Raw genomic sequence first — 55,191 nt, forward strand, 5'->3', positions numbered from 1 at the left:
TTCGAGGAGCGTCGCGCCGAGTTCGCGCGGCGTCGCGACTTCTTGTTGCCGGCCCTGCGCGAGCTGGGTTTCGGTATCGCGGTGGAACCGCAAGGGGCGTTCTACCTGTACGCCGATATCAGCGCGTTCGGCGGTGATGCCTTCGCGTTCTGTCAGCACTTCCTCGAAACCGAGCACGTAGCCTTCACCCCGGGCCTGGACTTCGGTCGTCACCAGGCCGGGCACCATGTGCGGTTTGCCTACACCCAGAGCCTGCCGCGCCTGCAGCAGGCGGTCGAGCGGATCGCCCGCGGTTTGCGGAGTTGGCAAGGCTGATGCGTTTTTTCCCCGAACTTGAGCAGGCGCGCCTGCTGCGGCGCTACAAGCGTTTTCTGGCCGACATCGAACTGGCCAACGGCGAACAGATGACCATCCACTGCCCCAACACCGGGTCGATGCTCAACTGCATGCTGGAGGGCGGCAAGGTCTGGTTCAGTCGGTCCAGTGACCCCAAGCGCAAATTGCCGGGCACCTGGGAAATCGCCGAGACCCCGCAAGGCCGGCTGGCCTGTGTGAACACCGGGCGGGCCAATGCCATCGTCGAAGAGGCGCTGCACGCCGGGCGCATCACCGAGCTGGCCGGCTTCACGGCGCTCCGGCGGGAGGTGGCCTATGGAGAGGAACGCAGCCGCATCGATTTTCGCCTGGAGTACCCCACAGGGCCGGCCTATGTCGAGGTCAAGAGCGTGACCCTGGGCTTCGACGGCTCGCGGGTGGCGGCGTTTCCCGACGCGGTGACCCAACGTGGCGCCAAGCACCTGCGCGAACTGTCGGCACTGGTGCGCCAGGGCGTACGGGCGGTGCAACTGTATTGCGTGAACCTGAGCGGCATCGATGCGGTGCGCCCGGCCGAGGAAATCGACAGCGCCTATGCCGCGGCCTTGCGTGCAGCGGCAGCCGAAGGTGTCGAGGTGCTGGCCTACGGCGTGCACCTGGACGGCGAGCAGATCAGCATCGACCGCGCATTGCCGGTGATGCTCACGTCGTAATGAGCCAGATGCCCTGGCTGTCTTCACGGCAGTCCAGGGCCTGCAATGCATCCCCGGTACAGGGGCCGGCCACGCATTCACCGGACTCCGGCACGAACAGTGCGCCGTGATGAACGCAGGCGATCAGTTGGGCGCTGGGGTCCAGGAATTGGTCTGCCTCCCAGTTCAGGCTGATGCCACGATGAGGGCAGCGGTTGCGGTACAGGTAGACGCGGCCCTGACGACGTACGCCGAACAGATCGATGCCTGCGGCCTTGAAGCCACGGCTTTGGCCCTCGCCCAGATCGGACGGGCGGCAAAGAAGGTGCATGGGTAGGTTCACTTGAAGAAACGAGAGTCGGCTTGACGTCCAAATGCAAATAATTATCAAATTGCCCGCAATGGCCGTGCCCGGCGTCTTTATACCGCGAGTACGGACACTGCCCAACCGTTATCCACCTGGACAACGGTCCGCCTTCATCTAAGGAAGCCTTGCTATGCGCCGACGTGCCAGCCTGATCGCCCTGTGTATCGGGCTTGTTTTCAACTCGGCGGCCCAGGCCGAACCCCTGGCCGCCCGCTGGGTCAGTGCCGGCGGTGCGCTGAGCGAGTGGGTGGTGGCGCTGGGCGGCGAGTCGCGGCTGGTGGGCGTCGACACCACCAGCCAGCACCCTGCGAGCCTCAAGGCGCTGCCCAGCATCGGCTACCAGCGTCAGCTGTCGGCCGAAGGGGTGCTCAGCTTGCGCCCGGACCTGCTGGTGGGCACCGAGGAGATGGGCCCGCCAGAGGTGCTCAAGCAGCTCCGGGGGGCCGGGGTGAAGGTGGAGCTGTTTTCGAGCACGCCCGAGCTGCAGGCTGTGCATGGCAACCTCCGGCAACTGGGCCGCCTGATGGGCGACGAGGCACAGGCAGAGCGCCTGTTCGGCGAGTACCGGCAGCAGCTTGACGGGCTGGCGGCACGAATCAAGGCAGTGCAGGGCAGTCAGGCGGCCCCTGGCGTGATTCTGCTGGTGGGGCATGGCGGTGCCAAGCCGATGATCGCGGGCAAGGGGACCGCAGGCGACTGGATGATTCGCCAGGCCGGCGGGCGCAACCTGGCCGACAATGACGGCTACAAGAACTTCTCGGTCGAGGCGCTGGCGGCGCTGAACCCCCAGGTGCTGGTGTTTGCCGATCGCAGCCTGTCGGGCGAGGCGGCGCTGCAGGCCCTGCTCAAGGAAAACCCGGCGCTGGCGGCCTCTCGCGCAGCACGGGACAAGCGTCTGGTCGAACTTGACCCGACCTTGCTGGTGGGCGGCCTCGGGCCGCGTCAGCCGGCCAGCCTGCAAGCGCTGGCGCAAGCCTTCTACCCGGCGGCCAAGGCGCAACTGGCCCCATGAATCGACTGGTACCACCGCGTGCTCTGTTCATCGGCCTGAGCCTGCTGTGCCTGTTGGCGGTGTGGCTGTCATTGGCACTGGGGCCGGTCAGCCTGCCGTTGCTCGACACCCTGCGAGCCGGGCTGCGCCTGGTAGGCGTGCCGATTCAGGCCCAGGGGCTGGAGCAGGCCGAACTGATCCTGGGCCAGATTCGTCTGCCGCGCACCTTGCTCGGGCTGGTGGTCGGCGCGGTGCTGGCGATTTCCGGGGTGGCGATGCAGGGCCTGTTTCGCAACCCGCTGGCCGACCCCGGCCTGGTCGGGGTGTCCAGCGGTGCTGCACTCGGGGCGGCGGTGGCGATTGTGGGCGGCAACTGGCTGGGGGGCGTGCCCGAGGTGTTCGCGCCCTATCTGTTGTCGATCTTCGCCTTTCTCGGCGGGCTGGGCGTGACGGCGCTGGTCTACCGGTTGGGCCGGCGTGACGGTCAGACCAGTGTTGCCACCATGCTGCTGGCGGGCATCGCCCTGACCGCCCTGGCCGCCTCGGTGGTGGGGCTGTTCACTTATCTTGCCGATGACGCCACGCTGCGTACGCTGACGTTCTGGAACCTGGGCAGTCTCAATGGCGCAAGCTACACGCGCCTGTGGCCGTTGTTGCTGGTGGCGGTGGTGGTGACCTGGTGGCTGCCACGCCGGGCCGAGGCGCTCAATGCCCTGCTGCTGGGTGAGTCGGAGGCGCGCCACCTGGGTATCGAGGTCGAAACACTCAAGCGCGAACTGGTGTTCTGCACCGCGCTGGGCGTGGGGGCGGCGGTAGCGGCGGCGGGGTTGATCGGTTTTGTCGGGCTGGTGGTGCCGCACATGGTGCGACTGTTGTCCGGCCCCGACCATCGCGTGTTGCTGCCGGCGTCGCTGCTGGCCGGAGCGTCGCTGCTGCTGTTCGCCGACCTGATCGCGCGGCTGGCACTGGCGCCGGCAGAACTGCCGATTGGCATCGTCACTGCATTTATCGGCGCCCCCTTCTTCCTTTTTCTGCTGCTACGGGGGCGTGCCTGATGCTACGGGTGGAGAACCTGCAGGTGGTGCGCGGGCAGACCCGGGTGCTCGATGGCATCACCCTGGGCATCGAGCCGGGGCAGGTGCTGGGTGTGCTGGGCCCCAATGGTGCTGGCAAGAGCACCTTGCTCGCAGCGTTGTGCGGCGAATTGCCTGCCCATCATGGCCGTGTGCTGCTGGATGAGCGTGCGTTGGGCGACTGGAGCGGGCATGAGCGGGCACAACGCCTGGCGGTACTGCCGCAGACTTCAAGCCTGGGCTTTGCGTTTCGTGTCGAGGAGGTGGTGGCCATGGGGCGACTGCCCCACCGCACTGGTCAGGTGCGCGACCAGGCAATCGTGGCCGAGGCGCTGGAGGCGGCGGATGCCGGGCACCTGGTCGGGCGCAGCTACCTGGCGCTGTCGGGGGGCGAGCGTCAGCGAGTGCACCTGGCGCGGGTGCTGGCGCAGCTCTGGCCAGGGGGCGACGGCTGCACGCTGTTGCTCGACGAGCCGACGTCCATGCTCGACCCCCTGCATCAGCACACCACGTTGCAGGCGGTCAGAGCCTTTGCCGACCGTGGTGCGGCGGTACTGGTGATCCTGCATGACCTGAACCTGGCGGCGCGCTATTGTGACCGCATCCTGCTGCTCGAACGTGGCTGCCCGCATGCGCTGGATACCCCTGAACATGTGCTTCGGCCCGAAGCGCTGCGCGCCGTGTTCGGCCTTGAAGTACTGGTTCAACCTCACCCCGAGCGGGGGCACCCGCTCATCATCGCCCGCTAGGAGCTCGCCCATGCCTCGCACGTTGCTGTTTGGCACCCTGTTGCTGCTGGCGTTGGGACTGAGCGCTTGCCAGTCCGGCGCAGCGTTGGCGCCACTGCCGCAGTGGCAAGGCCCGCAGGGGCGCGAGCATGCCGAGCTGGGGCAGATCCGCGAGTTGAGCACAGGCCGGTTACTGACACCGGAGCAACTGGTCCGGCGCCTGGCTGCGGCACCGCGGGTGCTGGTGGGGGAGCAGCACGACAACCCCGATCACCATGCCTTGCAGTTGTGGTTGTTACGCGCGCTGGAGCAGCAACGGCCGCAGGGCAGCCTGCTGTTGGAGATGCTGGAGCCGGCGCAGCAGGCGCGGGTGGATGCACTCAAGCAGCAGCCTACGCTACCGATCGACCTGGTGTCGGCGCTGCACTGGCAATCAGGTTGGGATTGGGCCCTGTATGGCCCGATCGTGCGCCATGCGCTGGGGCAGCCCTATCCGTTGCTGGCGGCGAACCTTGATCGCGCCGAGGTGCGGGATATCTACCGCCAGGTACCGAAGTTGGAGGGGCAGCACGCTACGACCGCTGCGGTCACCCAGGCCTTGCTCGACCAGGTACGTGAAGGGCATTGCGGGCTGCTGCCTGAATCGCAGATGCCGGCCATGCTGGCGGTACAGCAGCAGCGTGACCGGCGAATCGCCCAGCGCCTGATGCAGGTGCCGACGCCGGCCCTGCTGTTGGCGGGGGCCTATCACGTGCGCAACGACTTGGGCGTGCCCTTGCATCTGCTGGACCTGGGGGTAGAGCAGGGCACCAGCGTGCTGATGCTGGCGCAGGTGGGGGAGAAGGTGGACGCAGGCATGGCCGATTACGTGTGGTTTACCGCTGGCGTGGCCGAGCAGGATTACTGTGCGAGCCTGCGCAAGGGCGGGTGATACAGGCTGGGAATGTGTGGTGGCCCTTTTTTGCTGGCTTGCCAGTGCATAGGCCATGACAGGCAACTCAAATCCCAGGCAAAAAAAGACCCGGCAAAGTGCCGGGTCAATAACCGTGATTAGCCTGATGAGGAGATAATCTGAGAGTCCGAACCAAGGTCTTTCAGAATATCCAACCAGTCTCGCGACCAGTTGTGATAATCATAACGATTCTCATTTCGAAGTCAATCCTTTCATTCTGCTTATTTCAATTATTTTTGCAGGGCGCCTTGGCATCCAGCTGTTTGTTCAGCGCATCCTTGCGTTCAACGGGGATGTCGTTCCAGTGCACATCCAGCAGCGCGCCTTCTATCGCGTAGAGCAGCACCTTCGAGGCACGAAAGCCGCGGCTGCGTACCGCGTGGTAGGCGTTCACCGCGCCCAGCCGACGAAGGTCCGAGAGACTGTGGATGCCCACCGCATGCAGCCACTGCGCCGACGTCTTGCCAAGATTTTTCAGATGCTGAAGTTCATCGTTCATCAAGCCTCCTTGCGACGGCTGAACGGGTCCTGGAGATTGATTCGTGGGCAGGTCAAGAAGGAGTGTAGCGGCAGTTGGAAAATACGCGGCGTTTTGCCATGGGCGGTGCACGGCGGGGCCTGCAGCCACCGCCGGCATTGCCAGGCGGTGTCTGTCGGCAGATGCTTTCAGCGGGTGCGGTAACGCAGGCGGGTGCCGAAATTGACCGACATCAGAATCTCGTCGGCACTCAGTTCTGCGGGGAAGTAGGTGCCGGAGATCTGCGCATGGGCCAGGCTGGCACCTTCGAGGCAGTTCTCGCGCAGGTCCAGCCCACGCAGGTCGGAGGCGCGAAAGTAGGCGCCACTGAAATCGATGCCCTCGGTGTCCAGCTTGCGCAGGTCCAGCCCTCGAAAGTCACCGTCCTTGAAGTCGACAATGGCGTTCCTGGGCTTCTCACGATTGAATTCCGCGATGTGTTCCTTGTGCACCAGAGCGTATAGCGCGCTGTCGAGCTGGCGTGGCTGGTTCATGAGGGCGCCTCCTTGTGTGGCCTGATGATGGCATTATAGTGCCACTGTGCGGAGGCGCCCGAGATAGAGGCGTGAAGTGTGGACTGCTTCACGCCCTCGCCGTTTTAAAGGCCGGGCAGGCGCTGGCGAATCTGCTTGACCAGTTCATCCAGGCTGCCGCTTTCGTTGGTTTCCACGCGCTTGGCCTTGAGCAGCTCTTCGCCTGTCAGCGGGTCGCGACTGGCTTGCTGGGCGGCGACCACTTCCAGAGTGGCGTCGGACGGGTCGTTCTGGTCGGCCTGGCGCTGTGCCAGCCAGCTGGCGATCACGGCGTCCGGTGCATTGCAGTCGAGGATCAGGAAGGGAACGCCGGTTTCGCTGGCAACGTCGGCGGCGGCCTGGCGCTGTGCCTGCTTGAGGTAGGTGGCATCGATCACCACCGGGAACCCCGCGCGCAGGATTGTTCCGGCCAGCTGATGCAGGTGCTGGTAGGTCTTCTGGCTGGCGTCATCGGCGTAGATGCCTTGTTGCAGCTGACCGGCGGCCTGCTCGGCCTGCTCGCCGAACAGGCGCTTGCGTTCAACGTCCGAGCGCAGGCGAATGGCACCCAGTGCTTCGACCATGCGCATGGCGACATGGCTTTTGCCAACGGCCGACACACCGTGGGTGATGGCCAGCAGGCGCGACGGGATAGCGCTGTAGCTTTCGGCCAGGTTGGCGTAGTTGCGGTACTGACGCAGGGTGGTGGCCCGTTGTACGCCATCGGCGTCGGCCGGCATGCTGAACAGCGCGACCTTGGCCCGCACCAGCGCACGGTAGGCCTTGTAGAAGTTCAGCAGTTCGAGGCCGGCGTAATCGCCGGTGATTTCCAGGTACTGGCTGATGAAGCGCCGCGCCAGCGACTTGAGGCCGCGGTCTTCCAGGTCCATGGCCAGGAACGCCGTATCGGCGTACACATCGGTCAGGCGGAAGGGTTCGTTGAATTCGATGCAGTCAAAAATCACCACCTTGCCGTCGATCAGTGTGGCGTTGCCCAGGTGGATATCGCCATGGCACTCGCGTATGAAACCTTCGGCCTTGCGCGTTTCGAACAGGCCGTGCAGTCGATCGAAGCTGCTGCGCGCCCAGGCCTGCAACGCATCGAGCTGCACCAGGTCGGCCTTGTCGCTGAGGAACGGGCGAATCTGTTCGAAGTTCTGTTCAACCGGAGCCATCACGCTGTCGGGCGTGCCCAGCGGGTGTTCGACAGCCACTTTCGGTGCGGCCAGGTGGAACTGGGCGATCTGGCGGGCCATCTGGTCGATATGCGCAGCGGTCAGTTCGCCATTGGCCTGCAGCGTGCTGAGCATCTGGTTCTGGGGGAACTGGCGCATTTTCAGCGCGTACTCGATCGGCGCGCCGTCACCTCCCAGCTGCGGGGCCTCGACGCTGCCGGTGATGGGCAGTACTTCCAGGTACAGGTCGTCGGTCAGGCGCTGGTTGAGGCGCAGTTCTTCGGCGCAGAAATGCGCGCGACCCGACAGCTCGGTGAAGTCCAGGAAGCCGAAGTTCATCGGTTTCTTGATCTTGTAGGCGTATTCGCCCGTGAGCAGCACCCAGGAAATGTGCGTCTCGATGACCTGGAATTCCTTTACAGGGTGCGCAAACAGGGCCGGGTTTTGCAGGGCGGCGATCAAGGCTTGGCTCACGGTCGATCCTTCTGGGTCGTGGGAGATTCGAATCGACCATTATGGCGGCAAGCGGGGCCGCTGCAAACCGCCGGAGGGCGTCTGTCGACAAGCCATAAAGTGCGTATAATCCGCCGCCATGACTCGTACCCGATCTTCCCGTACCTCTAAAAAACGCCCTTCTGGCCGCGCGCGCGCCTGGTTGGGCTGGGCCCTCAAGCTCAGCCTGGTCGGCCTTGTGGTGCTGGCCGGCTTTGCGGTTTATCTCGATGCCGTGGTCCAGGAAAAATTCTCCGGCAAACGCTGGACCATCCCGGCCAAGGTCTACGCACGCCCGCTCGAGCTGTTCGTCGGGCAGAAGCTGAGCAAGAACGACTTCCTGATCGAGCTCGACGCCCTGGGCTATCGCCGCGAAAGCGTGGCCAACGGCCCGGGCGCGGCCTCGGTCAACGGCAACACCATCGACCTCAATACCCGCGGCTTCCAGTTCTATGAAGGCATGGAAAAAGCCCAGGGCGTGCGCGTACGCTTCTCGGGCGACTACGTTGCCGGCCTGAGCGGTACCAATGGCTCGAAGCTCGACGTGGTGCGCCTGGAGCCGCTGCTGATCGGCGGCATCTACCCGAAGAACCTTGAAGACCGCATCCTGATCAAGCTCGATCAGGCGCCGCCCTATCTGCTCGAAACCCTGGTGGCGGTGGAAGACCGTGATTTCTACCATCACTTCGGGGTGTCGCCCAAGTCGATTGCGCGGGCCATCTGGGTCAACACCTCGTCCGGTGCCATGCGCCAGGGCGGCAGTACCCTGACCCAGCAGTTGGTCAAGAACTTCTACCTGACCAACGAGCGCAGCCTCAGCCGCAAGCTCAACGAAGCGATGATGGCGCTGCTGCTCGAAGCCCACTACAGCAAGCGCGACATCCTCGAGGCGTACCTCAACGAGGTGTTCGTGGGCCAGGATGGCCAGCGTGCGGTGCACGGTTTCGGCCTGGCCAGCCAGTTCTTCTTCAGCCAGCCGCTGTCCGAGCTCAAGCTGCACCAGGTGGCGCTGCTGGTGGGCATGGTCAAGGGGCCGTCCTACTACAACCCGCGTCGTTCCCCGGAACGCGCGCTGACGCGTCGCAACCTGGTGCTCGACCTGCTGGCCGAGCAGGGCGTGGCGACCCCCGAAGCGGTCGAGGCCGCGAAGAAAATGCCACTGGGTGTGACCAAGCGCGGCAGCCTGGCGGACAGCTCGTTCCCCGGCTTCCTCGATCTGGTCAAGCGCCAGTTGCGCCAGGACTACCGTGACGAAGACTTGACCGAGGAGGGGCTGCGTATCTTCACCAGCTTCGACCCGATCCTGCAGATGAAGTCCGAAGCGGCGATGAACGAAACCTTCAAGCGCCTCAGCGGGCGCAAGGGGGCGGACGAAGTCGAGGCGGCGATGGTGGTGACCAACCCGGAAACCGGGGAGGTGCAGGCACTGATCGGCAGCCGCCAGGCCGGGTTTGCCGGATTCAACCGTGCCATCGACGCCGTGCGTCCCATCGGCTCGCTGGTCAAGCCGGCGGTGTACCTGACCGCGCTGGAAAAACCGAGCCAGTTCACCCTCACCAGCTGGGTGCAGGATGAACCCTTCTCGGTGAAGGGCGCCGACGGCCAGGTGTGGAAGCCGCAGAACTACGACCGGCGCGCCCATGGCACGATCTTCCTGTACCAGGGGCTGGCCAATTCCTACAATCTGTCGACCGCCAAGCTTGGCCTGGAAGTGGGCGTGCCCAACGTGCTCAAGACCATTGGCCGCCTGGGTGTCAACGTCGACTGGCCGGCCTTCCCGTCGATGCTGCTGGGTGCCGGGGGCATGTCGCCGGTGCAGGTTGCGACCATGTACCAGACCCTGGCCAATGGCGGCTTCAACACGCCGATGCGAGGCATCCGCAGCGTGCTGACCGCCGAGGGCGAGCCGCTCAAGCGCTACCCGTTCCAGATCCAGCAGACCTTCGACCCGGGCTCCATCTATCTGGTGCAGAACGCCATGCAGCGGGTGATGCGTGAAGGTACCGGGCGCTCGGTTTACAGTGTATTGCCCAGTTCGTTGAACCTGGCCGGCAAGACCGGTACCAGCAACGATTCGCGTGACAGCTGGTTCGCAGGGTTCAGCCAGGACCTGCTGGCAGTGGTGTGGCTGGGTCGCGATGACAACGGCAAGACACCGTTCACCGGCGCCACCGGCGCGTTGCAGGTCTGGACCAGCTTCATGCGCAAGGCCGACCCGCTGCCGCTGGACATGCCACAGCCTGACAACGTGGTGCAGGCCTGGGTCGATCCGCATACCGGCCAAGGTTCCGATGCCAGCTGCCCGGGCGCGGTACAGATGCCGTATATTCGCGGCAGTGAGCCAGTGGCCGGCGCCGCCTGTGGCGGCGAGCAGGCACCTGCCGAGTCCGTGATGGACTGGGTCAAGGGCTGGATGAATTAAGCCAAAGCACAGCAAAGAGGGTGTGACGTGAACAAGTGGTTGTTTCCTGCCTTGACGGCACTGGCTTTGCTTACAGGTTGCGCCAGCGTGCAGCGTGGCTCGATCCCCGTAGTGGATTCAGGGACGCGGGTTTCCAACAGCGAGCGAGTGTCGGCCAACCGTGCCGGCGCTGCCGTGAACACCGGTACTCGCCAGGCGCAGGCGATGCCGCAGGATTCCGGGGTGACGGTGATGGTGCCCCAGGGCGCCGGCTCCGAGCCGATCCAGACCTTTGCGGCGCCTACCGGGCCAGCGTCGATCGACACCGGGCCGATTACCCCAGGCCCGCAGAATTCGGCGCCGTTCCCGAGCACCAGCAGCGGTGGCTACAGCGCACCGAGCGCACCCACCGGCATCCCCAGTTCGAACACCGGCAGCGGCGGCCTCTCGGCTGACGAACAGCTCGATGGCCCGGTGCTGGCGCTGTTGACCACGGCGCAGACGCAGCAGACCGGCGGCGATCTCAACGGCGCCTCGTCCAGCCTTGAGCGTGCCCAGCGCATTGCCCCGCGTGAACCGCAGGTACTCTACCGTCTGGCCCAGGTGCGACTGGCCCAGGGCGATGCGGCGCAGTCCGAACAGCTGGCGCGCCGTGCCCTGACCTACGCCAACGGTCGCCCCGATCTGCAGGCCGGCCTGTGGGACATCATCGCCCAGGCGCGCGACAAGCAGGGTGACGCCGCCGGCGCCGCGCTGGCTCGCCAGAAAGCCAAGGTCAGCCTGTAATGGAGGCGCGCATTCTGGCGATTGCAGACCACCTGCTGCTGATAGAGCACGAGCTGCACAGGCAGGGCTGGTGGGCCGCCGAGGCGCCCAGTGCGCAAGCCCTGGCCAGCACCACGCCGTTCGCCGTCGACGCCATGAACTTCGATCAGTGGCTGCAGTGGATCTTTCTGCCGAAGATGAAACAGATACTCGAAAGCGGTGCGCCGCTGCCCAGTGCCTCGGGCATCCTGGTGATGGCTGAAACGGTGTACGTGGATCGGCCGCAAGAAAGTCGCGAGTTGCGTCGTCTATTAGCAGAGTTTGACCAATTGATCAGTGCTTCTGCCTGAATTTCCCTATTTTCACCCTAAGAGCCGCAGATTGTGGCTCTTTTTGTTTCTGAAGTTTGTTTTTCTGCTGCTGTCTTTGTAATTCGTGGTGGCTGCGGATCGTCATTTGGAAAAATTGGCAATAATTTTTCTTGACTTGCAGGCGCAGAATCAGAAGAATCCAGTTTCCGCTGTAGAGGGACTGCCAGAAGCAGACCCGCTAAGCAGATCATGAGGCGCACACCCGCGCCGACCTGTTACACCCCGCAACGCGTTACCTCGCGCTGGGTGGGAAAACCCCGCAACACTTTGGGGCGCTCCCAATACTTGCTCAGTCAGTGCTGACGTAGTCGGCGATTTCGTCGCTCATGCTCTGCTTGGCAGTAAACCTATTAAGACCCGTCCTGCCTGGACGGTATTCTGGCGTTTTAGAGGTGAACAACGTGGAGCTTTTATCTGGCGCTGAAATGGTCGTCCGCTTTTTGCGTGACGAAGGCGTTAAGCACATCTACGGGTACCCTGGCGGTGCTCTCCTGCATGTATACGATGCCCTGTTCAAGGAACCGGAAGTAAGCCACATCCTGGTTCGCCACGAGCAGGCGGCAACCCACATGGCCGACGGCTATGCCCGTGCCACCGGCAAGGCCGGCGTGGTACTGGTGACTTCCGGTCCGGGTGCCACCAATGCCATCACCGGTATTGCCACGGCGTACATGGACTCCATCCCGATGGTCATCCTCTCCGGTCAGGTGCCCAGCACCATGGTCGGTACCGATGCCTTCCAGGAAACCGACATGATCGGTATCTCGCGGCCGATCGTGAAGCACAGCTTCATGATCAAACATGCCTCGGAAATTCCTGAAATCCTGAAAAAAGCCTTCTACCTGGCTGAATCCGGTCGTCCTGGCCCGGTTGTCGTCGATATTCCGAAAGACATGACCAACCCGGCCGAGAAGTTCGAGTACGTCTACCCGAAAAAGGTCAAGCTGCGCTCCTACAGCCCGGCCGTTCGCGGGCACTCGGGTCAGATCCGCAAGGCCGCCGAGATGCTGCTGGCCGCCAAGCGTCCGATCGTCTACTCCGGCGGTGGCGTGATCCTCGGTGGTGGCTCGGCTGCGTTGACCGAGGTCGCGCAACTGCTCAACCTGCCGGTCACCAATACCCTCATGGGGCTGGGTGGCTATCCGGGCACCGACCGTCAGTTCCTGGGCATGCTCGGCATGCACGGCAGTTACACGGCCAACCTGGCGATGCACCATGCCGACGTGATCCTGGCCGTCGGTGCGCGTTTCGACGACCGTGTGGTCAACGGCCCGGCTCGGTTCTGCCCGAATGCCAAGGTCATCCACATCGACATCGACCCGGCATCGATCTCCAAGACCATCAAGGCCGATGTGCCTATCGTCGGTCCGGTCGAGAGCGTGTTGAGCGAAATGCTCGCCACCTTGCGCGAAATCGGCGAGAAGCCTGATCAGGCGGCGATGGATGCCTGGTGGAAGCAGATTGCCGAATGGCGTGGCGACGGCATCATGTTCCCGTACAACAAGGGCGATGGCAGCGTCATCAAGCCGCAGACCGTGATCGAAACCCTGTGCGAAGTCACCAAGGGGGATGCGTTCGTCACCTCCGACGTGGGTCAGCACCAGATGTTCGCGGCGCAGTACTACCGCTTCAACAAGCCGAACCGCTGGATCAACTCCGGCGGCCTGGGCACCATGGGCTTCGGTTTCCCGGCGGCCATGGGCGTCAAGCTGAACTTCCCGGACCAGGACGTTGCCTGTGTCACCGGCGAGGGCAGCATCCAGATGAACATTCAGGAGCTCTCTACCTGCCTGCAGTACGACCTGCCGGTAAAGATCGTCAACCTGAACAATGGCGTGTTGGGCATGGTTCGCCAATGGCAGGACATGGCCTACAACAGCCGTCACTCGCACTCCTACATGGAATCGCTGCCTGACTTCGTCAAGCTGGCCGAAGCCTATGGTCACGTGGGTATCCGCATCACCGACCTGAAGGACCTCAAGCCCAAGCTCGAGGAAGCCTTCGCCATGAAAGACCGGTTGGTGTTCATCGATATCCAGGTCGACAACAGCGAGCACGTCTACCCGATGCAGATCAAAGACGGCTCGATGCGCGATATGTGGCTGAGCAAGACGGAGCGGACCTAATCATGCGGCACATTATTTCCCTGCTGTTGGAAAACGAACCAGGTGCCTTGTCCCGTGTGGTCGGCCTGTTCTCGCAGCGCAACTACAACATCGAAAGCCTGACCGTCGCCCCGACCGAAGACCCGACCCTGTCGCGCCTGACGTTGACCACGGTTGGTCATGACGAGGTGATCGAGCAGATCACCAAGAACCTGAACAAGCTGGTTGAAGTGGTCAAGCTGGTCGACCTGTCGGAAAGCGCGCACATCGAGCGTGAACTGATGCTGGTCAAGATCAAGGCCACGGGTGCGCAGCGTGCCGAGATCAAGCGCACCACCGATATCTATCGTGGGCAGATCGTCGACGTCAGCAGCACGGTCTATACCGTGCAGCTGTCGGGCACCAGCGACAAGCTGGACAGCTTCATCCAGTCGATTGGTACCGCGTCCATTCTCGAAACAGTACGCAGTGGTGTCACCGGCATTGCCCGTGGCGACAAAGTGCTCAGCATCTAACTCAAAAAATTAGCGAATGGCCTGAAAGGGCCGAGATAACCAGGGGTATTTTCATGAAAGTTTTCTACGACAAAGACTGCGACCTTTCGATCATCCAGGGCAAGAAAGTTGCCATCATCGGTTACGGTTCCCAGGGCCACGCTCAAGCGTGCAACCTGAAAGACTCCGGTGTGGATGTCACTGTCGGTCTGCGTAAAGGTTCGGCCACCGTTGCCAAAGCCGAAGCCCACGGCCTGAAAGTGGCTGACGTGGCAAGCGCTGTTGCCGGTGCCGACCTGGTCATGATCCTGACCCCGGACGAGTTCCAGTCGCAGCTGTACAAGAACGAAGTCGAGCCGAACATCAAGAAGGGCGCCACCCTGGCCTTCTCCCACGGTTTCGCTATCCACTACAACCAGGTCGTTCCACGTGCTGACCTGGACGTGATCATGATCGCGCCAAAAGCGCCTGGTCACACCGTACGTTCCGAGTTCGTGAAAGGCGGCGGTATCCCTGACCTGATCGCCATCTACCAGGACGCTTCCGGCAATGCCAAGAACGTTGCCCTGTCCTACGCCGCAGGCGTTGGTGGCGGCCGTACCGGCATCATCGAAACCACCTTCAAGGACGAGACCGAAACCGACCTGTTCGGCGAGCAGGCCGTTCTGTGCGGCGGTACCGTCGAGCTGGTCAAGGCCGGCTTCGAAACCCTGGTTGAAGCGGGCTACGCGCCAGAAATGGCCTACTTCGAGTGCCTGCACGAACTGAAGCTGATCGTTGACCTCATGTACGAAGGCGGTATCGCCAACATGAACTACTCGATCTCCAACAACGCCGAATATGGCGAGTACGTGACCGGCCCTGAAGTCATCAACGCCGAATCCCGTCAGGCCATGCGCAATGCCCTGAAACGCATTCAGGACGGCGAATACGCCAAGATGTTCATCAGCGAAGGCGCTACCGGCTATCCTTCGATGACCGCCAAGCGTCGCAACAACGCTGCCCACGGTATCGAAGTCATCGGCGAGCAACTGCGTTCGATGATGCCTTGGATCGCAGCGAACAAAATCGTCGACAAGGCCAAGAACTGATCTTGATCTGATGCGATGAAAACGCGGCTTCGGCCGCGTTTTTTCGTTTAGGCAGTCAGCTTCTGGTATAAAGCTTCATCGTTTGCCGGCGAACCCTCGTCGCAGACGTCTGTCGAAACTTTCCAAACCGTTGCAAGGTAATGTCCATGAGCGAACGTCCCGAAGAGCCGAACAAGGCCTCTGACGCCGAAAGCCTGCTACCGATCGATGAGCATGTTGAAGAAGGGCATGACGCCGAAGGACGCAAGGTACGGCATCGCGGCATCTATCTGCTGCCCAACCTGTTCACCACTGCGAACCTGTTCGCCGGTTTCTATTCGATCATCAACTCTATGAGTGCGCAGAGCGCCCTGAGTGCCGGTGATCCGCGCGAAGCGAGCAAGTACTTCGCTTTCGCCGCCATCGCGATCTTCGTCGCCATGGTGCTCGATGGTCTGGACGGGCGTGTTGCCCGCATGACCAACACCCAGAGCGCCTTCGGCGCCGAGTACGACTCGTTGTCCGACATGGTCGCCTTTGGCGTGGCCCCGGCGTTGCTGGCCTTCGGCTGGGCACTGGGTGACATGGGCAAGGTCGGCTGGATGGTTGCCTTCATCTATGTGGCGGGTGCGGCATTGCGCCTGGCACGCTTCAATACCCAGGTCGGCAAGGCCGACAAGCGCTACTTCATCGGCCTGGCCAGCCCGGCGGCAGCCGGCGTGGTTGCGGGTACGGTCTGGGCGTTCAGCGACTATGGCATCCAGGGTTCCAAGCTCTCGTTCCTGGTGGCGCTGCTGGTGGCGGCTGCCGGCATGCTGATGGTCAGCAACATCAAGTACAACAGCTTCAAGGAGCTGGACCTCAAGGGGCGGGTGCCGTTTGTGGCGATCCTTGTGGTGGTGCTGGTGTTCGCGGTGGTGTTCAGCGATCCGCCACGCATTCTGCTGCTGATTTTCCTCGCGTATGCCGCGTCGGGTCCTATCCAGTACCTGTTGCGTTCGCGTCGCAAGAAAACCACCGAGCAGTGATGTAATTTCCCCAAGGCTCCGTAGTCTACTGGTGCATCAGCTCACCGGTTCTACGGAGTCTTTATGCTTATCAAGCTGTCCCGGCCTTCCGACTGCAAAGAATCGGAAATCACGCCTGAGTCCCTCTATCTCTCCCGACGCGCTCTGCTGGGTGGCACTGCGGCTGCATTGGCGGTCGGCAGCTTGCCGCGCTGGGCCGCTGCCGCCGAGGTTTCGCAGTATGCGGACGTCGACGCCGGTGCTGCCCCCAACTGGTTTGCCGAAAAACTGCCGGGCACCCAATGGCAGGCGGTAACGGTCAAGGGTGAAGCGATCACGCCGTTCAAGGATGCCACGCACTACAACAACTTCTACGAGTTCGGAACCGACAAGGGCGACCCTGCTGCCAATGCGGGTGCGCTGCCGACTTCGCCATGGACGGTGGTGGTGGATGGCGAGGTCGGTAAGCCGGGCCGCTATGCGCTCGAAGACTTCATGAAGCCTTATCAGTTGCAAGAGCGCATCTACCGGCTGCGTTGTGTGGAGGCCTGGTCGATGGTGATCCCCTGGTTGGGGTTTCCGATTTCGGCATTGCTCAAGCAGGTGGAGCCGACCTCCAAGGCCCGGTACATCCGCTTCGAAACCCTGCAGGATCCAAAGCACATGCCCGGGCAGCGTTCGGGCTTCGCCTTGATCGACTGGCCCTATGTGGAAGGGCTGCGACTGGATGAGGCGATGAACCCGCTGGCCATCCTGGCGGTGGGCATGTATGGCCGCGAACTGCCCAACCAGAACGGTGCGCCGCTGCGCCTGGTGGTGCCGTGGAAGTACGGGTTCAAGAGCATCAAGTCCATCGTGCGTATCAGTCTGGTCGAGCAGCAGCCGCGCACCACCTGGCAGAACATCGCGCCTGAAGAGTACGGGTTCTATGCCAACGTGAACCCCACGGTGGACCACCCGCGCTGGACCCAGGCCCGTGAGCGCAGGCTGCCCAGCGGCCTGTTCAGCCCCAACGTTCGCGATACGCAGATGTTCAACGGCTATGCGGACGAAGTGGCTTCTTTATATAGCGGCCTGGACCTGCGGAAGAACTACTGATGCGCTATCCACTGTTTCGTTTCGCGGCCTTTCTGTTGGCTTGTGTCTGGCCGCTGTACTGGCTGGCCCAGGCTGTGCTCGATGCGCTGGGCCCCGATCCGGGCAAGGTGCTGGTGGACAGGATGGGGCAGGGTGCTCTGGTCATGCTGCTGGTAACGCTTTGCATGACGCCGTTGCAGAAGCTGACAGGCTGGTCTGGCTGGATCGTGGTGCGCCGGCAGCTCGGCCTGTGGTGCTTTGCCTATGTGCTGATGCACTTGTGTGCCTACCTGTTCTTTATCCTCGGGTTGGACTGGGGGCAGTTGGGCGTCGAGTTGCGCAAGCGCCCTTACATCATTGTTGGGAGTTTGGCGCTTGTCGGGCTGCTGGCACTGGCGGTGACCTCCAACCGCTACAGCCAGCGCCGCTTGGGCGCGCGGTGGAAGAAGCTGCACCGGCTTGTTTACGTGATCCTGGGTCTGGGGCTGCTGCATTTTCTGTGGATAGTGCGGGCAGACCTCAAGGAATGGACGGTGTACGCGGTCATCGGTGGGTTGTTGATGCTGCTGAGAGTGCCTTCTATAGAGAGGCGTATTCCCCGTGTGGGAGGACGCAAGCGTGTATCGGTGACGAAAGTTTCAAATTAGCCCTTGACGCACGATTTAATCTCTCTATAATTCGCCCCACTTCCGGCGCAGTCGGAACGAAAAACTCCTTGAATATCAACGAGTTGGACGTTTCGGGTCAGGCTGGAGGTGCTTCGATCGAAAGATCGGCAGCGGTGAAAAAAGGTGGTTGACAGCAGGTTGTAACGCTGTAGAATTCGCCTCCCGCTACGAGAGATCGAAGCGAGTCAAGTGTTTGAAGTGAAACGAAAAACTTCAAAATAAACGCTTGACAGGCTCTGGGGAAAGCGTAGAATGCGTGCCTCGGTTGAGACGAAAGATTCTTGACCAACCGCTCTTTAACAACTGAATCAAGCAATTCGTGTGGGTGCTTGTGAGCTCAGACTGATAGTCAGAAAGATTATCAGCATCACAAGTGGCTGCACGAAAATCGAAAGATTTGAAAGTAAGTCATTTGAGAATGCTGAGCCAAGTTTAGGGTTTTCTCAAAACCCAAGCAGTATTGAACTGAAGAGTTTGATCATGGCTCAGATTGAACGCTGGCGGCAGGCCTAACACATGCAAGTCGAGCGGATGAGAAGAGCTTGCTCTTCGATTCAGCGGCGGACGGGTGAGTAATACCTAGGAATCTGCCTGGTAGTGGGGGACAACGTTTCGAAAGGAACGCTAATACCGCATACGTCCTACGGGAGAAAGCAGGGGACCTTCGGGCCTTGCGCTATCAGATGAGCCTAGGTCGGATTAGCTAGTTGGTGAGGTAATGGCTCACCAAGGCTACGATCCGTAACTGGTCTGAGAGGATGATCAGTCACACTGGAACTGAGACACGGTCCAGACTCCTACGGGAGGCAGCAGTGGGGAATATTGGACAATGGGCGAAAGCCTGATCCAGCCATGCCGCGTGTGTGAAGAAGGTCTTCGGATTGTAAAGCACTTTAAGTTGGGAGGAAGGGCAGTAAGCGAATACCTTGCTGTTTTGACGTTACCGACAGAATAAGCACCGGCTAACTCTGTGCCAGCAGCCGCGGTAATACAGAGGGTGCAAGCGTTAATCGGAATTACTGGGCGTAAAGCGCGCGTAGGTGGTTCGTTAAGTTGGATGTGAAATCCCCGGGCTCAACCTGGGAACTGCATCCAAAACTGGCGAGCTAGAGTAGGGCAGAGGGTGGTGGAATTTCCTGTGTAGCGGTGAAATGCGTAGATATAGGAAGGAACACCAGTGGCGAAGGCGACCACCTGGGCTCATACTGACACTGAGGTGCGAAAGCGTGGGGAGCAAACAGGATTAGATACCCTGGTAGTCCACGCCGTAAACGATGTCAACTAGCCGTTGGAATCCTTGAGATTTTAGTGGCGCAGCTAACGCATTAAGTTGACCGCCTGGGGAGTACGGCCGCAAGGTTAAAACTCAAATGAATTGACGGGGGCCCGCACAAGCGGTGGAGCATGTGGTTTAATTCGAAGCAACGCGAAGAACCTTACCAGGCCTTGACATCCAATGAACTTTCCAGAGATGGATTGGTGCCTTCGGGAACATTGAGACAGGTGCTGCATGGCTGTCGTCAGCTCGTGTCGTGAGATGTTGGGTTAAGTCCCGTAACGAGCGCAACCCTTGTCCTTAGTTACCAGCACGTTATGGTGGGCACTCTAAGGAGACTGCCGGTGACAAACCGGAGGAAGGTGGGGATGACGTCAAGTCATCATGGCCCTTACGGCCTGGGCTACACACGTGCTACAATGGTCGGTACAGAGGGTCGCCAAGCCGCGAGGTGGAGCTAATCTCACAAAACCGATCGTAGTCCGGATCGCAGTCTGCAACTCGACTGCGTGAAGTCGGAATCGCTAGTAATCGCGAATCAGAATGTCGCGGTGAATACGTTCCCGGGCCTTGTACACACCGCCCGTCACACCATGGGAGTGGGTTGCACCAGAAGTAGCTAGTCTAACCTTCGGGAGGACGGTTACCACGGTGTGATTCATGACTGGGGTGAAGTCGTAACAAGGTAGCCGTAGGGGAACCTGCGGCTGGATCACCTCCTTAATCGACGACATCAGCTGTCTCATAAGCTCCCACACGAATTGCTTGATTCATTGAAGAAGACGATTAGGTTAGCAACCTTCGATTGGGTCTGTAGCTCAGTTGGTTAGAGCGCACCCCTGATAAGGGTGAGGTCGGCAGTTCGAATCTGCCCAGACCCACCAATTTGCTGGGGCCATAGCTCAGCTGGGAGAGCGCCTGCCTTGCACGCAGGAGGTCAGCGGTTCGATCCCGCTTGGCTCCACCACCCCGCTTGCCAGTTTGTCAAAGCTTAGAAATGAATATTCGCGTCGAATATTGATTTCTGAACTTTATCAGAATCGTTCTTTAAAAATTTGGGTATGTGATAGAAAGATAGACTGGACAGCACTTTCACTGGTGTATGTTCAGGCTAAGGTAAAATTTGTGAGTAATTACAAGTTTTCGGCGAATGTTGTCTTCACAGTATAACCAGATTGCTTGGGGTTATATGGTCAAGTGAAGAAGCGCATACGGTGGATGCCTTGGCAGTCAGAGGCGATGAAAGACGTGGTAGCCTGCGATAAGCTTCGGGGAGTCGGCAAACAGACTTTGATCCGGAGATCTCTGAATGGGGGAACCCACCTGGCATAAGTCAGGTATCTTGTACTGAATACATAGGTGCAAGAGGCGAACCAGGGGAACTGAAACATCTAAGTACCCTGAGGAAAAGAAATCAACCGAGATTCCCTTAGTAGTGGCGAGCGAACGGGGACTAGCCCTTAAGTGGCTTTGAGATTAGCGGAACGCTCTGGAAAGTGCGGCCATAGTGGGTGATAGCCCTGTACGCGAAAATCTCTTAGTCATGAAATCGAGTAGGACGGAGCACGAGAAACTTTGTCTGAATATGGGGGGACCATCCTCCAAGGCTAAATACTACTGACTGACCGATAGTGAACCAGTACCGTGAGGGAAAGGCGAAAAGAACCCCGGAGAGGGGAGTGAAATAGATCCTGAAACCGTATGCGTACAAGCAGTGGGAGCCTACTTGTTAGGTGACTGCGTACCTTTTGTATAATGGGTCAGCGACTTATATTCAGTGGCGAGCTTAACCGAATAGGGGAGGCGTAGCGAAAGCGAGTCTTAATAGGGCGTTTAGTCGCTGGGTATAGACCCGAAACCGGGCGATCTATCCATGGGCAGGTTGAAGGTTAGGTAACACTGACTGGAGGACCGAACCGACTACCGTTGAAAAGTTAGCGGATGACCTGTGGATCGGAGTGAAAGGCTAATCAAGCTCGGAGATAGCTGGTTCTCCTCGAAAGCTATTTAGGTAGCGCCTCATGTATCACTGTAGGGGGTAGAGCACTGTTTCGGCTAGGGGGTCATCCCGACTTACCAAACCGATGCAAACTCCGAATACCTACAAGTGCCGAGCATGGGAGACACACGGCGGGTGCTAACGTCCGTCGTGAAAAGGGAAACAACCCAGACCGTCAGCTAAGGTCCCAAAGTTATGGTTAAGTGGGAAACGATGTGGGAAGGCTTAGACAGCTAGGAGGTTGGCTTAGAAGCAGCCACCCTTTAAAGAAAGCGTAATAGCTCACTAGTCGAGTCGGCCTGCGCGGAAGATGTAACGGGGCTCAAACCATACACCGAAGCTACGGGTATCACTTAGGTGATGCGGTAGAGGAGCGTTCTGTAAGCCTGTGAAGGTGAGTTGAGAAGCTTGCTGGAGGTATCAGAAGTGCGAATGCTGACATGAGTAACGACAATGGGAGTGAAAAACTCCCACGCCGAAAGACCAAGGTTTCCTGCGCAACGTTAATCGACGCAGGGTTAGTCGGTCCCTAAGGCGAGGCTGAAAAGCGTAGTCGATGGAAAACAGGTTAATATTCCTGTACTTCTGGTTATTGCGATGGAGGGACGGAGAAGGCTAGGCCAGCTTGGCGTTGGTTGTCCAAGTTTAAGGTGGTAGGCTGAGATCTTAGGTAAATCCGGGATCTTAAGGCCGAGAGCTGATGACGAGTTGCCATTAGGCGACGAAGTGGTTGATGCCATGCTTCCAAGAAAAGCTTCTAAGCTTCAGGTAACCAGGAACCGTACCCCAAACCGACACAGGTGGTTGGGTAGAGAATACCAAGGCGCTTGAGAGAACTCGGGTGAAGGAACTAGGCAAAATGGCACCGTAACTTCGGGAGAAGGTGCGCCGGTGAGGGTGAAGGACTTGCTCCGTAAGCTCATGCCGGTCGAAGATACCAGGCCGCTGCGACTGTTTATTAAAAACACAGCACTCTGCAAACACGAAAGTGGACGTATAGGGTGTGACGCCTGCCCGGTGCCGGAAGGTTAATTGATGGGGTTAGCTAACGCGAAGCTCTTGATCGAAGCCCCGGTAAACGGCGGCCGTAACTATAACGGTCCTAAGGTAGCGAAATTCCTTGTCGGGTAAGTTCCGACCTGCACGAATGGCGTAACGATGGCGGCGCTGTCTCCACCCGAGACTCAGTGAAATTGAAATCGCTGTGAAGATGCAGTGTATCCGCGGCTAGACGGAAAGACCCCGTGAACCTTTACTATAGCTTTGCACTGGACTTTGAATTTGCTTGTGTAGGATAGGTGGGAGGCTTTGAAGCGTGGACGCCAGTCTGCGTGGAGCCATCCTTGAAATACCACCCTGGCAACTTTGAGGTTCTAACTCAGGTCCGTTATCCGGATCGAGGACAGTGTATGGTGGGTAGTTTGACTGGGGCGGTCTCCTCCTAAAGAGTAACGGAGGAGTACGAAGGTGCGCTCAGACCGGTCGGAAATCGGTCGTAGAGTATAAAGGCAAAAGCGCGCTTGACTGCGAGACAGACACGTCGAGCAGGTACGAAAGTAGGTCTTAGTGATCCGGTGGTTCTGTATGGAAGGGCCATCGCTCAACGGATAAAAGGTACTCCGGGGATAACAGGCTGATACCGCCCAAGAGTTCATATCGACGGCGGTGTTTGGCACCTCGATGTCGGCTCATCACATCCTGGGGCTGAAGCCGGTCCCAAGGGTATGGCTGTTCGCCATTTAAAGTGGTACGCGAGCTGGGTTTAGAACGTCGTGAGACAGTTCGGTCCCTATCTGCCGTGGACGTTTGAGATTTGAGAGGGGCTGCTCCTAGTACGAGAGGACCGGAGTGGACGAACCTCTGGTGTTCCGGTTGTCACGCCAGTGGCATTGCCGGGTAGCTATGTTCGGAAGAGATAACCGCTGAAAGCATCTAAGCGGGAAACTTGCCTCAAGATGAGATCTCACTGGAGCCTTGAGCTCCCTGAAGGGCCGTCGAAGACTACGACGTTGATAGGTTGGGTGTGTAAGCGCTGTGAGGCGTTGAGCTAACCAATACTAATTGCCCGTGAGGCTTGACCATATAACACCCAAGCAATTTGCGTCGAACGACCAGATTGCGGTGTTGTGAAGACACAGTAAGCCGAAGATTTGTAGCTCACGAACATCACATACCCGATTCGCTGGAGTGTCTGAACAAGACCTTCTGGCAACAGAATTTCTTGACGACCATAGAGCATTGGAACCACCTGATCCCATCCCGAACTCAGTAGTGAAACGATGCATCGCCGATGGTAGTGTGGGGTTTCCCCATGTGAGAGTAGGTCATCGTCAAGATTCAATTCCGAAACCCCTATCTGCATTTGCAGGTAGGGGTTTTGTCTTTGTGGCCTGTTCTGCGCCAAGGCTGGCTCCTGCGCGGTTGTGCTCCCACAATTGGGGCAACGACACTAGAATAGGCCCCGACGTTTTTACTCAGAACCCTTCTATGCCCGACCCTGACGATCGCGATTCACTCGCAGGCTTGCCGCTGGATCAATTGGTGGCGTGCCACGAATGCGACCTGCTGCTGCGCAAGCCCGAGCTCAAGACGGATGAAAAAGCGCAATGCCCGCGCTGCGGCTATGAGTTGTACGCCCATCGGCACAATGTGGTCGAGCGCAGCCTGGCCTTGGTACTGGCGGCCTTGCTGCTCTACGTGCCGGCGAACTTTCTGCCGATCATGCAACTCCATCTGTTGGGCCAGAACTCCGATGACACGGTGTGGAGCGGTGTGATCGGCCTGTACAACAGTGGCATGGGTGGCGTGGCGGTGGTGGTGTTCCTGTGCAGCATGGCCATTCCACTGCTCAAGCTGCTGTGTCAGCTGGTGGTGTTGCTGACCATCCGCTTGAACAGGGGCCGCAGCTACGGCCTGCTTCTTTACCGTTTTTATCACCACATGCGCGACTGGGGCATGCTTGAGGTCTACCTCATGGGCGTACTGGTCGCCATCGTCAAGCTGGTGGATATGGCCGAACTCAGCCTAGGGCTTGGCTTGCTGTGTTTTGTCAGTTTGTTGCTGGTTCAGGTCTGGCTGGAAGTGGTGATGTCCCCCCACCAGATCTGGGTAGCCTTGTCGGGAGAAGATGTGCATGCGGGCGATTGACGCAGGAATACTGATCTGTACCGAGTGTCATGAGCTCAACCGCCAGGAGGCGGGCGCCAGCAGCCAGACCTGCACACGCTGCGGGGCGCTGGTGCATGCACGCCGGCCCAACAGCCTGGCCCGTACCTGGGCGCTGCTGATTACCGCGGCCATCCTGTACATACCGGCCAACGTGCTGCCGATCATGACGGTCAGCACCCTGGGGCAGGGCAGCCCCGACACCATCATGTCCGGCGTCATCACCCTGATGCAGCACGGCATGCTGCCGATCGCGGCCGTGGTGTTCATCGCCAGTATTCTGGTACCTACCTTCAAGCTGGTGGGCATCGCCCTGCTGTTGTACTCGGTGCAGCGCCACCAGCCGCTGTCGGCACGCCAGCGCATCGTGATGTATCGCTTCATCGAATTCATCGGCCGCTGGTCGATGCTGGATATCTTCGTCATCGCGATCCTGGTGGCGGTGGTGAATTTCGGCCGGATTGCCAGTGTCGAAGCCAACCTGGGGGCCGTCGCCTTTGCCAGTGTGGTGATTCTGACAATGCTTGCTGCAGTAACTTTCGATCCCCGACTGATTTGGGATAACACGGAGTCGGATGACGACCATGAGTGATTTGCCTACGGCTAAAACCCGCCCAGCTTCGAACTGGTCGGCCATCTGGATACTGCCCCTGATCGCATTGGTGATCGGTGGGTGGCTCGGCTGGCAGGCTTACCGTGAAGCGGGGGTGAACATCGAGGTTCGCTTCGAGAGCGGCGAGGGTATCGTCGCCAACAAGACCGAGGTGGTCTACAAGGGCATGTCGGTGGGTAAGGTCAAGAGCCTGGTACTTGACGACAAAGGCCGCAACAAAGGTGTCATCGCCACCATCGAGATGAACCAGGTGGCCGAGGAGCACCTGCGCAAGAACACTCGCTTCTGGCTGGTCAAGCCAAACGTGAGCCTGGCCGGGATTACCGGGCTGGAGACGCTGGTATCAGGCAACTACATTGCCGTGAGCCCGGGCGATGGCGAGCCGAGCAAGCGTTTCAATGCGTTGAGCGAAGCACCGCCGATGTCCGACAGCGTGCCCGGCCTGCATCTGACCCTCAAGGCCGATCGCCTGGGGTCGCTCAACCGTGACAGCCCCGTGTTCTACAAGCAGATCCAGGTTGGCCGGGTGAAGAGCTACAAGCTCTCCGACGACCAGGGTACGGTCGAGATCAAGGTGTTCATCGAGCCGGGCTATGCCGACCTGGTGCGCAAGCACACGCGTTTCTGGAACGCCAGCGGCGTGAGCATCGATGCCAACCTGTCGGGCGTGAAGGTGCGCAGCGAGTCCCTGGCCAGCATCGTTGCCGGGGGTATCGCATTCGCTACCCCCGAGCACCGCAAGGACAGCCCGCCCACCGACCCGAACCTGCCGTTCCGTCTTTTCGAAGACTTCGACGCCGCCCAGGCGGGTATCCGGGTCAAGGTCAAGCTGAGCGACTTCGAGGGCCTGCAGGCGGGCCGTACGCCGGTCATGTACAAAGGTATACAGGTAGGTTCGCTGAAAGCCCTGAAGGTCGATGCCGACCTCTCCAGCGCCATGGCCGAGCTGACCCTGGACCCGCTGGCCGAGGACTACCTGGTCGAAGGCACCCAGTTCTGGGTGGTCAAGCCGTCGATCTCCCTGGCGGGTATCACCGGCCTGGAGGCGTTGGTAAAGGGCAACTACATTGCTATCCGTCCCGGCGACAAGGGCGCCTCGCCTCAGCGTGAATTCGAAGCCCGGGCCAAGGCCCCGCCCCTCGATCTGAAGGCGCCCGGCCTGCACCTTGTGCTGTTCAGCGACAACCTGGGCTCGCTCGAGGTTGGCAGCCCGATCCTGTATCGGCAGGTAAAGGTGGGTAGCGTGCAAAGCTACCAGTTCTCCAGGAAGCAGCAACGCCTGCTGATTGGCGTGCACATCGAGCCCGAGTACGCCAACCTGGTCAATGGTTCGACGCGTTTCTGGAACGCCAGCGGCATTACCCTGACTGGCGGCCTGTCGGGCATCCAGATCAAGAGCGAGTCGCTGCAGAGCCTGATGGCCGGTGGCATCGCCTTCGATACGCCGAAACAGAATGTACCGCTCAAGCGTCGTATCCCCACCTTCCGCCTGCTGGCCAACCAGGAAGCGGCGGATCGCAAGGGCACCAGCATCACCATCAAGGTGGACCGTGCGGACGGCCTCAAGGTCGGCACCCCCATACGCTTCAAGGGGCTGGATGTCGGCAAGGTCGAAGCGGTGGACCTGGCGGAGGACCTGCAATCGGTGACGCTCAAGGCGCAGATCACCGAGGTGCCCGAGCGTATTGCGCGTGTGGGCACGCAGTTCTGGGTAGTCAAGCCGGCGCTGGGTATCGTCAAGACGGCCAACCTGGAGACGCTGGTCACCGGTCAGTACCTGGAAGTGCAACCGGCGGCGAAGAATCAGGGCCCGCAGCGCAACTTCGTGGCCTTGCCCGAGCCACCGGACCTGACCGCTCGCGAGGCTGGCCTGCCGGTGGTGCTCAGCGCTGCTCGACGCGGGTCGATCAAGGTCGGTGTGCCGGTCACCTACCGTGAAGTGCCGGTGGGCAAGGTCACGGGGTACGAACTGGGGCAGACAGCGGATCGCGTGCTGATCCATATCCTGATCGAGCCACGCTACGCCTCGCTTGTGCGCGGTGGCAGCCGTTTCTGGAACAGCAGTGGCTTCGGCTTCGATATCGGCCTGTTCAAGGGTGCTACGGTGCGTACCGAGTCGCTGGAGACCCTGATCGAGGGTGGCATTGCCTTCGCCACGCCAGACGGCGACAAGATGGGCAACGCAGCGTTGCCGCAGCAGACCTTTGCCCTGTTCGACAAGGCCGAGGACGAATGGCTGCAATGGGCGCCGAAGATCCCGCTCGGCAAGTAGGCAAGGCATAGCCCTTCGCCGACCAGGCCGTCTCCTGCAGGAGTCAGCCTGGTCGGCGAAGGGAGCGGCCCTGTCTTCCCGGCATCATCAAATCGCAGGCAATAAAAAACCGACCCTAGGGTCGGTTTTTTAACAAGCGTCGCTTAGGCAGCTGCAGCAATCTTCAGTGCCTTGATGTGGCCATTCAGACGGCCTTTATGGCGAGCAGCCTTGTTCTTGTGGATGATGCCTTTATCGGCCATGCGGTCGATAACTGGAACAGCCAGGATGTAAGCAGCTTGCGCTTTTTCGGCGTCTTTTGCGTCGATGGCCTTGACTACATTCTTGATGTAGGTGCGAACCATGGAACGCAGGCTGGCGTTGTGGCTGCGACGCTTCTCAGCCTGTTTTGCACGTTTTTTGGCGGAAGGTGAGTTGGCCACCGTCGAGCTCCTCGAAAGACTTGGTAAATAGCAAACAAAATAGGCCGCGAATCATGCCGATGAGTTGATCGGTTGTCAAGGGCGCTTGTTAGGTTCCGCTGAGCGGTCGATTCGCTGGAGGGGATGATTCCCTTCTGGCGCATGACCTGTAAACTCGGGAGTTTTGCTCTGTCTGCTTTGCGCGGCGGAGTATCGCATACTTGGATGCCGTTTAGGCCTCTCCTTCATCCATATGGCATGAAAATCTTTCGATGAATCTCCTCAAGTCCCTGGCTGCAGTCAGTTCCATCACCATGGTGTCGCGCGTGCTGGGCTTTGTCCGCGATACCATCCTGGCGCGCATCTTCGGCGCCGGTGTTGCCACCGACGCCTTTTTCATTGCCTTCAAGCTGCCCAACCTGCTGCGGCGAATCTTTGCCGAGGGGGCGTTTTCCCAGGCGTTCGTGCCGATCCTGGCCGAATACAAAAGCCAGCAGGGCGAGGAGGCGACCCGCACCTTCGTGGCCTATGTCGCCGGCCTGCTGACCCTGGTGCTGGCGGTGGTCACGGCGCTGGGGATCCTGGCCGCACCCTGGGTGGTGTGGGTCACCGCGCCGGGCTTCGTCGACAGCGCCGAGAAGTTCGAGCTGACCACCGACCTGCTGCGTGTGACCTTTCCTTATATATTGCTGATCTCGCTGTCGTCCCTGGCGGGCGCCATCCTCAACACCTGGAACCGTTTCTCGGTACCGGCCTTCGTGCCGACCCTGCTCAACGTCGCGATGATCTTCTTCGCGCTGTTCCTCACCCCGTACTTCGATCCGCCGGTGATGGCCCTGGGCTGGGCGGTACTGGCCGGCGGCCTGTTGCAGCTGCTGTACCAGCTGCCGCACCTCAAAAAGATCGGCATGCTCGTGCTGCCCCGCCTGAACCTGCGCGATACCGGGGTATGGCGCGTGCTCAAGCAGATGCTGCCTGCCATCCTCGGGGTGTCGGTAAGCCAGATCTCGCTGATCATCAACACCATCTTCGCCTCGTTTCTGGTGGCCGGCTCGGTGTCGTGGATGTACTACGCCGACCGCCTGATGGAGCTGCCCTCCGGGGTGCTGGGCGTGGCGCTGGGCACCATCCTGCTGCCGACCCTGGCCAAGACCTACGCCAGCAAGGATCGCCACGAGTATTCGCGCATCCTCGACTGGGGCCTGCGCCTGTGCTTCTTGCTGGTGTTGCCTTGCACCTTTGCCCTGGCAATTTTGTCCGAGCCACTGACGGTGGCCCTGTTCCAGTACGGCAAGTTCACCGCCTTCGATGCCGCCATGACCCAGCGCGCGCTGATCGCCTACTCGGTCGGCCTGCTCGGCATCATTCTGGTCAAGGTGCTCGCCCCTGGCTTCTATGCCCAGCAGAACATCCGTACACCGGTAAAGATCGCCATCTTCACCCTGGTGGCCACGCAACTGCTCAACCTGGTGTCCATCGGCTACCTGCAGCATGCCGGGCTGGCCCTGGCGATCAGTGTCGGCGCCTGCCTCAATGCCGGCCTGCTGTACTGGAAGCTGCGCCAGCAGAACCTGTTCGAGCCGCAGCCGGGCTGGACCGCCTACCTGCTCAAGTTGCTGGTGGCCGTACTGCTGATGGCCGGTGTGCTGGTGGCCGGCATGTGGTACATGCCTGCCTGGGAGCAGGGGCACATGCTCGAGCGGTTCCTGCGCCTGGGCGTACTGATTGGCGCAGGCGTGGTGACCTATTTCGGTTGCCTGTACCTGTTTGGTTTTCGTCCACGGGACTTCGCCCGCAAGGCGCTGCACTGATGGCCGGCGCGGGTCAGGCGTCGGTTTTGTGTTTTAGACGCCCTGGCATCGCGCTGCTGCCTGTCGTCGGCGCCCGGGTGTGGTTATAATCGACCACTTTATGAGCAAGAAGCGCGTTATGCAGCTGGTTCGAGGCCTTCACAACCTTCGCCCCGAGCATCGGGGCTGTGTTGCCACTATCGGCAACTTCGACGGTGTTCACCGCGGTCACCAGGCTATCCTGGCGCGTTTGCGTGAGCGCGCGGTAGCGCTGGGCGTACCCAGCTGCGTGGTGATTTTCGAGCCACAGCCGCGTGAGTACTTTGCACCGGACACCGCGCCTGCGCGCCTGGCCCGCCTGCACGACAAGGTCGCCCTGTTGGCCGCCGAAGGCATCGACCGGGTGCTGTGCCTGGCGTTCAACCAGCGCCTGTGCAAGCTCAGCGCCGCCGAATTCGTCGACACCATCCTGGTCGACGGCCTGGGCGTGCAGCACCTGGAGGTCGGTGACGACTTCCGGTTCGGCTGCGACCGGGTGGGTGACTTCACGTTCCTGCAGCAGGCCGGCCTGCGCCACGGCTTCACCGTGGAAGCGGCGCAAACCGTGGAGCTCGAGGGCCTGCGGGTCAGCAGCACGCAGGTGCGCGAAGCACTGGCGCGTGCCGACTTTGCCGTGGCCGAGCGTCTGCTGGGCCGCCCGTTCCGCATCCGCGGCCGGGTGCTGCATGGGCAGAAGCTGGCGCGCCAGCTGGGTTGGCCCACGGCCAACATACAACTCAAGCGTCATCGCGTACCGCTCACCGGGGTGTACCTGGTCAGCGTCGAACTCGATGGCCAGGCGTGGCCGGGTGTCGCCAACATCGGCGTGCGCCCCAGCGTTGCAGGTGATGGCCGCGCCCACCTGGAAGTGCATCTCCTGGATTTTGCCGGCGATCTGTATGGCCGGCGTCTCACGGTGGAATTCCACCACAAGCTGCGCGATGAGCAGCGATTCGCCTCCCTGGAGGCGCTGAAGTCGGCGATCGATGCGGATATCGCCGCCGCACGTGCCCATTGGCACGGTCAACCGCTAACGAAGAGCCTGAAATGACCGACTATAAAGCCACGCTAAACCTTCCGGACACCGCCTTCCCGATGAAGGCCGGCCTGCCACAGCGCGAACCGCAGATCCTGCAGCGCTGGGACAGCATTGGCCTGTACCAGAAGCTGCGCGAAATTGGCAAGGATCGTCCGAAGTTCGTGCTGCACGACGGCCCGCCCTACGCCAACGGCAAGATCCACATCGGTCACGCGCTCAACAAGATTCTCAAGGACATGATCTCGCGGTCCAAGACCCTGGCCGGCTACGATGCGCCGTACGTGCCGGGTTGGGACTGCCATGGCCTGCCGATCGAGCACAAGGTCGAAGTGACCCACGGCAAGCACCTCACCGCGGACAAGACCCGCGAGCTGTGCCGTGCCTACGCGGCCGAGCAGATCGAAGGGCAGAAGAAGGAATTCATCCGCCTGGGCGTGCTGGGTGACTGGGACAACCCCTACAAGACCATGGACTTCGCCAACGAAGCCGGCGAAATCCGCGCCCTGGCCGAAATGGTCAAGCACGGTTTCGTGTTCAAGGGCCTCAAGCCCGTGAACTGGTGCTTCGATTGCGGTTCGGCCCTGGCCGAAGCCGAGGTCGAATACGCCGACAAGAAGTCCCAGACCATCGACGTGGCCTTCAACGTGGCCGACGAAGCGCGGCTGGCCCAGGCCTTCGGCCTGTCGTCGCTGGCCAAGCCCGCCGCCATCGTGATCTGGACCACCACCCCGTGGACCATCCCCGCCAACCAGGCGCTGAACGTGCACCCCGAGTTCAGCTATGCCCTGGTGGACGTCGGCGACAAGCTGCTGGTGCTGGCCGAAGAGCTGGTCGAAGCCTGCCTCAAGCGCTACTCGCTGGAAGGTTCGGTGATCGCCACCGCGCCGGGCTCTGCACTGGAGCTGATCAACTTCCGTCACCCTCTGTACGATCGCCTGTCGCCGGTCTACCTGGCCGAGTACGTCGAGCTGGGCGCCGGTACCGGCGTGGTCCACTCGGCCCCGGCCTACGGTGAAGACGACTTCGTGACCTGCAAGCGCTACGGCATGGTCAACGACGACATCCTCACCCCGGTGCAGAGCAACGGCGTGTACGTCGACTCGCTGGAATTCTTCGGTGGCCAGTTCATCTGGAAAGCCAACCCGCACATCGTCGACAAGCTCGCCGAAGTCGGCGCGCTGATGTTCACCGACACCATCAGCCACAGCTACATGCACTGCTGGCGCCACAAGACCCCGCTGATCTACCGCGCCACCGCGCAGTGGTTCGTGGGTATGGACAAGCAGCCTGACAGCGGCGAAACCCTGCGCAAGCGCGCCCTCAACGCCATCGAAGAAACCAAGTTCGTGCCGGCCTGGGGCCAGGCGCGCCTGCATTCGATGATCGCCAACCGCCCGGACTGGTGCATCTCGCGTCAGCGCAACTGGGGTGTGCCGATCCCGTTCTTCCTGCACAAGCAGACCGGTGAACTGCACCCGCGCACCGTCGAACTGATGGAGCAGGTGGCCCAGCGCGTCGAGCTCGAGGGCATCGAAGCCTGGTTCAAGATGGACGCCGCCGAACTGCTCGGTGACGAAGCCGGCCAGTACGACAAGATCGCCGACACCCTGGACGTGTGGTTCGACTCCGGTACCACCCACTGGCACGTGCTGCGTGGCTCGCACAACATCGGCCACGAAAGCGGCCCGCGCGCCGACCTGTACCTGGAAGGTTCCGACCAGCACCGCGGCTGGTTCCACTCCTCGCTGCTCACCGGCTGCGCCATCGACGGCCATGCGCCGTACCGCGAGCTGCTGACCCACGGCTTCACCGTGGACGAGAACGGCCGCAAGATGTCCAAGTCGCTGGGCAACACCATCGAGCCGCAGAAGGTCAACGACACCCTGGGTGCCGACATCATGCGCCTGTGGGTATCGGCCACCGACTACTCCGGCGAGATGGCGGTTTCCGACCAGATCCTGCAGCGCAGCGCCGACGCCTACCGGCGCATCCGCAACACCGCGCGCTTCCTGCTCTCCAACCTGTCCGGCTTCGACCCGGCCCGCGACCTGCTGCCGGCCGACGACATGCTGGCGCTGGACCGCTGGGCGGTCGACCGCACCCTGCTGCTGCAGCGCGAGCTGGAAGAGCACTACGGCGAGTACCGTTTCTGGAACGTCTACTCCAAGATCCACAACTTCTGCGTGCAGGAGCTGGGCGGCTTCTACCTCGACATCATCAAGGACCGCCAGTACACCACCGGCGCCAACAGTGTCGCGCGCCGCTCGTGCCAGACCGCGCTGTACCACATCAGCGAAGCGCTGGTGCGCTGGATCGCACCGATCCTGGCGTTCACCGCCGACGAGCTGTGGCAGTACCTGCCGGGCGAGCGCAACGAGTCGGTCATGCTCAACACCTGGTACCAGGGCCTGACCGAGCTGCCAGAAGGCATCGAGCTGGACCGCGCCTACTGGGACCGCGTGATGGCCGTCAAGGCTGCGGTCAACAAGGAGCTGGAGAACCAGCGTGCGGCCAAGGCCATCGGCGGCAACCTGCAAGCCGAAGTCACCCTGTTCGCCGACGAGGCCCTGAGCACCGACCTGAACAAGCTGGGCAACGAACTGCGGTTCGTGCTGATCACCTCGGCAGCCAGCGTGGCGCCGTTCGTCGAAGCCCCGGCCGATGCCGTGGTTACCGAAGTGGCCGGCCTCAAGCTCAAGGTGGTCAAGTCGGGTCACGCCAAGTGCGGCCGTTGCTGGCACTTCCGCGCCGACGTGGGCGTGAACCCGGAGCATCCGGAAATCTGCGGTCGTTGTGTCGACAACATCAGCGGCAAAGGTGAGGTGCGTCACTATGCCTAACCCCAACGTGGGGCGCTTCGGGCGCCTCGCCTGGCTGTGGCTGAGCCTGCTGGTACTGGTCCTGGACCAGGCCAGCAAGCACTACTTCGAAGGTGCGCTGAGCCTGTACCAGCAGATCGTGGTCATCCCCGACTACTTCAGCTGGACCTTGGCCTACAACACCGGTGCGGCCTTCAGCTTCCTGGCCGACAGCTCCGGCTGGCAGCGCTGGCTGTTCGCCCTGATCGCCCTGGTGGTCAGTGCGGTGCTGGTGGTGTGGCTCAAGCGCCTGGGCCGCGACGACACCTGGCTGGCCGTTGCGTTGGCCCTGGTGCTGGGCGGTGCGCTGGGCAACCTGTACGACCGCATCGTGCTCGGCCACGTGGTCGACTTCATCCTCGTGCACTGGCAGAACCGCTGGTACTTCCCGGCCTTCAACCTGGCCGACAGCGCCATCAGCGTGGGCGCCGTGATGCTGGCGCTGGATATGTTCAAGAGCAAAAAGTCCGGAGAACCCGTCCATGACTGATACCCGTATCGGCCAGAACACCGAAGTCACCCTGCACTTCGCGCTGCACCTGGAAAACGGTGATACTGTCGACAGCACCTTCGAGAAGGCTCCGGCGGTGTTCAAGGTCGGCGACGGCAACCTGCTGCCGGGCTTCGAAGCCGCGATCTTCGGCTTCAAGGCCGGCGACAAGCGCACCGTCAGCGTGGCACCGGAGAACGCCTTCGGTCAGCCGAACCCGCAGAACGTGCAGATCATTCCCCGCTCGCAGTTCCAGGACATGGAGTTGTCCGAGGGCCTGCTGGTGATTTTCAACGACGCGGCCAACGCCGAGTTGCCCGGCGTGGTGAAGGCGTTCGATGACGCGCAGGTGACCATCGACTTCAACCACCCGCTGGCCGGCAAGACCCTGAACTTCGAGGTGGAAATCCTCGCAGTCAAGGCCCTTTGAGCCAGGAGTCAGCCATGCAGATCAAACTCGCCAACCCACGCGGCTTCTGCGCCGGCGTGGACCGGGCGATCGAAATCGTCAATCGCGCCCTCGAGGTGTTCGGCCCGCCGATCTATGTGCGTCACGAAGTGGTGCACAACAAGTTCGTGGTCGAAGACCTGCGCGCGCGTGGGGCGATCTTCGTCGAAGAGCTCGACCAGGTGCCCAATGACGTCATCGTCATCTTCAGTGCCCACGGCGTTTCCCAGGCCGTGCGCCAGGAAGCGGCGGGGCGTGGCCTCAAGGTCTTCGACGCGACCTGCCCGCTGGTGACCAAGGTGCACATCGAGGTGGCCAAGTACAGTCGCGATGGCAAGGAATGCATCCTGATCGGCCACGAAGGGCACCCCGAGGTCGAAGGCACCATGGGCCAGTACGACGCCAGCAATGGCGGTTCGATCTACCTGGTCGAAGACGAAGAGGATGTCGCCAACCTGCAGGTTCGTGACCCCGAACGCCTGGCCTTCGTGACCCAGACCACCCTGTCGATGGACGACACCAGCCGCGTCATCGATGCGCTGCGCACGCGCTTCCCCAGCATTGGCGGGCCGCGCAAGGACGACATCTGCTACGCCACCCAGAACCGCCAGGATGCGGTCAAGCAACTGGCTGACGAGTGCGACGTGGTACTGGTGGTGGGCAGCCCGAACAGCTCCAACTCCAACCGCCTGCGTGAGCTGGCCGAGCGCATGGCCACCCCGGCCTACCTGATCGACGGTGCAGAAGACATGCAGCGCAGCTGGTTCGACGGTGTCGAGCGTATCGGCATCACCGCCGGCGCCTCCGCCCCCGAAGTGCTGGTGCGTGGTGTGATCGCGCAGTTGCAGGAATGGGGCGCCACAGGTGCCGACGAGCTCGATGGTCGCGAAGAGAATGTAACGTTCTCGATGCCCAAGGAGCTGCGGGTGCGTTCACTGATCTGACCCGGCGGCCGCGCACAGCGGCTGATCGGTGGCGAGGTGGCGCAGGCTGACCCGCCCGGTGCGTGACAGCACCACCTGATGCAGGCTCCGGGTTCCGGGACTTTCGCACACGTGCAGGGTCCCGGCCTGGAACGCACCGCCCGCCTGCAGCGGTACCCCCAGCCCGCTGAAATGCACCTGCCGCGCCAGCGGCTGATTGCCCACCACACGAACCTTCCCGCTGGCACGGTACTCGTGCAGCAAGCCTTCATCGTCGGCGCTCATTCGCCATCCCTTGCTCCAGTCGCCCTCCAGGGCCGTCAGGCTGACTCGCTGATTGCGCAGCAGGGCTTCGCTGCGGGCGCTGCGCAAGGCCTGGGCAAGGTTCTGCGCGCTGGCCTCGCGCTGTAGGCTCACGCTCATGGCGCTGTAGGCCGGCAGCCCTAACTGCGTCAGCGCCGCGATCAGCCCCAGCGCATACATCATTTGTATCAGTGTTACGCCCTGTTGCCCCATCGTGCATCCCTCCCTGGAAGTGCTTCTCTGTAGATTCAGTGCCGCTCGGTTGGGCGTCCAGTCGGCCGGGTAGGCAATCACATGGGGAAATTTCGCAGGAGGCGAACATGGCCAGGAGGCTGCAGCAGGGCATGACCCTGATCGAAGTGATGGTGGCGCTGCTGGTGCTGTCACTGGGAGTAATGGCGGCGGCTGTGCTGCAAGGGCGGGCGTTGCACGGCACCGACGGCGCGCTGCGTACTACCCAGGCGCTTTACCTGGCCCAGGCCCTGCTCGAAGGCGCGCGCGCTGCGGGCGGGCTGACGGCCGGGGAGGCCAGTGCCTTGCAACGCGAGCTGGTGAAGGTGGCCGGCGCGTCCGCGCAGGCACAGGTGCGCCAGGCGGGCAATGGGCTCGCACTCGACCTGCACTGGCAGGGCGGTGGCCTTGCTGTGCAGGGGCAGGTGGGGCCATGAGGCGCGACACCGGTTTCGGCCTGGTCGAGGCGCTGCTGGCGTTGAGCCTGGGCGTGCTGCTGGTGCTGGCCGGCAGCCGTCTGTTCATCGGTGCGCTGCAGGGTTGGCAGGCGCAGGGCGCACTTGCGCAGTTGCAGGAGGATGCGCGCTTCGCCCTGCAGCGCATGGCCCGCGACATCCGCATGGCCGGTGCATTCGGCTGCCTGCGGCGCGAGGCGATCAGCTTTGCCGACCCTGCCATTGCCGCGGCATTTGCCCTGCCGATCAGTGTCAGCCTCGAGCCTGACGGCACCCTGCGCAGCCTGAGCCTGGTTGGCGTGCAGGGTGGGGAGGCCGGTGGCCCGCCCAACTGGACGCTGCTCACCGACTGCCTGAGCACCGCCCAGGTGCAGGCAGGCGAGCGCTTGCCCGGGCCACAACAATTCGCCTTGCCGGTTCGTCAGCAGGTGTACCGCCTGGTGGACGGGCAACTGCTGCTCACCAGTGGTGGCAGCCACGCGGTGCTGATAGAACATGTCAGCCGGCTGCAGATTGACCTGGGCGTGGCGGGCGAGGGCGGTGAGCTGGCCTGGATGACGGCGGTGCCCGACCCTTCGCGCATTCGCAGCATCCGCCTGCGCCTGACCCTGGACGACCCCGCTGAACGGGTGCGCGCGCAAACCTATCAGATGGTCGCCGCCGTACGTAACCGCCTGCCATGAAGCTGCAACGGGGCATGGCGCTGCTGGTGTGCCTGGTGCTGATGCTGCTGTGCGGCCTGCTGGGTGTTTCGGTGCTGCACAGTGCCGCCTTGCAGGCACGCATGGCCGGCAACCTGGTGATGGCATTGCAGGCGTTCGAGGCGGCGGAAGCCACGTTGCGGCTCGCCGAGGCCCGTGTGCTGGCGAGGCTTGAGCCACCGGGCCCGTGCGTGTACTGCCTGCCGCCGCCGGAGGCACCCAGGGTACGCGCCGCCGGTGTGCAGGGCGGGGCGGGGCCAAGCTCCGGGCTGGGCTGGCAGGCGCAAGGGCCTGGCTTCTTCCTGGTACAGAACCTGGGCCGCAGCTCGCGCCCCGCGCGGCTGCCCGACGGCCTTGAGGTGCAGCTGCTTCGGGTGACTGCCGTGGGGCGTCAGCAGCAGGCGCGGGTGGTGCTGGAGAGCGTGCTGGCGCAGCCAGTGGTGTCGGCTGAATGGCCGGCGCAACGTATCTTGTGGCGGCAGATCCACTAGGGGCGCACAACATGCCGCGAACTCATCAGGGCCTGAGCCTGATCGAACTGTTGATTGTCGTCGCCGTGGTCGGCATTCTGGCGGGCATTGCCTACCCCAGCTACCGCGACACGGTGAAAAGAGCCGCGCGCAGCGAGGTCGTGGGGCTGCTGTTCGACAGTGCGCAGCACCTGGAGCGCCACCGCGCCCGCACGGGCCAGTATGCCGATACCGACGCCGTGATCACCCCGTTGCCCCCCGGCACAGGCCATTACAGCCTGCACGCCAGCCGCGAGGCCGAGGGTTTCAGCCTGCTGGCCCGGCGTCACGCTGGCGGGCTGATGGCCGGCGACGCCTGTGGCGACTTCGAGCTCGATCACCAGGGTGTGCGCGGCAACCCCGGTGCCAGCAACGAGGCGGACGGGGGTTGCTGGGGTAACTGACGTCTTTCATACGGGTACTGGACCAATAGATGACCAAGCAAGTAGTGATTGTCGGCGGTGGGGTGATCGGCCTGCTGACTGCGTTCAACCTGGCGGCCGATGTCGAGCAGGTGGTGGTGTGCGACAAGGGCGCGCTCGGCCAGGAGTCTTCCTGGGCCGGGGGCGGGATCGTGTCGCCGTTGTACCCGTGGCGCTACAGCCCGGCGGTTACCGCACTGGCGCATTGGTCGCAGGACTTCTATCCGCAACTGGGCGAGCGTCTGTTCGCCAGCACCGGTGTAGACCCCGAGGTGCATACCACCGGCCTGTACTGGCTGGACCTGGACGATGAAGCCGAGGCGCTGGCCTGGGCGGCCCGCGAGGGGCGCCCGTTGAGTGCAGTGGATGTGGCCCGCGCCTATGCGGCGGTGCCCGTGCTGGGGCCGGGTTTCGACCGGGCCATCTACATGGCGGGTGTGGCGAACGTGCGCAACCCGCGCCTGGTCAAGTCGCTCAAGGCGGCGTTGCAGGCCCTGCCGAACGTGACCCTTCGCGAGCATTGTGAAATCACCGGGTTCAGCCGCGAGGGCGAGCGTATTTGCGGCGTTGAAACCGTCGATGGCCCGATCCGCGCCGACCAGGTGGTGCTTACGGCGGGGGCCTGGAGTGGCGACCTGCTGCGCCCGCTGGGCCTGGAACTGCCGGTGGAGCCGGTGAAAGGGCAGATGATCCTGTTCAAGTGCGCGGAGGATTTCCTGCCGAGCATGGTGCTGGCCAAGGGACGCTACGCGATCCCACGGCGTGACGGGCACATTCTGGTCGGCAGCACACTGGAGCATGCAGGCTATGACAAGACGCCCACCGAAGCGGCGCTGGCGAGCCTGAAGGCCTCGGCCATCGAATTGCTGCCGGCGCTGGCCGATGCCACGCCGGTCGGGCATTGGGCGGGGTTGCGGCCAGGCTCACCGGAAGGTGTGCCGTACATCGGCCAGGTGCCCGGGCATGAAGGCTTGTGGTTGAACTGCGGGCATTACCGCAACGGGCTGGTGCTGGCGCCGGCGTCCTGCCGGTTGTTCGCCGACCTGCTGCTGGGGCGTGCGCCGATCATCGACCCGGCGCCGTACGCGCCGGGGCCGCGCCTGCTGTAACAGCAGGCATGTGGAAGCCGGCCTGGCCGGCGAAGGGCCCTCAGCCCTGGCGGGTATCGTTGGGCCCCTGCTCCAGATGCGCCGGGCTGCAATACCACAGCTGGCCCCGGTGCAAGGCACGGTCGGTGGGCAGGTGCACGCCGCAATGGGCACAGCGCACCATCTTCAGCGGGTCATCGAGGGTAGGGCGAGTATCGGCAGCAGTGCCGGCCTTGAACTTGCGCCACAACCAGAACGCAGCAGCAATCAGGGCAATCCAGAGAATTAGGCGAACCATGGTGTCCAGCTTTGTCGAATGAAGAGCCCCCAGTTTAGGGCCTGGCAACAAAAAAGGGAGGCCATCAGGCCTCCCTTTTTCATTCACCGTATGGCGTGTCAGTCGAATACGCCAAAGGTCATGTAGCTGAACCACGAACGGTCTTCGTTGTTGCCTTCGGCTTCGTGGTTTTCTTCTTCGATCACGTCGCCATTTTCGTCCTTGGGCAGCAGTTCCTGCGGGATCGCGTCTTTGGCGTCCTGGTACTGCTTCTGCACGTCCTGGTTGGCGCGGGTCTGGCCTGGCGGCAGCGGCGGCGCGCTGGAGATCAGGCCTAGGGTGGCCTTGGACAGCCACGAACGGTTGTCCGCCTCGTCCTGCTGCGGCACGAACTGGCCGTCTTTCAGGCTCGGGTGATCGGGGTAGTTGAGTTTCAGGGTTTCCAGGCTGGTGGCTGCCAGTTCGTCCAGGTGCAGACGCATGTAGGCTTCGGTCATCACCGCCAGGCCGTCACCGACCGATGGGGTTTCCTGGAAGTTTTCTACCACGTAGCGGCCACGGTTGGCGGCGGCGACATACGCCTGACGGGTCAGGTAGTAGTCGGCCACGTGGATCTCGTAGGAGGCCAGCAGGTTGCGCAGGTAGATCATGCGCTGCTTGGCGTCCGGCGCGTAGCGGCTGTTGGGGAAGCGGCTGGTGAGCTGGGCGAACTCGTTGTACGAGTCACGCGCAGCGCCCGGGTCACGCTTGGTCATGTCCAGCGGCAGGAAGCGCGCCAGCAGGCCGCGGTCCTGGTCGAACGAGGTCAGGCCCTTGAGGTAATAGGCGTAGTCGACGTTCGGATGCTGCGGATGCAGGCGGATAAAGCGCTCGGCAGCCGACTTGGCAGCCTCGGGCTCGGCGTTCTTGTAGTTCGCGTAGATCAGCTCCAGCTGCGCCTGGTCGGCATAGCGGCCGAACGGGTACCGCGACTCCAGGGCCTTGAGCTTGGAAGTGGCGCTGGTATAGCTGTGGTTGTCCAGGTCGGCCTGCGCCTGCTGGTACAGCTCGGTTTCGCTGAGGTTTTCGTCGACGACTTCCTTCGAAGAACAAGCAGCGGTGAGTCCGAGGATGGCGATCAGCAGCAGGTGTTTCACTTGCATGGCGGCTTGCGTCCCTATGACGGCTGCTGTCTTGGGCGAGGCCGTCCTGTTATGATGAGCACCCCGTTGGAACCCTCGGGGCAAAAGACGCCGTATTTAACCACAAGCGTGCAGCTGAAACCAAAGGCTGTGCCTCCGCCTGATTCGAGCATGTCCGAGAAAATTGAACTTCGCGCAGAGGTACCGTCCGAATTGGGCGGGCAACGCCTCGACCAAGTCGCCGCCCAACTGTTTGCCGAGCACTCGCGCTCGCGCCTTTCCGCCTGGATCAAAGAAGGCCTACTGACCGTCGATGGCAACGTCGTGCGTCCGCGCGACATCGTCCATGGCGGCGCCCTGCTGGCGCTTGACGCCGAGCAGGAAGCCCAGGGCGAGTGGGTGGCGCAGGACATCGAACTGGACATCGTCTACGAAGACGAGCACATCCTGGTCATCAACAAGCCGGCCGGGCTTGTGGTGCACCCGGCTGCCGGTCATGCCGACGGCACCCTGCTCAATGCCCTGCTGCACCACGTGCCGGACATCATCAACGTGCCGCGCGCCGGCATCGTGCACCGCCTCGACAAGGACACCACCGGTCTGATGGTGGTGGCCAAGACCATTCAGGCGCAGACCCAGCTGGTAGCCCAGTTGCAAAGTCGCAGCGTCAGCCGCATCTATGAATGCATCGTGATCGGCGTGGTTACCGCAGGCGGCAAGATCAACGCCCCGATCGGTCGTCACGGCCAGCAACGCCAGCGCATGGCGGTGATGGAGGGCGGCAAGCAGGCCGTCAGCCACTACCGCGTGCTCGAACGCTTCCGCTCGCACACCCACGTGCGGGTCAAGCTGGAAACCGGGCGTACCCACCAGATCCGCGTGCACATGGCCCACGTCAACTTCCCGTTGGTCGGCGACCCGGTATACGGCGGGCGCTTCCGCATCCCGCCGGCGGCCAGCGTGACCATGGTCGACGCGCTCAAGACCTTCCCGCGCCAGGCCCTGCACGCACGCTTCCTGGAGCTGGATCACCCGGTGACCGGTGAGCGCATGGGCTGGGAGTCGTCCCTGCCGGACGACTTCGTATGGCTGCTGTCGCTGCTCAAGCAGGACCGCGAGGCCTTCGTCGGATGAGCCCGCTGACGCACCACCTGCTGACCCCCGACTGGCCTGCGCCAGCCTGGGTCAAGGCGTGCGTCACCACCCGGGGCGGCGGCGTGAGCCTGGCGCCCTACGATTCGTTGAACCTGGGCGACCACGTCGGTGACGCCCAGGCCGCAGTGGCCGAGAACCGTCGGCGCCTGACCGCGCAGTTCGCCATCCAGCCCGCCTGGCTCAAGCAGGTGCACGGCATCGATGTGGTCGAGGCCGACCCGGCGCGGGTTGCCGAAGCCGACGCCAGCTGCACCAGCACCCCCGGCATCGCCTGCACGTCCATGACCGCCGACTGCCTGCCGGTACTGTTCTGCGACCGTGCCGGCACCCGCGTGGGCGCTGCCCATGCCGGCTGGCGCGGGCTGGTGGGCGGTGTGCTGGAGGCCACGCTCGATGCGCTGGGCGTACCGGCCAGCGAGGTGCTGGTATGGTTGGGCCCGGCCATCGGGCCCCAGGCGTTCGAGGTGGGCGGCGAAGTGCGCGAAGCCTTCATGACCGTTCATCCGGAAAGTGCCAGCGCCTTCGTGGCGGGGGCGCAGCCCGGCAAGTTCATGGCCGACATCTATGCACTGGCGCGCATTCGCCTGGCGGCCCGTGGCATCACTGCCGTGTATGGCGGCGGCCTGTGCACCGTGAGCGACCCACGCTTCTATTCCTACCGTCGCAGCCCCGTTACCGGGCGCTTCGCTTCGCTGATCTGGCTGGCGCCTCGCTGACCTGGATCAAGCCCGCTACGCTTGAATCTTCCACAATCACCCTTATCTATAGGGGTATCTCAGGCAGGTTTTTCTTCATCAGGTGTGTCCATCGCTCCGGCCTGCCCATTAAAGGAAGGTAAGTTATGCGAATAGACCGTTTGACCAGCAAGCTGCAACTGGCGTTATCCGACTCCCAGTCCCTGGCGGTTGGCATGGATCACCCCGCGATCGAGCCTGCGCACCTGTTGCAGGCGCTGATCGACCAGCAGGGTGGTTCGATCAAGCCCCTGTTGATGCAGGTGGGCTTCGACGTCAACAGCCTGCGCAAGGAACTGGGCAAAGAACTCGACCAGTTGCCAAAAATCCAGAACCCTACCGGCGACGTCAACATGTCGCAGGACCTGGCACGCCTGCTCAACCAGGCCGATCGCCTGGCCCAGCAGAAGGGCGACCAGTTCATCTCCAGCGAGCTCGTGCTGCTGGCGGCCATGGACGAGAACAGCAAGCTCGGCAAGTTGCTGCTCGGCCAGGGCGTGAGCAAGAAGGCGCTTGAAAACGCCATCAGCAACCTGCGCGGCGGCGAAGCGGTGAACGACCCCAACGCCGAGGAATCGCGTCAGGCTTTGGACAAATACACCGTCGACCTGACCAAGCGTGCCGAAGACGGCAAGCTCGACCCGGTGATCGGCCGTGACGACGAGATCCGTCGCACCATCCAGGTGCTGCAACGCCGTACCAAGAACAACCCGGTGCTCATCGGTGAGCCTGGCGTGGGTAAGACTGCCATCGCCGAAGGCCTGGCCCAGCGCATCATCAATGGCGAAGTGCCCGATGGTCTGAAGGGCAAGCGCCTGCTGTCGCTGGACATGGGCGCGCTGATTGCCGGCGCCAAGTTCCGCGGCGAGTTCGAAGAGCGCCTCAAAGGCCTGCTCAACGAGCTGTCCAAGCAGGAAGGCCAGATCATCCTGTTCATCGACGAGCTGCACACCATGGTCGGCGCCGGTAAAGGCGAAGGCTCGATGGATGCCGGCAACATGCTCAAGCCTGCGCTGGCGCGCGGCGAGCTGCACTGCGTCGGTGCCACCACGCTGAACGAGTACCGCCAGTACATCGAGAAGGATGCGGCGCTGGAGCGTCGGTTCCAGAAGGTATTGGTAGAGGAGCCGAGCGAGGAAGACACCATCGCCATCCTGCGTGGCCTCAAGGAGCGTTACGAGGTGCACCACAAGGTGGCGATCACCGACGGCGCGATCATTGCCGCGGCCAAGCTCAGCCATCGCTACATCACCGATCGTCAGTTGCCCGACAAGGCCATTGACCTGATCGACGAGGCGGCCAGCCGCATCCGCATGGAGATCGACTCCAAGCCCGAGGTGCTCGACCGCCTGGAGCGTCGCCTGATTCAACTGAAGGTGGAATCCCAGGCGCTGAAGAAGGAAGACGACGAGGCGGCCCTCAAGCGCCTCGAGAAGCTGACCGAGGAGATCGTGCGGCTGGAGCGTGAGTACTCCGACCTGGAAGAGATCTGGACCTCGGAAAAAGCCGAAGTGCAGGGCTCTGCGCAGATCCAGCAAAAGATCGAGCAGTCCCGTCAGGAGCTGGAAACCGCCCGCCGCAAGGGCGACCTGAGCCGCATGGCCGAGCTGCAGTACGGGGTGATCCCGGACCTGGAGCGCAGCCTGCAGATGGTCGACCAGCATGGCAAGGCCGAAAACCAGCTGCTGCGCAACAAGGTGACCGAGGAAGAGATCGCCGAGGTGGTGTCGAAGTGGACCGGTATCCCGGTATCCAAGATGCTCGAAGGCGAGCGCGAGAAGCTGCTGAAGATGGAAAGCCTGCTGCACCAGCGCGTGATCGGCCAGGAAGAGGCCGTGGTGGCCGTGGCCAACGCGGTGCGTCGTTCGCGGGCCGGGTTGTCCGACCCTAACCGGCCAAGTGGTTCGTTCCTGTTCCTGGGCCCTACCGGTGTGGGTAAAACCGAGCTGTGCAAGGCCCTGGCCGAGTTCCTGTTCGACACCGAAGAGGCCATGGTGCGTATCGACATGTCCGAGTTCATGGAGAAACATTCCGTGGCGCGGCTGATTGGTGCACCGCCAGGCTATGTGGGTTACGAAGAGGGCGGCTACCTGACCGAAGCCGTGCGGCGCAAACCCTATGCGGTAGTGCTGCTGGACGAGGTCGAGAAGGCCCACCCGGACGTGTTCAACGTGTTGCTGCAAGTGCTTGAAGACGGTCGCCTGACCGACAGTCATGGCCGTACCGTGGACTTTCGCAACACGGTGATCGTGATGACCTCCAACCTGGGGTCGGCACAGATCCAGGAACTGGTGGGTGATCGCGAGGCGCAGCGCGCTGCGGTGATGGATGCGGTGGGTTCGCATTTCCGCCCCGAGTTCGTCAACCGTATCGACGAAGTGGTGGTGTTCGAGCCTCTGGGTCGCGACCAGATCGCCGGTATCACCCAGATCCAGCTGTCGCGTCTGCGCAGCCGTCTGGCCGAACGCGAGCTGAGCCTGGAGCTGAGCCCCGAGGCCCTCGACAAGCTGATCGCGGTCGGTTACGACCCGGTGTATGGCGCACGGCCGCTGAAACGGGCGATCCAGCGCTGGATCGAGAACCCGCTGGCGCAACTGATTCTGTCGGGTCAGTTCATGCCGGGCAGCAGCATCACCGCCAAGCTGGAGGGCGAAGAGATCGTCTTTGCCTGAGTTTTCGGCGGGTTACGCTAAGGCCTCGATTTTCGAGGCCTTTTTTCTTTGCATTTTGCTTCGAGTGCTTGTAAAGTGCGCCCCGCTGTATGTCACCCCGCAGGTTTCCGGCAGAAGTGGGAATCTGAAAAAAAGTTGCAAATCAGTGTGTTGAATGCAAATTAAGGGTTGACAAGGGTTTTGAAGATTGTAGAATAGCGCGCCTCAGAGACATGAACGCAGCGATGCACAAGGTCAAAGAGTTCGAAGCGGTAGCGATACAGTTTTCGAAATTGCAGCAAGTTGTACTTGAAATTGATAGTTCCGCGATAGCTCAGTCGGTAGAGCAAATGACTGTTAATCATTGGGTCCCAGGTTCGAGTCCTGGTCGCGGAGCCAAATTTCAAACCGGGGTATAGCGCAGTCCGGTAGCGCGCCTGCTTTGGGAGCAGGATGTCAGGAGTTCGAATCCCCTTACCCCGACCATATTTGGGTCGTTAGCTCAGTTGGTAGAGCAGTTGGCTTTTAACCAATTGGTCGTAGGTTCGAATCCTACACGACCCACCATTTTTGAATCCGGTTCGCTGGGTTTGAATCTTAAAAGGTTGGTACGCCATTAGCGTCCAGCCATTAAAAAAGGCACCTTAATCGGTGTCTTTTTTTTACCGGGGTATAGCGCAGTCCGGTAGCGCGCCTGCTTTGGGAGCAGGATGTCAGGAGTTCGAATCCCCTTACCCCGACCATCTTCAGAAAAAGGGCACCTTGCAAAAGGTGCCCTTTTTCGTTTGCGCGGGGTTTAGCGCGTGTGCAGCCAGCTGGCGGTACTGCCTATGCCCAGCACCTCCTGCAGGGGGCTGTAGTGCGCGCATCCGCGCCTCGTCGAAATACAACTCGCCCCGGGTCAACCGCACGCCAGTGGCCTGGCGCCCATCCGGCCCCGGCAGGGCGCCGGGGCGGACGGGGGTAGCCGTCAGTGCAGCTTGAGGCGGGGTTCGGTACCGCGGCCGATACGGCTGCCGAGCATCAGCATCAGCGTGCGGAAGGTGCCATACAGCGCCATCTGGTGCATGCGGTACAGCGACACATAGAACATCCGCGCCAGCCAGCCTTCGAGCATCACACTGCCGGTGAGGTTGCCCATCAGGTTGCCCACTGCCGAGAAGCGCGACAGCGAGACCAGCGAGCCGTAGTCGCGGTACGCGTAGGTGGGCAACGGCTTGCCCTCCAGGCGCGCCTTGAGCCCTTTGGCCAGCAGCGAGGCCTGCTGGTGGGCGGCCTGGGCGCGCGGCGGCACATTGCGGTCGCTGCCCGGCTGCGGGCAGGCGGCGCAGTCGCCGAACGCGAAGATGTCATCGTCCAGGGTGGTCTGCAGGGTAGGGCGCACCACCAGTTGGTTGATGCGGTTGGTTTCCAGCCCGTCGATGTCCTTGAGGAACGCCGGGGCGCGGATACCGGCCGCCCACACCTTGAGGCTGGCGTGGATCACCTCGCCGTTGGCGGTCTTGAGCGAGTCTGCGGTGACCTCGCTCACCGACGCGTTGGTCAGCACCGTCACGCCGAGTTTTTCCAGGGTTTTGTGCACCGGCACGCTGATGCGCTCGGGCAGTGCCGGCAACACCCGTGGGCCGGCCTCGATCAGGGTGATCTGCATGTCCTTGGGCTGGATGCGGTCCAGGCCATAGGCGGCCAGTTCGTGGGCGGCATGGTGCAGCTCCGCCGCCAGCTCCACGCCGGTGGCACCGGCACCCACGATCGCCACGCTGATCTTCTCGCTGGCAAGGTCGCCGGCGTGGGCGCGCAGGTAGTGGTTGAGCAACTGCTGGTGGAAGCGCTCGGCCTGCTTGCGGGTGTCGAGGAACAGGCAATGCTGCGCCGCACCCAGGGTGCCGAAGTCGTTGGTGTTGCTTCCCACCGCGATCACCAGCGTGTCATACGCCAGGGTGCGCGCCGGCAGCAGCTCGCGGCCGTCCTCGTCGAGGGTGGCGGCCAGCTGGATCTGCTTGCTCGAACGCTCCAGGCCGCTCATGCGCCCCAGCTGGAACTGGAAGTGGTTCCACTTGGCCTGGGCCACGTAGTTGAGCTCGTCTTCGGAGGAATTGAGCGAACCGGCCGCCACTTCGTGCAGCAGCGGCTTCCAGATGTGGGTCAGGTTGGCATCGACCAGGGTAATCGCGGCGGTGCCGCGCTTGCCCAGGGTCTTACCCAGGCGGGTCGCCAGTTCCAGGCCGCCGGCGCCGCCGCCGACAATCACGATACGGTGAGTCATGGGGATATCTCATAAGGTTTGCGGAATTCTGGGTTGGGTCCTGAGTGGCCGGCCGCGCAGGGCGGGCGGTTTGGGCGAGCGCAAGGCAGCTCATAGCACCAGGTGGCTCAGGAGGCGGCTCAACAGGCCAAGGCTGATCGTCACGCCCACCACCAGAGCAAGGAGCAGCCATGGCCTGAAAGGCTTGCGCTCGACTTGGTGTTGGGGGGCACGCAGGTATTCATCGACTCGTCGCTGGTCTTCGGGGTTCAGGCGGCTGGTCATGGAGGCCTCGTCAGGTAGACGCATGTGACTGTGGGAACGCTACAGTGTTCACTGTAGTCCGTCGCCAAAGGCTTACCTGGGGGATCGAAGCGCTCGTGACAGCGAATGATTGCGCTTTGTATCACCCGCGCCGCATTTATGCCATCCCGCTTTGGCAGGGGGCAGCGATCACAGGCTGATCCCCACATCGAAGACGATGCTGCGCCCCAGGTTGGCGCGCAGAAAATCCGGCGCATCGGGGTGGGCGAACAGCACCCGGGCAAAGGTAGGGCCCACCAGCGACAGCGAGCGCCAGCCCTGGCGCAGGTATTCGGTAGGCGGCGGGAAGTGGCTGTTGAGGTCGAGCACTTCGCGCTTGAGGCTGGCGAAGGCAATGATGTCCAGTTCGCCCAGGTCCAGGTTGCGTTCGCGGTAGTTGTGCGACTTCTTGCGCAGGGTGGGCGCCAGGCGCTGCAGCAGCTCCTGCGCACTGATGCGTCGCGGCCGTGCCTCGCGCCTTACCAGCTGCGCGAGGGAGAACGCGCTGCGCCGGCGCTGCAGTTCTTCGCGCCATTCGTCGTTGAGCCGGCGCCCTTCGTCGAGCACGAAGAACACCTCGAAGGCGGCATCGCGAAACAGCACGTCGGGTGGCTCCTGACCGGCGGCGGTGAAGTCCTCGCTGCGGTAGGGGATGTTCAGGCCTTGCAGCAGGCGCTGGCATACCCAACGCTCGCGCTCCCATTTGCGGGCATTGGACAGGAACGCATTGGCTTGTTCGGCCTGAATGGTTAGCAGGCGCAGGTAGTCTGAGTCATCCATGGGCACAAGCTTAGCGCCCAAATCATGACAACGCTGCATTCCAGGCCCGGTGGATGGCGGCAACAGGCCGTGGAACGGTGTGTAGAATGAGCCATCGTCGGGCGCAATGCACACAAGGGGCAGACAGCCGTGATTGGCGCACAAGTGTTATCGGAACAAAGCCTGCTGCTGGGCTGGCTGTGCTATGTGCCGCTGCTGCTGTGGGCGGTGTGGCGCGCGCCGTGGGTCGAGCTGTTCACCGACCGGCGGCGCCAGCACCTGCTGTTCGGCACCATCTTCGCGCTGTTCGCGTTGTGGCTGGTACGCCGCGACTTCGACACCGGCGTGTCGTACCACTTCATCGGCATGACCGCCGTGACCCTGCTGCTGGACTGGCCGCTGGCAATCGTCGGTGGCCTGGTGGCGCAGGTGGGGCTGGTGGCGCTGGGGCGTCAGGACCTGGCGGCGATGGGCGTCAACGGCCTGCTGCTGATTGGCCTGCCGGTGCTGGTGACGGAGGGGGTGGCCATACTGGTGGAGCGCGCACAGCCTAAAAACCTGTTCGTGTACATCTTCTGTTCGGGGTTTTTCGCCGCCGCGCTGGCGACCTTGCTGTGCCTGCTGGCCAGCCTTGGCTGGCTGTGGCTGGACGGTATCTTCGTGATGCCCGAATGGCTGTCGGACTTCATCGGCTACCTGTGGCTGATCATCTTCCCCGAGGCCTTCATCAACGGCATGGTAATCAGTGCGCTGGTGGTGTTCTGCCCCGAGTGGCTGGAAACCTTCAACCGGACCCGCTACCTGCAGGCCCCGTGGAAGGACGACGAACCGCGCGGTTAGTGTTCGCGCGGGTTGAAGTCGCCGGAGAACAGCTCGTCTTCGGCATCCGGTGCCACCGGAATCTTGTGCTCTTCAGCGGCCCATGCACCCAGGTCGATCAGCTTGCAGCGGTCGGAGCAGAATGGCCGATAGGTATTTGTGGCACTCCATTCAACAGGGGCGCCACAGGTCGGGCAGTCTACGGTCAGGGGTTGGCTCATGCTTGGCCTCCACGCAAAGTCAGGTAAAAGTGATGCAGGCGGTCGACCTCCGAATGCAGCCAGGCCAGGTCGCGGTCGTTGACGATCACGTCGTGGGCATGGCGCAGGCGCTCTTCGCGGCTGGTCTGCGCCTTGAGAATGGCCTGCACCTGTTCGGGGCTGGTCTGGTCGCGCTGCAGTGTACGCTCGATCTGCAAGGCCTGCGGCGCGTCGATCACCAGCAGGCGCTGGGTGCGCTGATACTGGCCCGACTCGATCATCAACGGTGAAACGAACACCGCATAGGGCGACTCGGCCTTGGCCAGGTAGCTGAAGATCTCCTGGCCGATCAGCGGATGCAGCAGGGCTTCCACCCAGCGGCGTTGCGCCGGGTCGCTGAAGATCAGCTGGCGCAGCGCGGCGCGGTCCAGTTGCCCGTCGCTTTGCAGCACGCCGGGGCCGAAATGCTCCACCAGGCTGGCCAGCGCCGGGCGCCCGGGCTCGACCACCCAGCGTGCGGCCTGGTCGGCATCCACCAGGTGCACGCCCAGCTCGATGAAGCGTTGCGCCGCGGCGCTCTTGCCACTGCCGATGCCACCGGTGAGGCCGAGAATCCAGGGTGTGAAGGCGGGTGTGGTCATTGCAGTCCGGCAAATTGCAGATAGGAAGTGGTCATTTGACCACCCCAGAGCAGCGCGATCCAGCCCGCAATGGCCAGATAGGGCCCAAACGGAATCGGCGTGCTAGCCTGCTGGTTGCGCAGGCGCAGCAGTACCAGGCCCAGCAGCGCGCCCACCAGCGAGGCCAGCAGCAGCGTCAGCGGCAGGATCTGCCAGCCGCCCCAGGCGCCGAGCATGGCCAGCAGCTTGAAATCGCCATAGCCCATGCCCTCCTTGCCGGTGACCAGCTTGAACAGCCAGTACACCGTCCACAGGCTCAGGTAGCCGGCCACGGCGCCCCACAGCGCCTGGTCCAGCGGCACGAACACCTCGAAGGCATTGAGTATCAGCCCCAGCCACAGCAGCGGCAGCACCAGCACATCGGGCAGCAACTGATGCTCGATATCGATCAGGCTCATTGCCAGCAGGCCCCAGCTCAACAGCATGAACGCCGCCGCGCTGGCGCTGAAGCCGAAATGCCAGGCCGCGAACAGGCCAAGCCCTGCGCAGGCCAGCTCCACCAGTGGGTAGCGCGGGCTGATCGATGCCTTGCAGGCCGAACAGCGCCCGCGCAGGCACAGGTAACTCAGCACCGGGATGTTCTCCCACGCGCGGATGCGGTGCTGGCAGTGCGGGCAGTGGGAGTGGGGCAGCATCAGGTCGAAACGTGGCTCGGCCGGGTTGGGCAGCTCCAGCACTTCGCGGGCCTCACTGCGCCATTGGCGCTCCAGCATCATCGGCAGGCGATGCACCAGCACATTGATGAAGCTGCCCACAATCAGGCCAAGCAACAGGGCGACACATTGGTAGGCCAGCGGCTGGCGGGCCAGGGTTTCGAACAGGTCCATAGTCAGATCACATCGCCCAGCTGGAAGATCGGCAGGTACATGGCGACCACCAGGCTGCCCACCACCAGCCCGAGAATCAGCACGATCATCGGCTCCAGCAGGCTGGCCAGGTTGTCGAGCCATTCGTCGACGGCCGTTTCGTGGTGGCTGGCGATCCGGTCGAGCATATCGTCGAGCGTGCCGGATGTCTCGCCAATGGCGCACATCTGTACCGCCAGGCACGGGAACAGCGGCTCGTTGCGCATCGCCGCGCTCATCGACAGGCCGTTGCCGATGGCCTGGCGCAGGCGCAGCACGGCTTGCTCGTACAGCGTATTGCCGCACGCGGCGGCCACCGGCCCCAGGGCTTCGGTGAGCGGTACGCCGGCACTGAACGACGTCGCCAGGGTGCGCGCAAAACGAGCCAGCGCCGCATGCTGCATCACCGGCCCCAGAACCGGCATGCGCAACCCCTGGCGCAACATCCACAAACGCACCGCCTGCTGTCGCTCGAAGGCGCAGCGCAGGGTAAATCCCGTGGCCAGCATTACCCCAAGCACCCACAGCAGATACTGCCCCAGCCATTCGGCCAGGTTGATGACACCCTGGGTGAAGGCTGGCAACGGCGCGCCGAAGCCTGCAAACATGGCCTGAAACTGCGGTACCACCTTGAGCAACAGCAGCGCCGCCACCCCCAACCCCACCAGCAGCACCAGCGCTGGGTAGACCATGGCCTTCTTCAGCCGGGCCCGCAGCGCCTGGCGTTTTTCCTGCAGCGTTGCCAGCTGGTCGAGCAGGCTGTCCAGGCAGCCGGTTTGCTCGCCCACGGCCACCAGGTTGCAATACAGGCTGTCGAACTGGCGCGGGTGCCTGCGCAGCGCATCGGCCAGGCCGCAGCCGGCGGCGATATCGTTTTTGAGGGTGCCCAGCAGGCGGCGCAGCGGTGGGTTGTTGATGCCTTCGGCGATCATGCCCAGCCCTTGCAGCAGCGGCACGCCGGCCTTGAACAACGTTGCCAGCTGGCGGCTGAAGCGGGTGATGTCCTTGGCGCCGAGCGAAGCGGGCAATTGCAGGGTAATACGGCGTGCCGCGTTCACCTGGGTTGGGCGAATGCCGCGACCGCGCAGCAGCGCCTTCACCAGCGCACTGTTCTGCCCGCTGCTGTGCCCGCTCACGTGGGTGCCGGAGCGGTCGATGCCTTGCCAGGCATAGGTTTTTGTCTTGTGGTTCATCGCTACCTCCATGCAGCGGTGGACAGTCACAAACCCTGTAACAGCTTCAGGGTGATAGGCTCGGGCAATCCCGCCCGGTGGCCACTAGAGTAGTCGAGCGCGGTGCTGGGTTAAGTACCCGCAGGGTGACAAAAGGTGTCTGTTCGGGCCTACTGGCGCGCTGGTCTGCGGCGGTGCCCGTGGCGGGATTTGTGAGTTTTTGCGAGGGGAGTGCCCATGAAGGGACAGCGCGGTATTACATTGATCGAGTTGATGATCGTGGTGGCGATCATCGGCATTTTGGCGACCATTGCCATGCCCATGTACACCAACCACCAGGCGCGGGCCAAGGCCACCGCGGCGCTGGCCGAGGTGTCGGCATTGAAGACCGCCTTCGAAGTGCAGATCAACCAGGGCAAGGACGTGGCCGATGTCGCCGCCCTTGGCGGCCAGCCGACCACGGCCAACTGCACCTTGAGTGCGCAGGGCGTGGCGGCGACCGGTGTGGGCACCCTTGCATGCGTGCTGGTGGATGCGCCGGCGCCGGTGGCGGGCAAGCACCTGACCTGGGCCCGTTCGGCCACGGGCTGGGCGTGCAGCACCGATATCGAGGCCGACCTGGCCCCGGCCGGGTGCACCGCGGTGCAGGCGAGTGGTGGGCAATAGCTGTTGATAAACAGTGATTTGCGAAAGCGTGGCGGCAATGGTAGCGTTGTCGCCACGCCGGTGTAGCTCAGTCGGTAGAGCAGCGCACTCGTAACGCGAAGGTCGCAGGTTCGATTCCTGTCCCCGGCACCAGTAAAATCAATAGGTTGGGCGATTTTCAGTTTCATCTGCTGTTGGCCATGACAGCAGGGTGACAGCAACTGAAGGGTTTCTTTACAGCCTAACCTACCGTCCCCACCCTCCTAAGGGGAAGGTTGGCAGTTCGAACCTGCCCTGGGACGCCACATATTTCAAGGCTTGTAGCTTGTGTGTCGTCCTGGTCTTCTACCGTTGTGGGTGCAAGGCGGGTGCACAAATAATAGGTTACCGCTTTATTTTTCCTCGATTGGGAGCTCCAGGCCGATTGCTGCGAGGGCCGGGCGAAAATTTCGACTTCGTTCCTTTGCGCGCCTCTGCGGTGCCGGGGAATGCCTCCACCATGCGATTGGTCGCTTCTGTGAGAATTTCTGCGCACCAATCGAGCATCCTCGCGATGTAGGCTTTGTCCGTATCGTTTTCTAACCCAGTTCCCCTTCCGTTGGGCTCCATCCGGAAGAAGGATATGGGTAGGGCGTGAGCGTATTGAGAGAGCAGATCCCACATGGCGTAGAAGTGCTTTTTCTCCCACCCGGCGCTTTCAAGCATCTCATCTCGACTAGGAATCATCAGGTTGTCGCCTGATAAGCATCTTTTCTTTACTTGCCCCGCCAGTCCTGCAAACCATGGATTGCTTGTCAGCCTCTCCCGTAGCTCATCGGCTTGCGCTTCAAGGCCCTTCACATCAGCCCCAGCATTCCCCATCATTTTGATTCGGCGAGTGCAATCGTTGAGGAACATGACGTTGATTTTCGTAGACCACTCCTCGGTACTGCCGGGCTTCTCCACTAGGTAAAGGAACAGCAGGTACCCCTCTAAAATCGCGCGGCTGTGGCCTGCCATACCACCAAAGTCCCAGTGCTCGAAGTCAGCGCGCACCCATCTAGACCTTGGAACGCTGCAAATGATTGAAACTGCGTGGTTACAGATCCGTAAGAATACGTAGGTTGAATGCCCAATGTGCGCCTCCGCCATCTGGACGCCGATGGCCTGGCTCACAGCCATTGCCTCGCACGTTGCCTTGTCGAAATCAGCTAATGCTTGGTTGTAATCTGCATTCAGCTGCCGCTTCTCTTCCGCGGTCAGTTGGACTTCCATGGTTACGCGCCTTTCGTAGAGTGGGGATCTTCTGATAGGTCTTTGATGCGAAGAACTGTTGTGGTCGAGCAGTCGGCGTGCCTGGCCGTGGCCCGAATGCCCAGGCCGGCGCTGAGCAGCTCCTTGACCCGCTTGTGCAACTCCGCATCCACCGGTCGGCCCTGGTACTTGCCCGCTGCCTTGGCCTTCTGGATACCCTGGGCCTGGCGCTCGCGGCGCTGCTCGTAGTCCTTCCTGGCGATCGCGGCCATCATCTCCACCAGCATCGAATTGATCGCAGCCAGCATCCGGCCGGTGAACTCGTCGCCTTGCGTGTCGCGCATACCCTGGTGGCTGGTGGGCAGATCAAGCGCGACAATTCGCAGGCCCTTGGCATCAATCGCACCCTTGAGTTTGGCCCAGTCGTCGGCAGGTAGGCGGGATAGGCGGTCAATGGATTCGACCAGTAGCACGTCACCCTTGCGGGCATCCTTGAGAAGGCGCAGCAGCTCCGGCCGATCTGCGGCAGCACCGCTGGCGTTCTCCAGGTACTCACAGGCGATGACCTTGTTGTGATCGCAGGCGAACTTCTCCAGGGAGGCCCGGGCGCGGCCGGCGTCTTGCTCGTCGGTGGATGCTCGGAGGTAGGCGCGGATGAACATAGTGCAACCTGTATCAGTTAGGGTGTTGTCCTAACACTGTTGCATTTTGGGTGGTACTTATCAAGCGGAAAGGCTGATAAAGGCTCAAATTGCGCGTATCAGCCTAGGCATACCTATGTGTATCACCCTTCATCAGAGTCAGACCTTCAGTCTACGTTAGCTTTAAGGCTGAGAAGCTCCTAGCTGAAGTACTCCTGTGAGGAAGCCAAATTTACTCGTCGCGCTAGTATGGTGATATGGTGCACAATTTTGGCAGTTCGTTAAAACTTTGAATCTGGGAGAGCACATGGATATTGATGTACTGGGAACCGCTGTCGACCTGCGCACGCAAACGCCGGTTGTCTATGTACAATGTGGGGTCACGGACTACCTTGAGTTGGTAGGGGATGATTTCTCGAAGTTTTCGATACAGCGCCGTAAGGAGAAGTTTGCGGCATATACCAGGCTGAGAGCCGACATCATCACTGGCACTCTTCTCCCAACGATTACTCTGGCCGTTCCAATTGAAACTTCAATTAATGTAAAAAAAGCGGTGGAGCTTAAAGACTCACTCGCGATTAAAGACGCCATTCTCCAAGCGAGACCGTTAAATATACTTGATGGGCTGCAACGCACATTCATTCTTAAAGAAATTCTGACCAGTGGTCATGTGTTTCCTGAAGAGCAGAAGATCCACCTAGAGATTAGAGTTGAACCTGACCTGGATCATTTGATTTATAGGATAATTGTTCTGAATGCTGGTCAGAAAGCAATGTCCATGCGTCATCAGATTGAAATTCTATCTTTAACATTGAAGAACGCTTTGACAGCCGCTATCCCTCGTCTAGAGCTGGTTCCAGAAGTGGATGGGGGGAGGAGAACTCGTGCGCGACGGTTTCTGCTTGACAAAGTAGCAG

52 protein-coding genes, 7 tRNA genes and 3 rRNA genes (2 of these 62 running past the window's edge) are annotated in these 55,191 nt (G+C 61.9%); 45 read left to right on the forward strand and 17 right to left on the reverse strand.

Annotated elements, in window-relative coordinates; genetic code table 11:
- Positions 1-315, forward strand: the 3' portion of a protein-coding gene (locus ACPRTJ_RS14265; protein ID WP_078481321.1) for a pyridoxal phosphate-dependent aminotransferase. Its footprint begins 858 nt before the window's first position; 315 of the gene's 1,173 nt are visible here — the last part of the coding sequence; the start codon falls outside the window, past its left edge; it ends in the stop codon at positions 313-315.
- On the forward strand, positions 315-1,028 hold the full coding sequence (gene sfsA, locus ACPRTJ_RS14270) for a DNA/RNA nuclease SfsA (RefSeq protein WP_054916531.1): 714 nt from the start codon (positions 315-317) through the stop codon (positions 1,026-1,028). Before ACPRTJ_RS14265 ends, sfsA begins: the two co-directional genes overlap by 1 nt.
- On the opposite strand, the gene ACPRTJ_RS14275 is transcribed toward sfsA, so the two are convergent.
- Positions 1,018-1,338 carry a Rieske (2Fe-2S) protein gene (locus ACPRTJ_RS14275; RefSeq protein WP_054916530.1) on the reverse strand — a complete coding sequence of 107 codons (321 nt, stop codon included), beginning with the start codon at positions 1,336-1,338 and terminating at the stop codon, positions 1,018-1,020. The two genes, sfsA and ACPRTJ_RS14275, sit on opposite strands and share 11 nt — an antisense overlap.
- Positions 1,339-1,504: 166 nt before the next feature.
- Between ACPRTJ_RS14275 and ACPRTJ_RS14280 the strand changes: the two genes are divergently transcribed.
- The 4 genes from ACPRTJ_RS14280 to ACPRTJ_RS14295 are packed head-to-tail and all read left to right on the forward strand — an operon-like array spanning position 1,505 to position 5,097.
- Positions 1,505-2,386, forward strand: coding sequence for a heme/hemin ABC transporter substrate-binding protein (locus ACPRTJ_RS14280; protein ID WP_054916529.1), 882 nt, complete (start codon positions 1,505-1,507; stop codon positions 2,384-2,386).
- A 50-nt stretch (positions 2,387-2,436) separates the two neighbouring features.
- On the forward strand, positions 2,437-3,420 hold the full coding sequence (locus tag ACPRTJ_RS14285; RefSeq protein ID WP_426429125.1) for a FecCD family ABC transporter permease: 984 nt from the start codon (positions 2,437-2,439) through the stop codon (positions 3,418-3,420).
- Positions 3,420-4,187, forward strand: a complete 768-nt coding sequence (locus ACPRTJ_RS14290) for a heme ABC transporter ATP-binding protein (RefSeq protein ID WP_426427044.1) — start codon at positions 3,420-3,422, stop codon at positions 4,185-4,187. The genes ACPRTJ_RS14285 and ACPRTJ_RS14290 overlap by 1 nt, the downstream gene beginning before the upstream one ends.
- Positions 4,188-4,197: 10 nt before the next feature.
- Positions 4,198-5,097, forward strand: a complete 900-nt coding sequence (locus tag ACPRTJ_RS14295; RefSeq protein ID WP_426427045.1) for a ChaN family lipoprotein — start codon at positions 4,198-4,200, stop codon at positions 5,095-5,097.
- A gap of 247 nt (positions 5,098-5,344) precedes the next feature.
- Here ACPRTJ_RS14295 and ACPRTJ_RS14300 read toward each other — a convergent pair whose 3' ends face one another.
- The 3 genes from ACPRTJ_RS14300 to ACPRTJ_RS14310 all read right to left on the reverse strand — a co-directional run bounded on the left by ACPRTJ_RS14300 (position 5,345) and on the right by ACPRTJ_RS14310 (position 7,796).
- Positions 5,345-5,617: a TfoX/Sxy family protein gene (locus tag ACPRTJ_RS14300; protein ID WP_043863794.1), complete on the reverse strand. Its 273-nt coding sequence runs from the start codon at positions 5,615-5,617 to the stop codon at positions 5,345-5,347.
- Between the two features lie 167 nt (positions 5,618-5,784).
- Complete coding sequence (locus ACPRTJ_RS14305; protein WP_043863793.1) at positions 5,785-6,129, reverse strand: pentapeptide repeat-containing protein; 345 nt, start codon at positions 6,127-6,129, stop codon at positions 5,785-5,787.
- A gap of 104 nt (positions 6,130-6,233) precedes the next feature.
- On the reverse strand, positions 6,234-7,796 hold the full coding sequence (locus tag ACPRTJ_RS14310) for an AAA family ATPase (RefSeq protein ID WP_043863792.1): 1,563 nt from the start codon (positions 7,794-7,796) through the stop codon (positions 6,234-6,236).
- 118 nt (positions 7,797-7,914) lie between these two features.
- On the opposite strand from ACPRTJ_RS14310, the gene mrcB reads away from it, so the two are divergent.
- The 17 genes from mrcB (at position 7,915) to ACPRTJ_RS14395 (ending at position 27,097) form a co-directional block, all read left to right on the forward strand.
- Complete coding sequence (gene mrcB / locus ACPRTJ_RS14315; protein WP_054916525.1) at positions 7,915-10,236, forward strand: penicillin-binding protein 1B; 2,322 nt, start codon at positions 7,915-7,917, stop codon at positions 10,234-10,236.
- A gap of 27 nt (positions 10,237-10,263) precedes the next feature.
- A complete protein-coding gene (locus ACPRTJ_RS14320; RefSeq protein WP_054916524.1) occupies positions 10,264-11,001 on the forward strand; it encodes a hypothetical protein in 738 nt (245 codons plus the stop codon).
- Positions 11,001-11,330 (forward strand): YqcC family protein, encoded by a 330-nt coding sequence (locus ACPRTJ_RS14325; RefSeq protein WP_258660060.1) that lies wholly within the window; start codon positions 11,001-11,003, stop codon positions 11,328-11,330. Before ACPRTJ_RS14320 ends, ACPRTJ_RS14325 begins: the two co-directional genes overlap by 1 nt.
- A gap of 422 nt (positions 11,331-11,752) precedes the next feature.
- Positions 11,753-13,477 carry an acetolactate synthase 3 large subunit gene (locus ACPRTJ_RS14330; RefSeq protein ID WP_043863936.1) on the forward strand — a complete coding sequence of 575 codons (1,725 nt, stop codon included), beginning with the start codon at positions 11,753-11,755 and terminating at the stop codon, positions 13,475-13,477.
- A 2-nt stretch (positions 13,478-13,479) separates the two neighbouring features.
- The gene (gene ilvN, locus ACPRTJ_RS14335) at positions 13,480-13,971 is read left to right on the forward strand and encodes an acetolactate synthase small subunit (RefSeq protein ID WP_043863788.1); all 492 of its coding nucleotides are present in this window, start codon (positions 13,480-13,482) and stop codon (positions 13,969-13,971) included.
- A 53-nt stretch (positions 13,972-14,024) separates the two neighbouring features.
- On the forward strand, positions 14,025-15,041 hold the full coding sequence (gene ilvC, locus ACPRTJ_RS14340) for a ketol-acid reductoisomerase (protein WP_043863787.1): 1,017 nt from the start codon (positions 14,025-14,027) through the stop codon (positions 15,039-15,041).
- Between the two features lie 146 nt (positions 15,042-15,187).
- On the forward strand, positions 15,188-16,048 hold the full coding sequence (gene pssA / locus ACPRTJ_RS14345; RefSeq protein ID WP_043863786.1) for a CDP-diacylglycerol--serine O-phosphatidyltransferase: 861 nt from the start codon (positions 15,188-15,190) through the stop codon (positions 16,046-16,048).
- Positions 16,049-16,111: 63 nt separating this feature from the next.
- Positions 16,112-17,125: a protein-methionine-sulfoxide reductase catalytic subunit MsrP gene (gene msrP, locus ACPRTJ_RS14350; RefSeq protein WP_078481314.1), complete on the forward strand. Its 1,014-nt coding sequence runs from the start codon at positions 16,112-16,114 to the stop codon at positions 17,123-17,125.
- On the forward strand, positions 17,125-17,751 hold the full coding sequence (gene msrQ, locus ACPRTJ_RS14355; RefSeq protein ID WP_104571935.1) for a protein-methionine-sulfoxide reductase heme-binding subunit MsrQ: 627 nt from the start codon (positions 17,125-17,127) through the stop codon (positions 17,749-17,751). The genes msrP and msrQ overlap by 1 nt, the downstream gene beginning before the upstream one ends.
- A 483-nt stretch (positions 17,752-18,234) precedes the next feature.
- A 16S ribosomal RNA gene (locus ACPRTJ_RS14360) occupies positions 18,235-19,771 on the forward strand.
- An 84-nt stretch (positions 19,772-19,855) separates the two neighbouring features.
- Positions 19,856-19,932: transfer RNA gene (locus tag ACPRTJ_RS14365), tRNA-Ile, on the forward strand.
- A gap of 7 nt (positions 19,933-19,939) precedes the next feature.
- A tRNA-Ala gene (locus ACPRTJ_RS14370) sits at positions 19,940-20,015 on the forward strand.
- A 224-nt stretch (positions 20,016-20,239) separates the two neighbouring features.
- A 23S ribosomal RNA gene (locus ACPRTJ_RS14375) occupies positions 20,240-23,129 on the forward strand.
- Positions 23,130-23,267: 138 nt separating this feature from the next.
- Positions 23,268-23,383 (forward strand): 5S ribosomal RNA (gene rrf / locus ACPRTJ_RS14380).
- The 16S, 23S and 5S rRNA genes sit together here with 2 tRNA genes alongside, the layout of an rRNA operon.
- A gap of 151 nt (positions 23,384-23,534) precedes the next feature.
- Positions 23,535-24,194, forward strand: a complete 660-nt coding sequence (locus ACPRTJ_RS14385) for a paraquat-inducible protein A (protein ID WP_043860301.1) — start codon at positions 23,535-23,537, stop codon at positions 24,192-24,194.
- A complete protein-coding gene (locus ACPRTJ_RS14390) occupies positions 24,181-24,804 on the forward strand; it encodes a paraquat-inducible protein A (RefSeq protein ID WP_104572943.1) in 624 nt (207 codons plus the stop codon). The genes ACPRTJ_RS14385 and ACPRTJ_RS14390 overlap by 14 nt, the downstream gene beginning before the upstream one ends.
- Positions 24,797-27,097, forward strand: a complete 2,301-nt coding sequence (locus ACPRTJ_RS14395; protein WP_078479466.1) for a PqiB family protein — start codon at positions 24,797-24,799, stop codon at positions 27,095-27,097. Before ACPRTJ_RS14390 ends, ACPRTJ_RS14395 begins: the two co-directional genes overlap by 8 nt.
- Positions 27,098-27,240: 143 nt before the next feature.
- Here the strand turns inward: ACPRTJ_RS14395 and rpsT are convergent, their stop codons facing one another.
- Positions 27,241-27,519 carry a 30S ribosomal protein S20 gene (gene rpsT / locus ACPRTJ_RS14400; RefSeq protein ID WP_043860304.1) on the reverse strand — a complete coding sequence of 93 codons (279 nt, stop codon included), beginning with the start codon at positions 27,517-27,519 and terminating at the stop codon, positions 27,241-27,243.
- 251 nt (positions 27,520-27,770) lie between these two features.
- Between rpsT and murJ the strand changes: the two genes are divergently transcribed.
- The 6 genes from murJ to ispH all read left to right on the forward strand — a co-directional run bounded on the left by murJ (position 27,771) and on the right by ispH (position 35,106).
- Positions 27,771-29,309, forward strand: coding sequence for a murein biosynthesis integral membrane protein MurJ (gene murJ, locus ACPRTJ_RS14405; protein ID WP_426427046.1), 1,539 nt, complete (start codon positions 27,771-27,773; stop codon positions 29,307-29,309).
- A gap of 118 nt (positions 29,310-29,427) precedes the next feature.
- Complete coding sequence (gene ribF, locus ACPRTJ_RS14410) at positions 29,428-30,378, forward strand: bifunctional riboflavin kinase/FAD synthetase (protein WP_054914919.1); 951 nt, start codon at positions 29,428-29,430, stop codon at positions 30,376-30,378.
- The gene (ileS, locus tag ACPRTJ_RS14415) at positions 30,375-33,206 is read left to right on the forward strand and encodes an isoleucine--tRNA ligase (protein WP_043860307.1); all 2,832 of its coding nucleotides are present in this window, start codon (positions 30,375-30,377) and stop codon (positions 33,204-33,206) included. Before ribF ends, ileS begins: the two co-directional genes overlap by 4 nt.
- Positions 33,199-33,714 carry a signal peptidase II gene (lspA, locus tag ACPRTJ_RS14420; protein WP_043860308.1) on the forward strand — a complete coding sequence of 172 codons (516 nt, stop codon included), beginning with the start codon at positions 33,199-33,201 and terminating at the stop codon, positions 33,712-33,714. The genes ileS and lspA overlap by 8 nt, the downstream gene beginning before the upstream one ends.
- Positions 33,707-34,144 (forward strand): FKBP-type peptidyl-prolyl cis-trans isomerase, encoded by a 438-nt coding sequence (fkpB, locus tag ACPRTJ_RS14425; RefSeq protein ID WP_054914918.1) that lies wholly within the window; start codon positions 33,707-33,709, stop codon positions 34,142-34,144. Before lspA ends, fkpB begins: the two co-directional genes overlap by 8 nt.
- Positions 34,145-34,158: 14 nt before the next feature.
- Complete coding sequence (gene ispH / locus ACPRTJ_RS14430; protein ID WP_043860310.1) at positions 34,159-35,106, forward strand: 4-hydroxy-3-methylbut-2-enyl diphosphate reductase; 948 nt, start codon at positions 34,159-34,161, stop codon at positions 35,104-35,106.
- On the opposite strand, the gene ACPRTJ_RS14435 is transcribed toward ispH, so the two are convergent.
- On the reverse strand, positions 35,095-35,571 hold the full coding sequence (locus ACPRTJ_RS14435; protein ID WP_229589858.1) for a GspH/FimT family pseudopilin: 477 nt from the start codon (positions 35,569-35,571) through the stop codon (positions 35,095-35,097). The genes ispH and ACPRTJ_RS14435 overlap by 12 nt on opposite strands.
- Before the next feature lie 137 nt (positions 35,572-35,708).
- On the opposite strand from ACPRTJ_RS14435, the gene ACPRTJ_RS14440 reads away from it, so the two are divergent.
- The 5 genes from ACPRTJ_RS14440 to thiO are packed head-to-tail and all read left to right on the forward strand — an operon-like array spanning position 35,709 to position 38,815.
- Positions 35,709-36,056 carry a type IV pilus modification PilV family protein gene (locus tag ACPRTJ_RS14440; RefSeq protein WP_426427047.1) on the forward strand — a complete coding sequence of 116 codons (348 nt, stop codon included), beginning with the start codon at positions 35,709-35,711 and terminating at the stop codon, positions 36,054-36,056.
- Positions 36,053-36,757: a PilW family protein gene (locus ACPRTJ_RS14445; RefSeq protein WP_258660049.1), complete on the forward strand. Its 705-nt coding sequence runs from the start codon at positions 36,053-36,055 to the stop codon at positions 36,755-36,757. Before ACPRTJ_RS14440 ends, ACPRTJ_RS14445 begins: the two co-directional genes overlap by 4 nt.
- Positions 36,754-37,266 carry a pilus assembly PilX family protein gene (locus ACPRTJ_RS14450; RefSeq protein ID WP_258660048.1) on the forward strand — a complete coding sequence of 171 codons (513 nt, stop codon included), beginning with the start codon at positions 36,754-36,756 and terminating at the stop codon, positions 37,264-37,266. The genes ACPRTJ_RS14445 and ACPRTJ_RS14450 overlap by 4 nt, the downstream gene beginning before the upstream one ends.
- Positions 37,267-37,277: 11 nt before the next feature.
- Positions 37,278-37,688 carry a type IV pilin protein gene (locus ACPRTJ_RS14455; protein ID WP_054914914.1) on the forward strand — a complete coding sequence of 137 codons (411 nt, stop codon included), beginning with the start codon at positions 37,278-37,280 and terminating at the stop codon, positions 37,686-37,688.
- Between the two features lie 29 nt (positions 37,689-37,717).
- Complete coding sequence (gene thiO, locus ACPRTJ_RS14460) at positions 37,718-38,815, forward strand: glycine oxidase ThiO (protein ID WP_258660046.1); 1,098 nt, start codon at positions 37,718-37,720, stop codon at positions 38,813-38,815.
- A 40-nt stretch (positions 38,816-38,855) separates the two neighbouring features.
- Here the strand turns inward: thiO and ACPRTJ_RS14465 are convergent, their stop codons facing one another.
- Together ACPRTJ_RS14465 and ACPRTJ_RS14470 are read right to left on the reverse strand one after the other, a co-directional pair.
- Positions 38,856-39,092, reverse strand: a complete 237-nt coding sequence (locus ACPRTJ_RS14465) for a PP0621 family protein (protein WP_043860316.1) — start codon at positions 39,090-39,092, stop codon at positions 38,856-38,858.
- Between the two features lie 98 nt (positions 39,093-39,190).
- Complete coding sequence (locus ACPRTJ_RS14470) at positions 39,191-40,213, reverse strand: outer membrane protein assembly factor BamD (RefSeq protein WP_043860317.1); 1,023 nt, start codon at positions 40,211-40,213, stop codon at positions 39,191-39,193.
- A gap of 150 nt (positions 40,214-40,363) precedes the next feature.
- Here ACPRTJ_RS14470 and rluD point away from each other — a divergent pair, with 150 nt between their 5' ends.
- The 7 genes from rluD (at position 40,364) to ACPRTJ_RS14505 (ending at position 45,475) form a co-directional block, all read left to right on the forward strand.
- The gene (rluD, locus tag ACPRTJ_RS14475; protein ID WP_043860318.1) at positions 40,364-41,326 is read left to right on the forward strand and encodes a 23S rRNA pseudouridine(1911/1915/1917) synthase RluD; all 963 of its coding nucleotides are present in this window, start codon (positions 40,364-40,366) and stop codon (positions 41,324-41,326) included.
- Positions 41,323-42,063 (forward strand): peptidoglycan editing factor PgeF, encoded by a 741-nt coding sequence (pgeF, locus tag ACPRTJ_RS14480; protein WP_100633439.1) that lies wholly within the window; start codon positions 41,323-41,325, stop codon positions 42,061-42,063. Before rluD ends, pgeF begins: the two co-directional genes overlap by 4 nt.
- 125 nt (positions 42,064-42,188) lie before the next feature.
- Positions 42,189-44,753, forward strand: coding sequence for an ATP-dependent chaperone ClpB (clpB, locus tag ACPRTJ_RS14485; protein ID WP_043860320.1), 2,565 nt, complete (start codon positions 42,189-42,191; stop codon positions 44,751-44,753).
- 302 nt (positions 44,754-45,055) lie between these two features.
- Positions 45,056-45,131 (forward strand) — tRNA-Asn (locus ACPRTJ_RS14490).
- Positions 45,132-45,141: 10 nt separating this feature from the next.
- A tRNA-Pro gene (locus ACPRTJ_RS14495) sits at positions 45,142-45,218 on the forward strand.
- Between the two features lie 5 nt (positions 45,219-45,223).
- Positions 45,224-45,299, forward strand: a tRNA-Lys gene (locus tag ACPRTJ_RS14500).
- Between the two features lie 99 nt (positions 45,300-45,398).
- A tRNA-Pro gene (locus tag ACPRTJ_RS14505) sits at positions 45,399-45,475 on the forward strand.
- A gap of 227 nt (positions 45,476-45,702) precedes the next feature.
- Here the strand turns inward: ACPRTJ_RS14505 and ACPRTJ_RS14510 are convergent.
- The 3 genes from ACPRTJ_RS14510 to ACPRTJ_RS14520 all read right to left on the reverse strand — a co-directional run bounded on the left by ACPRTJ_RS14510 (position 45,703) and on the right by ACPRTJ_RS14520 (position 48,060).
- On the reverse strand, positions 45,703-46,998 hold the full coding sequence (locus ACPRTJ_RS14510; protein ID WP_236176793.1) for an NAD(P)/FAD-dependent oxidoreductase: 1,296 nt from the start codon (positions 46,996-46,998) through the stop codon (positions 45,703-45,705).
- Positions 46,999-47,088: 90 nt separating this feature from the next.
- Positions 47,089-47,262: a DUF3094 family protein gene (locus ACPRTJ_RS14515; RefSeq protein ID WP_043860322.1), complete on the reverse strand. Its 174-nt coding sequence runs from the start codon at positions 47,260-47,262 to the stop codon at positions 47,089-47,091.
- Between the two features lie 168 nt (positions 47,263-47,430).
- A complete protein-coding gene (locus tag ACPRTJ_RS14520; protein WP_043860323.1) occupies positions 47,431-48,060 on the reverse strand; it encodes a DUF1780 domain-containing protein in 630 nt (209 codons plus the stop codon).
- 129 nt (positions 48,061-48,189) lie between these two features.
- Between ACPRTJ_RS14520 and ACPRTJ_RS14525 the strand changes: the two genes are divergently transcribed.
- The gene (locus tag ACPRTJ_RS14525) at positions 48,190-48,879 is read left to right on the forward strand and encodes an energy-coupling factor ABC transporter permease (RefSeq protein WP_043860324.1); all 690 of its coding nucleotides are present in this window, start codon (positions 48,190-48,192) and stop codon (positions 48,877-48,879) included.
- On the opposite strand, the gene yacG is transcribed toward ACPRTJ_RS14525, so the two are convergent.
- From yacG to ACPRTJ_RS14545, 4 genes are read right to left on the reverse strand one after another with little or no spacing between them, the layout of a single operon-like run.
- Complete coding sequence (yacG, locus tag ACPRTJ_RS14530; protein ID WP_043860325.1) at positions 48,876-49,079, reverse strand: DNA gyrase inhibitor YacG; 204 nt, start codon at positions 49,077-49,079, stop codon at positions 48,876-48,878. The two genes, ACPRTJ_RS14525 and yacG, sit on opposite strands and share 4 nt — an antisense overlap.
- The gene (coaE, locus tag ACPRTJ_RS14535) at positions 49,076-49,699 is read right to left on the reverse strand and encodes a dephospho-CoA kinase (RefSeq protein WP_078479476.1); all 624 of its coding nucleotides are present in this window, start codon (positions 49,697-49,699) and stop codon (positions 49,076-49,078) included. Before coaE ends, yacG begins: the two co-directional genes overlap by 4 nt.
- Entirely contained in the window at positions 49,696-50,565 is an 870-nt protein-coding gene (locus ACPRTJ_RS14540; RefSeq protein ID WP_210015269.1) for a prepilin peptidase, read from the reverse strand. The genes coaE and ACPRTJ_RS14540 overlap by 4 nt, the downstream gene beginning before the upstream one ends.
- A 2-nt stretch (positions 50,566-50,567) precedes the next feature.
- Positions 50,568-51,776, reverse strand: coding sequence for a type II secretion system F family protein (locus ACPRTJ_RS14545; protein ID WP_426427048.1), 1,209 nt, complete (start codon positions 51,774-51,776; stop codon positions 50,568-50,570).
- A 216-nt stretch (positions 51,777-51,992) separates the two neighbouring features.
- Between ACPRTJ_RS14545 and ACPRTJ_RS14550 the strand changes: the two genes are divergently transcribed.
- Positions 51,993-52,421 carry a pilin gene (locus tag ACPRTJ_RS14550; RefSeq protein WP_043860329.1) on the forward strand — a complete coding sequence of 143 codons (429 nt, stop codon included), beginning with the start codon at positions 51,993-51,995 and terminating at the stop codon, positions 52,419-52,421.
- A 56-nt stretch (positions 52,422-52,477) separates the two neighbouring features.
- A tRNA-Thr gene (locus ACPRTJ_RS14555) sits at positions 52,478-52,553 on the forward strand.
- 231 nt (positions 52,554-52,784) lie between these two features.
- Here the strand turns inward: ACPRTJ_RS14555 and ACPRTJ_RS14560 are convergent.
- Together ACPRTJ_RS14560 and ACPRTJ_RS14565 are read right to left on the reverse strand one after the other, a co-directional pair.
- Positions 52,785-53,654: a hypothetical protein gene (locus ACPRTJ_RS14560; protein WP_323157658.1), complete on the reverse strand. Its 870-nt coding sequence runs from the start codon at positions 53,652-53,654 to the stop codon at positions 52,785-52,787.
- 2 nt (positions 53,655-53,656) lie between these two features.
- Positions 53,657-54,295 (reverse strand): recombinase family protein, encoded by a 639-nt coding sequence (locus ACPRTJ_RS14565; RefSeq protein WP_323157657.1) that lies wholly within the window; start codon positions 54,293-54,295, stop codon positions 53,657-53,659.
- Between the two features lie 286 nt (positions 54,296-54,581).
- On the opposite strand from ACPRTJ_RS14565, the gene ACPRTJ_RS14570 reads away from it, so the two are divergent.
- Positions 54,582-55,191, forward strand: partial view of a hypothetical protein gene (locus ACPRTJ_RS14570; protein ID WP_323157656.1) — the 5' portion only. Its footprint extends 515 nt past the window's final position; only the first 610 of its 1,125 coding nucleotides appear in the window; the start codon lies at positions 54,582-54,584; its stop codon lies off the right edge, out of view.

Source organism: Pseudomonas palmensis, assembly GCF_049942755.1.
Taxonomy (GTDB): Bacteria; Pseudomonadota; Gammaproteobacteria; order Pseudomonadales; family Pseudomonadaceae; genus Aquipseudomonas; species Aquipseudomonas palmensis.

Bases quoted from the DNA above. Each gene is read 5' to 3' on its own strand.
- ACPRTJ_RS14450 (WP_258660048.1), top strand. From the start codon at position 36,754: ATGAAGCTGCAACGGGGCATGGCGCTGCTGGTGTGCCTGGTGCTGATG.
- ACPRTJ_RS14385 (WP_043860301.1), top strand. From the start codon at position 23,535: ATGCCCGACCCTGACGATCGCGATTCACTCGCAGGCTTGCCGCTGGAT.
- ACPRTJ_RS14565 (WP_323157657.1), bottom strand. From the start codon at position 54,295: ATGTTCATCCGCGCCTACCTCCGAGCATCCACCGACGAGCAAGACGCC.
- msrP (WP_078481314.1), top strand. From the start codon at position 16,112: ATGCTTATCAAGCTGTCCCGGCCTTCCGACTGCAAAGAATCGGAAATC.
- ACPRTJ_RS14470 (WP_043860317.1), bottom strand. From the start codon at position 40,213: ATGCAAGTGAAACACCTGCTGCTGATCGCCATCCTCGGACTCACCGCT.
- murJ (WP_426427046.1), top strand. From the start codon at position 27,771: ATGAATCTCCTCAAGTCCCTGGCTGCAGTCAGTTCCATCACCATGGTG.
- ACPRTJ_RS14300 (WP_043863794.1), bottom strand. From the start codon at position 5,617: ATGAACGATGAACTTCAGCATCTGAAAAATCTTGGCAAGACGTCGGCG.
- sfsA (WP_054916531.1), top strand. From the start codon at position 315: ATGCGTTTTTTCCCCGAACTTGAGCAGGCGCGCCTGCTGCGGCGCTAC.
- rluD (WP_043860318.1), top strand. From the start codon at position 40,364: ATGTCCGAGAAAATTGAACTTCGCGCAGAGGTACCGTCCGAATTGGGC.
- ACPRTJ_RS14545 (WP_426427048.1), bottom strand. From the start codon at position 51,776: ATGAACCACAAGACAAAAACCTATGCCTGGCAAGGCATCGACCGCTCC.
- ACPRTJ_RS14305 (WP_043863793.1), bottom strand. From the start codon at position 6,129: ATGAACCAGCCACGCCAGCTCGACAGCGCGCTATACGCTCTGGTGCAC.
- ACPRTJ_RS14435 (WP_229589858.1), bottom strand. From the start codon at position 35,571: ATGATGTATGCGCTGGGGCTGATCGCGGCGCTGACGCAGTTAGGGCTG.
- ilvC (WP_043863787.1), top strand. From the start codon at position 14,025: ATGAAAGTTTTCTACGACAAAGACTGCGACCTTTCGATCATCCAGGGC.
- ileS (WP_043860307.1), top strand. From the start codon at position 30,375: ATGACCGACTATAAAGCCACGCTAAACCTTCCGGACACCGCCTTCCCG.
- ilvN (WP_043863788.1), top strand. From the start codon at position 13,480: ATGCGGCACATTATTTCCCTGCTGTTGGAAAACGAACCAGGTGCCTTG.
- ACPRTJ_RS14325 (WP_258660060.1), top strand. From the start codon at position 11,001: ATGGAGGCGCGCATTCTGGCGATTGCAGACCACCTGCTGCTGATAGAG.
- ACPRTJ_RS14465 (WP_043860316.1), bottom strand. From the start codon at position 39,092: ATGGTTCGCCTAATTCTCTGGATTGCCCTGATTGCTGCTGCGTTCTGG.
- fkpB (WP_054914918.1), top strand. From the start codon at position 33,707: ATGACTGATACCCGTATCGGCCAGAACACCGAAGTCACCCTGCACTTC.
- ACPRTJ_RS14515 (WP_043860322.1), bottom strand. From the start codon at position 47,262: ATGACCAGCCGCCTGAACCCCGAAGACCAGCGACGAGTCGATGAATAC.
- ACPRTJ_RS14455 (WP_054914914.1), top strand. From the start codon at position 37,278: ATGCCGCGAACTCATCAGGGCCTGAGCCTGATCGAACTGTTGATTGTC.
- msrQ (WP_104571935.1), top strand. From the start codon at position 17,125: ATGCGCTATCCACTGTTTCGTTTCGCGGCCTTTCTGTTGGCTTGTGTC.
- ACPRTJ_RS14440 (WP_426427047.1), top strand. From the start codon at position 35,709: ATGGCCAGGAGGCTGCAGCAGGGCATGACCCTGATCGAAGTGATGGTG.
- ispH (WP_043860310.1), top strand. From the start codon at position 34,159: ATGCAGATCAAACTCGCCAACCCACGCGGCTTCTGCGCCGGCGTGGAC.
- ribF (WP_054914919.1), top strand. From the start codon at position 29,428: ATGCAGCTGGTTCGAGGCCTTCACAACCTTCGCCCCGAGCATCGGGGC.
- ACPRTJ_RS14395 (WP_078479466.1), top strand. From the start codon at position 24,797: ATGAGTGATTTGCCTACGGCTAAAACCCGCCCAGCTTCGAACTGGTCG.
- mrcB (WP_054916525.1), top strand. From the start codon at position 7,915: ATGACTCGTACCCGATCTTCCCGTACCTCTAAAAAACGCCCTTCTGGC.
- pssA (WP_043863786.1), top strand. From the start codon at position 15,188: ATGAGCGAACGTCCCGAAGAGCCGAACAAGGCCTCTGACGCCGAAAGC.
- ACPRTJ_RS14445 (WP_258660049.1), top strand. From the start codon at position 36,053: ATGAGGCGCGACACCGGTTTCGGCCTGGTCGAGGCGCTGCTGGCGTTG.
- coaE (WP_078479476.1), bottom strand. From the start codon at position 49,699: ATGACCACACCCGCCTTCACACCCTGGATTCTCGGCCTCACCGGTGGC.
- lspA (WP_043860308.1), top strand. From the start codon at position 33,199: ATGCCTAACCCCAACGTGGGGCGCTTCGGGCGCCTCGCCTGGCTGTGG.
- ACPRTJ_RS14290 (WP_426427044.1), top strand. From the start codon at position 3,420: ATGCTACGGGTGGAGAACCTGCAGGTGGTGCGCGGGCAGACCCGGGTG.
- ACPRTJ_RS14510 (WP_236176793.1), bottom strand. From the start codon at position 46,998: ATGACTCACCGTATCGTGATTGTCGGCGGCGGCGCCGGCGGCCTGGAA.
- ACPRTJ_RS14550 (WP_043860329.1), top strand. From the start codon at position 51,993: ATGAAGGGACAGCGCGGTATTACATTGATCGAGTTGATGATCGTGGTG.
- thiO (WP_258660046.1), top strand. From the start codon at position 37,718: ATGACCAAGCAAGTAGTGATTGTCGGCGGTGGGGTGATCGGCCTGCTG.
- ACPRTJ_RS14520 (WP_043860323.1), bottom strand. From the start codon at position 48,060: ATGGATGACTCAGACTACCTGCGCCTGCTAACCATTCAGGCCGAACAA.
- ACPRTJ_RS14560 (WP_323157658.1), bottom strand. From the start codon at position 53,654: ATGGAAGTCCAACTGACCGCGGAAGAGAAGCGGCAGCTGAATGCAGAT.
- ACPRTJ_RS14390 (WP_104572943.1), top strand. From the start codon at position 24,181: ATGCGGGCGATTGACGCAGGAATACTGATCTGTACCGAGTGTCATGAG.
- yacG (WP_043860325.1), bottom strand. From the start codon at position 49,079: ATGAGCCAACCCCTGACCGTAGACTGCCCGACCTGTGGCGCCCCTGTT.
- ACPRTJ_RS14280 (WP_054916529.1), top strand. From the start codon at position 1,505: ATGCGCCGACGTGCCAGCCTGATCGCCCTGTGTATCGGGCTTGTTTTC.
- ACPRTJ_RS14275 (WP_054916530.1), bottom strand. From the start codon at position 1,338: ATGCACCTTCTTTGCCGCCCGTCCGATCTGGGCGAGGGCCAAAGCCGT.
- clpB (WP_043860320.1), top strand. From the start codon at position 42,189: ATGCGAATAGACCGTTTGACCAGCAAGCTGCAACTGGCGTTATCCGAC.
- pgeF (WP_100633439.1), top strand. From the start codon at position 41,323: ATGAGCCCGCTGACGCACCACCTGCTGACCCCCGACTGGCCTGCGCCA.
- ACPRTJ_RS14295 (WP_426427045.1), top strand. From the start codon at position 4,198: ATGCCTCGCACGTTGCTGTTTGGCACCCTGTTGCTGCTGGCGTTGGGA.
- ACPRTJ_RS14540 (WP_210015269.1), bottom strand. From the start codon at position 50,565: ATGGACCTGTTCGAAACCCTGGCCCGCCAGCCGCTGGCCTACCAATGT.